This window comes from Paraburkholderia sp. BL18I3N2 (assembly GCF_003001875.1).
Taxonomy (GTDB): Bacteria; Pseudomonadota; Gammaproteobacteria; order Burkholderiales; family Burkholderiaceae; genus Paraburkholderia; species Paraburkholderia phytofirmans.
In genome coordinates this window covers 1,938-50,360 of sequence record NZ_PVNC01000031.1, presented here as the reverse complement: position 1 = coordinate 50,360, position 48,423 = coordinate 1,938, and the positions used below count along the sequence as shown (strand labels likewise).

Annotated in this window: 47 protein-coding genes and 4 pseudogenes; 41 read left to right on the top strand and 10 right to left on the bottom strand. The window is 59.5% G+C overall.

Annotated elements, in window-relative coordinates; genetic code table 11:
- The coding region (locus B0G75_RS37625; RefSeq protein ID WP_146142587.1) for an alpha/beta fold hydrolase at positions 1-275 on the top strand (275 nt) is incomplete at its 5' end.
- A 259-nt stretch (positions 276-534) separates the two neighbouring features.
- Positions 535-1,536, top strand: coding sequence for an NADP-dependent oxidoreductase (locus B0G75_RS37620; protein ID WP_106314719.1), 1,002 nt, complete (start codon positions 535-537; stop codon positions 1,534-1,536).
- A gap of 411 nt (positions 1,537-1,947) precedes the next feature.
- Here the strand turns inward: B0G75_RS37620 and B0G75_RS37615 are convergent, their stop codons facing one another.
- A complete protein-coding gene (locus tag B0G75_RS37615) occupies positions 1,948-2,283 on the bottom strand; it encodes a hypothetical protein (protein WP_106314718.1) in 336 nt (111 codons plus the stop codon).
- A gap of 135 nt (positions 2,284-2,418) precedes the next feature.
- The gene (locus B0G75_RS37610) at positions 2,419-3,906 is read right to left on the bottom strand and encodes a hypothetical protein (protein ID WP_106314717.1); all 1,488 of its coding nucleotides are present in this window, start codon (positions 3,904-3,906) and stop codon (positions 2,419-2,421) included.
- A gap of 1,003 nt (positions 3,907-4,909) precedes the next feature.
- On the opposite strand from B0G75_RS37610, the gene B0G75_RS37605 reads away from it, so the two are divergent.
- From B0G75_RS37605 to B0G75_RS37575, 7 genes and pseudogenes are all read left to right on the top strand, one after another.
- Positions 4,910-5,473 (top strand): TetR/AcrR family transcriptional regulator, encoded by a 564-nt coding sequence (locus tag B0G75_RS37605; RefSeq protein WP_106314716.1) that lies wholly within the window; start codon positions 4,910-4,912, stop codon positions 5,471-5,473.
- Entirely contained in the window at positions 5,431-5,838 is a 408-nt protein-coding gene (locus tag B0G75_RS37600; RefSeq protein ID WP_308705954.1) for a DsbA family protein, read from the top strand. The genes B0G75_RS37605 and B0G75_RS37600 overlap by 43 nt, the downstream gene beginning before the upstream one ends.
- Before the next feature lie 714 nt (positions 5,839-6,552).
- Positions 6,553-7,326: a YkgJ family cysteine cluster protein gene (locus tag B0G75_RS37595; protein WP_106314715.1), complete on the top strand. Its 774-nt coding sequence runs from the start codon at positions 6,553-6,555 to the stop codon at positions 7,324-7,326.
- Positions 7,327-7,637: 311 nt separating this feature from the next.
- Positions 7,638-8,266 (top strand): annotated as a pseudogene (locus B0G75_RS37590) (tyrosine-type recombinase/integrase).
- 221 nt (positions 8,267-8,487) lie between these two features.
- Positions 8,488-9,303: an IclR family transcriptional regulator gene (locus tag B0G75_RS37585; protein WP_106314714.1), complete on the top strand. Its 816-nt coding sequence runs from the start codon at positions 8,488-8,490 to the stop codon at positions 9,301-9,303.
- 384 nt (positions 9,304-9,687) lie between these two features.
- Positions 9,688-10,620: an MBL fold metallo-hydrolase gene (locus B0G75_RS37580; protein WP_106314725.1), complete on the top strand. Its 933-nt coding sequence runs from the start codon at positions 9,688-9,690 to the stop codon at positions 10,618-10,620.
- Between the two features lie 261 nt (positions 10,621-10,881).
- On the top strand, positions 10,882-11,460 hold the full coding sequence (locus B0G75_RS37575; RefSeq protein ID WP_106314713.1) for a YbhB/YbcL family Raf kinase inhibitor-like protein: 579 nt from the start codon (positions 10,882-10,884) through the stop codon (positions 11,458-11,460).
- A 97-nt stretch (positions 11,461-11,557) separates the two neighbouring features.
- Here B0G75_RS37575 and B0G75_RS37570 read toward each other — a convergent pair whose 3' ends face one another.
- The gene (locus B0G75_RS37570) at positions 11,558-12,307 is read right to left on the bottom strand and encodes an SDR family NAD(P)-dependent oxidoreductase (protein ID WP_106314724.1); all 750 of its coding nucleotides are present in this window, start codon (positions 12,305-12,307) and stop codon (positions 11,558-11,560) included.
- An 11-nt stretch (positions 12,308-12,318) separates the two neighbouring features.
- On the opposite strand from B0G75_RS37570, the gene B0G75_RS37565 reads away from it, so the two are divergent.
- The gene (locus tag B0G75_RS37565) at positions 12,319-13,305 is read left to right on the top strand and encodes a LysR family transcriptional regulator (RefSeq protein ID WP_308705953.1); all 987 of its coding nucleotides are present in this window, start codon (positions 12,319-12,321) and stop codon (positions 13,303-13,305) included.
- A 65-nt stretch (positions 13,306-13,370) separates the two neighbouring features.
- Here the strand turns inward: B0G75_RS37565 and B0G75_RS37560 are convergent, their stop codons facing one another.
- Positions 13,371-14,936 carry a helix-turn-helix transcriptional regulator gene (locus B0G75_RS37560; RefSeq protein ID WP_258194906.1) on the bottom strand — a complete coding sequence of 522 codons (1,566 nt, stop codon included), beginning with the start codon at positions 14,934-14,936 and terminating at the stop codon, positions 13,371-13,373.
- 301 nt (positions 14,937-15,237) lie between these two features.
- Here B0G75_RS37560 and B0G75_RS37555 point away from each other — a divergent pair, with 301 nt between their 5' ends.
- The 13 genes and pseudogenes from B0G75_RS37555 to B0G75_RS37495 all read left to right on the top strand — a co-directional run bounded on the left by B0G75_RS37555 (position 15,238) and on the right by B0G75_RS37495 (position 26,581).
- Entirely contained in the window at positions 15,238-15,960 is a 723-nt protein-coding gene (locus tag B0G75_RS37555) for a hypothetical protein (protein ID WP_106314711.1), read from the top strand.
- A gap of 224 nt (positions 15,961-16,184) precedes the next feature.
- Positions 16,185-17,393 carry an NAD(P)/FAD-dependent oxidoreductase gene (locus B0G75_RS37550; protein WP_106314710.1) on the top strand — a complete coding sequence of 403 codons (1,209 nt, stop codon included), beginning with the start codon at positions 16,185-16,187 and terminating at the stop codon, positions 17,391-17,393.
- A gap of 101 nt (positions 17,394-17,494) precedes the next feature.
- Positions 17,495-18,952, top strand: coding sequence for a mechanosensitive ion channel domain-containing protein (locus B0G75_RS37545; RefSeq protein ID WP_106314709.1), 1,458 nt, complete (start codon positions 17,495-17,497; stop codon positions 18,950-18,952).
- A 257-nt stretch (positions 18,953-19,209) separates the two neighbouring features.
- Complete coding sequence (locus tag B0G75_RS37540) at positions 19,210-20,196, top strand: alpha/beta fold hydrolase (RefSeq protein WP_106314708.1); 987 nt, start codon at positions 19,210-19,212, stop codon at positions 20,194-20,196.
- A 40-nt stretch (positions 20,197-20,236) separates the two neighbouring features.
- The gene (locus B0G75_RS37535; RefSeq protein ID WP_106314707.1) at positions 20,237-21,016 is read left to right on the top strand and encodes an acetoacetate decarboxylase; all 780 of its coding nucleotides are present in this window, start codon (positions 20,237-20,239) and stop codon (positions 21,014-21,016) included.
- A 16-nt stretch (positions 21,017-21,032) separates the two neighbouring features.
- Positions 21,033-21,815, top strand: a complete 783-nt coding sequence (locus B0G75_RS37530; protein WP_106314706.1) for a 3-hydroxybutyrate dehydrogenase — start codon at positions 21,033-21,035, stop codon at positions 21,813-21,815.
- A gap of 11 nt (positions 21,816-21,826) precedes the next feature.
- Entirely contained in the window at positions 21,827-23,026 is a 1,200-nt protein-coding gene (locus B0G75_RS37525; RefSeq protein WP_106314705.1) for a patatin-like phospholipase family protein, read from the top strand.
- The gene (locus B0G75_RS37520) at positions 23,023-23,436 is read left to right on the top strand and encodes a carboxymuconolactone decarboxylase family protein (protein ID WP_181309435.1); all 414 of its coding nucleotides are present in this window, start codon (positions 23,023-23,025) and stop codon (positions 23,434-23,436) included. Before B0G75_RS37525 ends, B0G75_RS37520 begins: the two co-directional genes overlap by 4 nt.
- A 30-nt stretch (positions 23,437-23,466) precedes the next feature.
- Positions 23,467-24,447 (top strand): DedA family protein/thiosulfate sulfurtransferase GlpE, encoded by a 981-nt coding sequence (locus tag B0G75_RS37515; protein WP_106314703.1) that lies wholly within the window; start codon positions 23,467-23,469, stop codon positions 24,445-24,447.
- A 78-nt stretch (positions 24,448-24,525) separates the two neighbouring features.
- Positions 24,526-24,786: pseudogene (locus B0G75_RS41740) on the top strand (RNA polymerase subunit sigma-24); the annotation flags it as partial.
- Between the two features lie 38 nt (positions 24,787-24,824).
- Positions 24,825-25,763, top strand: a pseudogene (locus B0G75_RS37505) (LysR family transcriptional regulator).
- A gap of 130 nt (positions 25,764-25,893) precedes the next feature.
- Positions 25,894-26,037, top strand: a complete 144-nt coding sequence (locus tag B0G75_RS37500; protein ID WP_374956950.1) for a hypothetical protein — start codon at positions 25,894-25,896, stop codon at positions 26,035-26,037.
- Between the two features lie 133 nt (positions 26,038-26,170).
- On the top strand, positions 26,171-26,581 hold the full coding sequence (locus B0G75_RS37495) for a DUF3331 domain-containing protein (protein ID WP_106314702.1): 411 nt from the start codon (positions 26,171-26,173) through the stop codon (positions 26,579-26,581).
- Between the two features lie 34 nt (positions 26,582-26,615).
- Here the strand turns inward: B0G75_RS37495 and B0G75_RS37490 are convergent, their stop codons facing one another.
- Together B0G75_RS37490 and B0G75_RS37475 are read right to left on the bottom strand one after the other, a co-directional pair.
- Entirely contained in the window at positions 26,616-27,479 is an 864-nt protein-coding gene (locus tag B0G75_RS37490) for an LD-carboxypeptidase (protein WP_106314701.1), read from the bottom strand.
- Between the two features lie 1,020 nt (positions 27,480-28,499).
- Complete coding sequence (locus B0G75_RS37475; protein WP_106314722.1) at positions 28,500-29,912, bottom strand: PLP-dependent aminotransferase family protein; 1,413 nt, start codon at positions 29,910-29,912, stop codon at positions 28,500-28,502.
- A 187-nt stretch (positions 29,913-30,099) separates the two neighbouring features.
- On the opposite strand from B0G75_RS37475, the gene B0G75_RS37470 reads away from it, so the two are divergent.
- The 15 genes from B0G75_RS37470 to B0G75_RS37400 all read left to right on the top strand — a co-directional run bounded on the left by B0G75_RS37470 (position 30,100) and on the right by B0G75_RS37400 (position 41,683).
- Positions 30,100-30,717 (top strand): nitroreductase family protein, encoded by a 618-nt coding sequence (locus B0G75_RS37470; protein ID WP_106314698.1) that lies wholly within the window; start codon positions 30,100-30,102, stop codon positions 30,715-30,717.
- 115 nt (positions 30,718-30,832) lie between these two features.
- Positions 30,833-31,465, top strand: coding sequence for an FMN-dependent NADH-azoreductase (locus B0G75_RS37465; protein ID WP_106314697.1), 633 nt, complete (start codon positions 30,833-30,835; stop codon positions 31,463-31,465).
- On the top strand, positions 31,466-31,768 hold the full coding sequence (locus B0G75_RS37460) for a DUF3331 domain-containing protein (protein ID WP_106314696.1): 303 nt from the start codon (positions 31,466-31,468) through the stop codon (positions 31,766-31,768). It abuts the gene before it with no gap.
- Positions 31,769-31,780: 12 nt separating this feature from the next.
- On the top strand, positions 31,781-32,491 hold the full coding sequence (locus tag B0G75_RS37455; protein WP_106314695.1) for an SDR family NAD(P)-dependent oxidoreductase: 711 nt from the start codon (positions 31,781-31,783) through the stop codon (positions 32,489-32,491).
- Between the two features lie 36 nt (positions 32,492-32,527).
- Positions 32,528-33,484 (top strand): AraC family transcriptional regulator, encoded by a 957-nt coding sequence (locus B0G75_RS37450; protein ID WP_106314694.1) that lies wholly within the window; start codon positions 32,528-32,530, stop codon positions 33,482-33,484.
- A gap of 324 nt (positions 33,485-33,808) precedes the next feature.
- Positions 33,809-34,573 (top strand): S9 family peptidase, encoded by a 765-nt coding sequence (locus tag B0G75_RS37445; RefSeq protein ID WP_106314693.1) that lies wholly within the window; start codon positions 33,809-33,811, stop codon positions 34,571-34,573.
- Positions 34,574-34,674: 101 nt separating this feature from the next.
- Positions 34,675-35,292, top strand: coding sequence for a nitroreductase family protein (locus tag B0G75_RS37440; RefSeq protein ID WP_219908323.1), 618 nt, complete (start codon positions 34,675-34,677; stop codon positions 35,290-35,292).
- A 185-nt stretch (positions 35,293-35,477) separates the two neighbouring features.
- Positions 35,478-36,023, top strand: a complete 546-nt coding sequence (locus tag B0G75_RS37435) for a carboxymuconolactone decarboxylase family protein (protein WP_106314691.1) — start codon at positions 35,478-35,480, stop codon at positions 36,021-36,023.
- A 95-nt stretch (positions 36,024-36,118) separates the two neighbouring features.
- Positions 36,119-36,814, top strand: a complete 696-nt coding sequence (locus B0G75_RS37430) for a glutathione S-transferase N-terminal domain-containing protein (RefSeq protein WP_106314690.1) — start codon at positions 36,119-36,121, stop codon at positions 36,812-36,814.
- 70 nt (positions 36,815-36,884) lie between these two features.
- Complete coding sequence (locus B0G75_RS37425; RefSeq protein ID WP_106314689.1) at positions 36,885-37,355, top strand: pyridoxamine 5'-phosphate oxidase family protein; 471 nt, start codon at positions 36,885-36,887, stop codon at positions 37,353-37,355.
- A 74-nt stretch (positions 37,356-37,429) separates the two neighbouring features.
- The gene (locus B0G75_RS37420; RefSeq protein WP_106314688.1) at positions 37,430-37,879 is read left to right on the top strand and encodes an N-acetyltransferase; all 450 of its coding nucleotides are present in this window, start codon (positions 37,430-37,432) and stop codon (positions 37,877-37,879) included.
- A gap of 170 nt (positions 37,880-38,049) precedes the next feature.
- Positions 38,050-38,556: a YkgB family protein gene (locus B0G75_RS37415; RefSeq protein WP_106314687.1), complete on the top strand. Its 507-nt coding sequence runs from the start codon at positions 38,050-38,052 to the stop codon at positions 38,554-38,556.
- Positions 38,557-38,633: 77 nt separating this feature from the next.
- On the top strand, positions 38,634-39,104 hold the full coding sequence (locus B0G75_RS37410) for a DUF3788 domain-containing protein (RefSeq protein WP_106314721.1): 471 nt from the start codon (positions 38,634-38,636) through the stop codon (positions 39,102-39,104).
- A 406-nt stretch (positions 39,105-39,510) separates the two neighbouring features.
- Positions 39,511-39,783: a hypothetical protein gene (locus B0G75_RS37405; RefSeq protein ID WP_106307971.1), complete on the top strand. Its 273-nt coding sequence runs from the start codon at positions 39,511-39,513 to the stop codon at positions 39,781-39,783.
- Between the two features lie 745 nt (positions 39,784-40,528).
- Positions 40,529-41,683, top strand: a complete 1,155-nt coding sequence (locus tag B0G75_RS37400; RefSeq protein WP_106314720.1) for a sensor histidine kinase — start codon at positions 40,529-40,531, stop codon at positions 41,681-41,683.
- Positions 41,684-41,786: 103 nt separating this feature from the next.
- Here the strand turns inward: B0G75_RS37400 and B0G75_RS37395 are convergent, their stop codons facing one another.
- Complete coding sequence (locus B0G75_RS37395) at positions 41,787-42,104, bottom strand: SDR family oxidoreductase (RefSeq protein WP_106314686.1); 318 nt, start codon at positions 42,102-42,104, stop codon at positions 41,787-41,789.
- Between the two features lie 13 nt (positions 42,105-42,117).
- Positions 42,118-43,011 (bottom strand): LysR family transcriptional regulator, encoded by an 894-nt coding sequence (locus B0G75_RS37390; RefSeq protein WP_106314685.1) that lies wholly within the window; start codon positions 43,009-43,011, stop codon positions 42,118-42,120.
- A gap of 105 nt (positions 43,012-43,116) precedes the next feature.
- On the opposite strand from B0G75_RS37390, the gene B0G75_RS37385 reads away from it, so the two are divergent.
- Positions 43,117-44,232: an NADH:flavin oxidoreductase gene (locus B0G75_RS37385; RefSeq protein WP_106314684.1), complete on the top strand. Its 1,116-nt coding sequence runs from the start codon at positions 43,117-43,119 to the stop codon at positions 44,230-44,232.
- A gap of 60 nt (positions 44,233-44,292) precedes the next feature.
- Here the strand turns inward: B0G75_RS37385 and B0G75_RS37380 are convergent, their stop codons facing one another.
- On the bottom strand, positions 44,293-45,276 hold the full coding sequence (locus tag B0G75_RS37380; protein ID WP_106314683.1) for an AraC family transcriptional regulator: 984 nt from the start codon (positions 45,274-45,276) through the stop codon (positions 44,293-44,295).
- A 110-nt stretch (positions 45,277-45,386) separates the two neighbouring features.
- Here B0G75_RS37380 and B0G75_RS37375 point away from each other — a divergent pair, with 110 nt between their 5' ends.
- Together B0G75_RS37375 and B0G75_RS37370 are read left to right on the top strand one after the other, a co-directional pair.
- Positions 45,387-45,926: a carboxymuconolactone decarboxylase family protein gene (locus B0G75_RS37375; protein WP_106314682.1), complete on the top strand. Its 540-nt coding sequence runs from the start codon at positions 45,387-45,389 to the stop codon at positions 45,924-45,926.
- Positions 45,927-46,046: 120 nt separating this feature from the next.
- Positions 46,047-47,447, top strand: a complete 1,401-nt coding sequence (locus tag B0G75_RS37370; protein ID WP_106314681.1) for an FAD-dependent oxidoreductase — start codon at positions 46,047-46,049, stop codon at positions 47,445-47,447.
- 490 nt (positions 47,448-47,937) lie between these two features.
- Here the strand turns inward: B0G75_RS37370 and B0G75_RS41735 are convergent.
- Positions 47,938-48,423: pseudogene (locus tag B0G75_RS41735) on the bottom strand (SAM-dependent methyltransferase); the annotation flags it as partial.

Sequence of the window (48,423 nt, the reverse complement as noted above, 5' to 3'; positions counted from 1 at the left end):
GCGACAAGGGGCCGACACTCCGCGCCTTGCTTCGCCAGCTCAAGGCGATCAAGGCCTGGGGCCAGCAGGCGCCGCAGGACCTCACCCGCCTGCACATGCCTGTCCTGATCGCCAATGGGGACAACGACATCATGGTCCCCACCGCATTGAGCCACGACATGGCCCGTCGCATTCCCAACGCGCAGCTCGTTATTTACCAGGACGCCGGGCACGGAGGCATCTTTCAGTATCACACTGACTTCTTGATCAAAGCACTGGAGTTTCTGGCGCAATGAATCCTTCGCGGTCTGCGAGAGGCGAAGTCCCCATGAAGCTCAGCACAACATGAATTTTGACTAGGTTTCGTCGAAGACAGGCCTTGCCGTACTTCACCCAGATTTGGAGAGAGATGAAAGCAGTCCGGTTTCATAAGACAGGCGAACCCGAAACGCTGGTTTATGAGGCGACCGGTAAGGTCGTGCTGCAGGCTTGGGCGTGAGTTGAATTTCGTCCGAACTCTGTCCATCATTTACCCAACATTGGATTTATAACAGCATGAAAGCGCTCACCTTCAAACGCTATGGCAAGTCGCCCGAGATCGGGTTCGCCGAAGTGCCTCGCCCCACGCTAAAGCCTGATGAACTGTTGGTCCAGGTCTACGCGGCGGGGTTGAACCCAATCGACAACATGATTCCGGCGGGAACATTCAAGCCCGTCCTGAAGTTCGAGTTGCCGGCCACGCTCGGCAGCGATATTGCTGGCGTGGTGACCGAGGTCGGCAGCCGCGTGACGCGTTTCAAGCCGGGCGATGCAGTCTTTGCCAGCCTTTTCGATCTCGGTAGAGGCTCGATCGCCGAATTCGCGGCGGTGCCGGAGAGCGCTGCCGCGTCGAAGCCGGGCAATCTCGACTTTGTGCAGGCTGCGTCCGTTCCGATGGTCGGGCTTACCTCCTGGCAGGCGTTGAAGGAACGCGCCAATCTTCGAGCTGGCCAGAAGGTGTTCGTTCCCGCAGGTTCTGGCGGTATTGGCACGTTTGCGATCCAGCTGGCAAAGTACTTCGGCGCGCGAGTGGGAACGACCACCAGTACGGGCAATGTCCAACTGGTAACCAGTCTGGGCGCAGACGAGGTTGTTGACTATAAGACGCAGGAATTCGAGAAAGTACTGGCCGGCTACGACGTCGTGCTTGGGACTATCAGAGGAGATGCGATTGAAAAGTCCTTGGGCATCCTCAAGCCGGGGAGCAGGATTGTGTCTCTTATCGGTCCGCTGGACGCAGCGTTCGCCCGTGCCCGCGGGCTGAACTTTATTCTGAGGTTGGTATTCGGGCTGATGAGCCGCAAGATCATGCGGCTTGCGAAGAAGCGGGATGTAACCTATTCATTTCTCTTCGTGCGCCCCGATGGAGCCCAACTCGCCGAAATTGGCGAATTGCTTAAGTCAGAGCGCATCCGTCCGGTGATTGACAAGGTGTTTCCGTTCGAGCAAGCGAAGGAGGCGCTTGAATACTTGGCCCAAGGACGTGCTAAGGGCAAGGTCGTCGTGAGGATCAAGTAAGCTGCCAAACGGTCGACTGTGCAGGATTTTGCCCTGGCGTTTGAAAAGAGGCGGACGTGCGACAGTGCGGCCGTTCGATTGCGTGGATAGCGATGGACCGTTTCCGAGCTAAAAGAGACGTGAGTGGTCCAAATTTTTCTTGGCTGACGCCTGCGGTGAGAAGGTGTGCCTTTGGCGATCCGTGCAATTTCTTTCGCCCCACCGACACCAGTGCTGGCGGGTTGATTCGGGCGGGGGGCGTGGCTTAGCAAAGCGACTCCGCAGGCCGCCATTTCTTGCAACGAACCTCATATCAGCGCAACGCGCAAGAGATCGATAGTAGCGCGTATCACATACGCTACGTGGCTGACGCCAGGCGAAGATCGCTCCACGACTGACGCGCTGGCGCGCAGCGTCATCTCATTCAGAAGGTCAGCCGTGCGGATGGCATTCCCAGTTGTTATACGTCGGCCTGTCGATTGGCGTCAGCCCTGGAATCATGAACACCGTGCAGGTGAAGCGCCGTCCTTTCCCCGTGGTGGCGTCGTAGCTCACCTGCTGGCCGCCCAGCGCGTTCTTCCGCCCATACTGAACGTTGGCAATCGTGATCTCATCCGAGGAGGCGAGACCGATGGTCTTCGCGGTGGACGTCTGGACATCGATCATGTCTAGTTTCGTGGTTCCGCACGCCGACAGAGCAACACTGAGGGCACTGACGACCGCTATGCCGAGGATCATCCGCAGCGCGGAATGCAGGTCTTGTTGCATGGTTCTTCCTAATCGATGGTTTGAACATTGACGTTGCCGCGCAACCACGCGCGGCAGATGCCGGGTCTTCTCGCGCGATGAAGTTCGCTGTCGCCGCACGATGCGGCGACGGATTCGGCTTTGTTGATGAAACGGTCACGTGCCCGGGGTGTAGAAGGCGGCCTGCAATTCATCGCCGGCGTTCGCGATATACGACTGCCAGACGAGCGCCATCGCACCGGATGCGTTGACGGCCAGCGCGGGCCACGAGGCGTCCTGCGGATCCTGGCCGAACAACGTCGGGGTTCCCCACGAGCCGTTCCGATAACTGGCTGCGATCACGTCCGACGAGCCCGGCGTACCCGAGTCCTGCCACGCCGCCGTCACGTTGCCGGCCGTATCGATCACAAGCGGCGGAAGCTGCGCCGCCGTCGTGTTCACGGTTGCAGTCAATTGATGCAACGGCCCCCAGTTACCGCTGGCATCCGACACGCTTGCCTGCAGCACGGCGCCGCCTTGCGCCCACATCACCGCCGCGACGCCGTTAGGATTGACGCTAAGTATCGGCGTGGCGATGAAGGCGCTGGGCTCGGTGATCTCCGGCGCCACGGCCAGCGGGGCCTGCCACCCGCTTCCAGCCACGTAGCGCTGCGACATGGTGGTGGTCAGAAGTTTGCCGCCCGTCACGTCGAGTTGTCCCCACACCAGCGTGATATTGCCCTTCGCATCCATGCCCGCCGCAGGCGTGTCGATCGTCGTGAACAGGCTCGTATTCGACACGGCCTGATTGACGTTGGTCCAGCCGTTGGTCGCATCGAACGTGGCCGTCCAGATCGCCGACTGCGTCGTGTTGGTTTGCCCCCACGCGAGCACCGCGCTGCCGGACGGCAGAACGGAAATCATCGGCCGTACGTTGGTGGTGTTGCCCGTGACGGCGCCCGGCCCGGTCTGCGCGGGCATCGGAATCTGCGCGGTCGCGGACCACGTGCCGTTCGGCGTATAACGTGCCCATGCGATGCGCGAATTGAGCAGGTCGATTGACTGCGGCCACGCGACGATCGCGTTACCCTGATCGTCGATCCCGGCGGTATAGGTAGAACTGGTCACGTTCGGCGCCACTTCGAACGCCGTGCCCCATCCAGCGCCGGGGCTATACGGGCGCGCCCACAACGCATAGGCGTCGGGGCCCGGCATCCATTCGGTCCAGAACGCGACCGCCTGGCCGCTGGCGTTGCCGACCAGCTGCGGTGCGATCGTGCCGGGACCTGTCATTGAATGGCTGCCGTCGCCGGTGTCCAGCCGCGTCGGCGTGCCCCAGCCCGAACCCGGCACGTAACGCGCTCCCCACATCTCGTTGCCGAGGCTGCCTGCGGAACCGGTCGTCACCCACGTGACGAGCGTGTTGCCGTTCGCGTCCAAGGTAGTACTCGGTTCGGCTTCTACAGCCTTACCGTCCATCGCGACCGCTTGCGACCAGCCGGCCTGCGCCTTGGTAGGGCCACCGGTCCCCGGCGATGACGGACCGGACGGTGAACCAGGATTCGTTGTCGCCGACGAGGCGCCGCCTTTTGTCGATACATCGTCGCCGCCGCATGCCGTTAACGTTAGACAAGCGGCGATGACGACCAATGCTATGGGTTTCATAAAAGTCCTTTTTCTAATTGCCAACTGGCTCGCCCCTGCTATCAACCGACATAAAGCACGACACCTGTTAATACTGGGGCATCCGTTTCCCGGCTTCTCACTCTGTCACTTCAGCGAAAAAGCAAACAGAATCCATACGGCATGCAGTTTTTTGTGCATGCAGCATATTTTCTACGAGTAGTACTAACCACTTAACGTGTACGCAACATCTTCCCCAAGTCATCAAAACCAAAGGCGACTGCGGATTGCGTTCCCGTCAGATTGAACGGTTCTCTCAGATATTGCCCATTCGTTGCCGGATGACCCAAGCAACGTATTGGACCGAATCGGGCCGTACGGCTGAAATCGAAAGCGCATCTACGGCATCGGTACGGCCCGAAGGGCCTTACCTTTTCGGTTGCAGTCCGGCAGGTTAAACATGCTGAAAGTAAGTATGTTTCCTCCGTTGTCGAATCAAATAAGCATGCCCCCATATTGACCGGAGGTTAGCCGGTCTTTCAGATGTGAATTCTTCTTTTCTAATGTTGCACCACGAATAAAGACGTCAAACAGATGCAGTTTTAATGATCATACTTTTCCCGTCACTCAAATGATATAGATCGTTCTACATTTATGTCAACGGGTTCGAAACCGATATTCGATCGGCGAAACCAACGCGGCTGCCTCAGCCCGTTACGACGCGGCGCAGAAACAGCTTGAATGGGAACAGCATGGGTGCGGACGGTACGCAAAGTGCATCGGTTACCCGGCAGGGATGCGCCGGCTACCTCGTTATTCGTTTAGCACGAAAGGTGCGCGTGTGGGCTAATTGCGGATGGAATCCAACGAAACAGCGCAGTTTGGGTGAACCGACATCCGCGAAATTCGGCGCCCTTTGAACCCTGCTGGTGACACGATGGTTATGTGGCTGACCGTAACGGTATAGATCGTTCTACGCTTCCTGACAAATCGCATCAGGTGTTAAAATTTCTTGAAAATATGTCAAATCGAGAGTGTGAACTGCATGCGCGCAAGCAAACGACAACTTGTCGTCGACAAGGCCACTGTGCTGTTTTCAAAGCACGGCTTCCAGGCCGTAGGAGTGGACTGGATTATCGACGACTCCGGCGTCGCGCGAATGACGCTGTACCGCCATTTTTCAGGGAAGGACGATCTGATCCGGGAGGTTTTGCTCCAACGCTACGCACTGATCATTGGCAGCATTGAAGTCCGCCTGCAGGGGCTCGAGGTTCCGGAGGAACGGGTCAAGGCAATTTTCGACTGGTACGGAGATTGGTTCGCCACGCCAGAATTTGCGGGTTGCCTGTTTGAACGCGCACTGGCGGAGTTTGGCACCGAATACCCTAAAGTTTCGGGCGTTGCCATCCAGTATCGGGACAAGATGACCAGTTGGATGGCGGAACTGCTGGGGGATCTCATGCCGGCGCCTGATGCTAAACACCTTGGCGAGGTTTTTATGATGTTGCTGGACGGGGCAACGGTCACCGCTCGCGCCGCAAATGATCCTACGCCAGCTTCGCAGGCCTGGGCGGCCGCAGAGGTTCTACTGAGATCGACAAAAACCTGACGCAGCGTTATCCGACTCAAGCTGCTCATGCCGTGATTCTGGCAGCCGCTGGGCTTAACACGCAGCACAGGCTCGCGGTTGCGATCACTGACGCTTACTTCACCGAAGCGAGGAATATTTCCGACGCCGATGTACTGGCCGACATCGCAGCCGACTACGATTTTGACCGTGATCAGGCTCGTGCTATCGCGCTTGATCCTGCACAGCATCATCGCGTCGAGGAAGAAGCGGTCAAGTCGGCAGATGCCGGCGTCCGTTCGGTTCCTCACTTTATCTTTGGGGGAAGCATTGCCATCAATGGAGGGCGCAGCGAAGACGAGATTGCTGCGGCAATACAAGCGGCTTCCGGCGCAATCTCTCTCTGAGGCGGCTTCGTCAAATCCAATGACTCGGAACTCGGCGTACGTCAAGTCGATAAGGTTCTGCGGCGCTGTTGACTCTGTTGGCCGATGCCCGACCAACAAGACCGGCCGTCGGGTGACCGCAGTACCTCAAGAAGCGACGAAGGGACCGCGATCTGACGACCGACCGCATCGGGTCGACAAGGGAAGTTCGTGTCGAGTTCTGGCAGGTAGCCGACGGGCGCCGGTCGAACTTCCGGGTTGCCACGAAGCGACCTTCGTCCGGGGCGTGGCATGGACATCGGAGACGACTGCCCTGCTCAGCAAACGGCCATTCGATTGCCGACAGTAGGTGGTGCTTCATCTTGGAGGTTTGTTCGACACCTGGGCGTGCCTCCCAGAGCGACGGCACAATCGCGCCGACATCACGGATGTCCACCAAGATCATGGAAAAGCATCGCCGAACGATGAACAAACGCGAAGTTGATCGCCACCATGCGGCCCGAGAATTCGCACAACAACGGCAAATTACCGTCGGGTGCTTCCACTCCCGGGCGAACCCAGCTGACATCTGAAAAAAAAGCGTCTTGCCTGTAAGAACGACCGCCTTCGAGCGACTAACCCCGATTGCTTGTGCTTGCCGGTAGCCACACTTTGAGGGCGGACGCCCTCGTGCATGCCTACCGGTCATCAAGCTGGACAACCGGAACGCGTCGCGTGACGCAAGGGCTATTGGGCATGGATATCGATTTTGAGTGCACGATGTGTGGCAAGTGTTGTCACGATCTGCGTTTGCCGTTGACCGTGACGGAGGCGGTTGCATGGCTGCAGCGTGGCAACGATGTGCAGATTCTCTGCGAGGCGTTGCCGTGGCCCACGGAGCCGCCTGCAGACAATCTCTTGGCAGCGCATAAACGTCGTCGTTCGTTTGCCGCGATGAGCGGGTCGTTATCCACGAGGGTGCTGGTAACTCTGGCGGCCGGGTATGCGGGCCCTTGCCCGAATCTCCAACCAGACATGCGCTGCGGTATCTATGAACAGAGGCCGTTGGTGTGCCGCATCTATCCGGCGGAAATCAATCCATTCATTGAACTGGTACCAGCGCACAAGGCCTGCCCGCCTGATGCATGGACACCCGGATTGCCGTCGCTGCTGCGCGCAGGCAAACTGGTGGATGAGGGCATGTTGGCGCTGATACAGCAGTCACGCGATGCCGATGTGAACAACCTCCCCATCAAGCAGCAGGTGTGCACGTTGCTGGGCATTGATCAGGCTGCGGTATCGAATGAAGGCTTTGTCGCGTATTCTCCTGATCGCTTCGACTTGCTCGCAGCGCTGCATCAGGCCAGCGACGAACGCGGCATGGCGGGGCCGCCGCGGACGTGGCGTTTCATATCCAACCGCAGAACCACCGTTGACGCGCTTGTTTCGGTTGGAGCGGTCGCTTCTCTCGTCAATGCAGACAGTAGTGCGGGGTTCGAATACCTGGGGTATTTCGCCGCATCCGAGTAATGGGCGCTTCGGCAATTTATACACGTAGAGCGATGGCGCGCGCGATTCGACCCCCCCGATCCGGCGGGCGCTGTTTGGGGAGGACGGGTTGAAGCCGACGCCATACCATCGGGTAGCCGATCCGCCCGCGTATTCTCCGCGAGCGTTCGCAACCGCCGACGACTTCACTTCCAACTTCACAATGTGAATGGCCGTTGCGCACACAAAGCTGCTGTAGGCGTGGCACCGGGTTCACCGTCCGGAGTGGGTCGGGCAGCGTCCCTCCGCGATCGGCGCAAACTGGTTCTTCTTCCGTTGAAAGGAGAGTAGTCATGGAAGCGATTGATGTCGTAAGCACCCGCCGTGTGCCTTGGAACAAGTGCAGGCTGACGGGGTCAGAAAGCCGCCGCTGAAACTCGAGGAAATCTGGGCAATTCGTATCCGCCTGCAGCTTACGGCAAAGACTCGGGAGCTCGCGATGTTCAACCTGGCGATCGACAGCAAACTACGAGCGTGCGATCTCACCAAATTGCGAGTGTCCGATATCTGTCTGGGCTCTCGTGTGGCGCCCCGGGCAACCGTTGTGCAGCAGAAGACTCAGCGGCCGGTGCAGTTCGAAATCACTGAGCAGACTCGCGCGAGTGCTGAAGCCTGGATCCAGGCCGCGGGACTTTCGTCGGGCGACTATCTGTTTCAGAGCAGGATTCACGGCTCGCCGCATCTCTCGACGCGTCAGTAGGCTCGACTGATCCATCGCTGGATCGGATCAATTGGGCTCGACGATACGGCTTACGGAACGCATACGATGCGGCGAACGAAGGCGTCACTGATATACCGGCGCATCAAGAATCTGCGGGTGGTTCAGCTGCTGCCAGGGCACACCAAGCTCGAAAGCACCGTCCGATATCTCGGCGTCGAGGTCGACGATGCGCTCGAGATGGCGGAACAGACCGAGGTGTAAAGCGCCAACGCGGGCGGCGATGGGACGCTGTCCGGCCAGGAGCCGACTTTTGAGGCAGGTCGGTCTCCGTCAGGAGATGCGCTGACGCCGGACGTTGGCTCTCCATTATTCCGCTCGGAAAACCAAACCCCAACCGAGCAGTTCTGAAAAGTGTTTGTTTTTTGGAAGACCTCTCCACCAGCATAGCTCACACGTCGAATGACTGAACTCGGGTAATCATCATGAGCGATGTAGCCGAACGCATGCTTCGTGTACTGGAAGAGCTCGCCAGTGCCCCAGAAGGCAAGACGCTTTCAGAACTCTCCGCCAAGCTCGATTTGCCGGTTAGCGCTACGCATCGTCTTCTGGCAGATCTGGTCGAGCAGGGTTATGTGCGCAAGGACGAACGGCGCGGCGAATTTTCATTGACCATGAAACTTCCTTCGCTGGGACTGCGATTTCTCAGCGCAGGTGGGGTCATTGACGTCGCCCAACCCATTCTGGAGCGACTTGCGGCTATATCGGGCGAATTGGTTCGGCTTGCGATCGTCGATGGCGAGCAGTCGATTTACGTTGCGAAGGCGCAAGGCGCGCGACAAGGTATCCGCTACGATCCGGAAATAGGCCGGGCGGTGATCCTCTCATGCAGTGCAGCAGGAATGATCTGGCTCGCTGGCAAGAGCGAAGAAGATGCGATTCGGCTTGTGTCGAAACAGGGCTTTGGCATGCCGTCAGACTTTGATCCGCGTGCGCTCACCACGTTCAAAGCCCTACTGCCAATGATCGAACTTGCGCGCAGGAATGGCTACGCAACGACGCAAGACATGTTTCTACCGGCGATGAGTTCTATGGCTACGCCTGTGCATATAGGCAATGGCGAAGTGCGCGCAATCCTGATCATCGCGGGACCGATGTCACGGTTGACTGAAGAGAGAATGAAAGAGCTCGCTCCAGCGCTCATGGCGACGGCAACAGAATTGTCCGATGCAAGCGGTGTGTCACCCATGCTTAAGCAGGCGCTTCAAGGCGCCAGCCGCAGGGCAGGCGCTGAGCGCTAGGTCAAGGTGTCCGTTGCGGGAAGTTATCCGTTCGTGACTTGATGTAGCGAAATGGCGAATTGAAATTCCCCGACGCTTCAGAACTGATATTTAGCAATAGAAATTAAAATTGGCGATTGATGCAAGAGCGGCACGTACTCTTTTAAGACGGCAGGAGACACGTATGAACCCTCTCATTGCCTATCCGTCGTAGATTGTCGCCGTTCGGACAACACCGTGTACGCATTCGCGATGCTACTGGCGTTTGCCGCCCCTGACTACTATCTGTCACACGCTCCTTCGAAATGCAAGCAAACGAAGCGCGTGACACTCGTGGTCGTGCTTGTGAACCGCGCGGCGCGGTGCAGTGCGGCTCACCGCAATCAATCAACTGGACTAGTGAAGATGAGCGAAACAACTCGCAATGTGCGGCCGGTTATCGCCAACGTTGGCACAGAAGGGGCAGGCGAACTCGTTTCTTCCCGCTACGCCGTGCGTGTGGGTGGCATTGACGTCGTGCTGATTAGCGATGGCGTTCTGCCGCTGCCCACCTCCACCATGTCGACTAACGTTAGCGAAGCTGACCGCAACGAATGGTTCGATGGTCGTTTCCTCCAGCGTGACATGTTCGACTGGGCGCTGAATATTGCGCTCGTGCGCAGCGGTGACCGCCTGATCCTGATCGACTCGGGCGTGGGCGACGGTTTCGAATACTTCACGCGCGCCGGCCGGTCGGTGATGCGCCTGGAATCGGCGGGTATCGACCTGGCTGCGATCACCGACATCGTGATTACGCACATGCACATGGACCACGTCGGCGGCCTGAACGTCTCTGGTGTCAGGGCCAAGCTGCACCCGGACGTGCGCATTCACGTGTCGGCCAAGGAAGTAGAGTTCTGGAAAAATCCGGACTTCAGCAAGACGGTTATGCCGGAAACCGTTCCTCCCGCGCTCCGCAAGGCTGCCGCGAAGTTCATGGAACTCTACAGCGAAAACATCGTGCAGTTCGATCGGACCGTGGAAGTTGCCAAGGGCGTGTCGGCACGCGTGACGGGTGGGCACACGCCGGGGCACTGCGTCGTGGACGTCGTATCAAACGGCGAAAAACTGACGTTCGTGGGCGACGCGATTTTCCAGGTCAACTTCGACCATCCCGACTGGCAAAACGGCTTCGAGCACGATCCTGAAGAGGCTGCGGACGTGCGTATCGCGCTGCTCAACGAAGCCGCCGAAACCGGCGCTTTACTGGCCGCAGCGCACGTCGCGTTCCCATCAATCGGTCACATTGCAAAGAAGGATAAAGGCTTCCATTTCGTGCCGGTGGTGTGGGACTACTGATTGGTGCCCCACTATCAACCATCGCCGTATAGATTGCACTGACGTTTGTCAGAAAACCGCCAGGAGTACACGAGACTCACGGCGGTTCTTTGAAAACGATCGCTTGCCCGTGGTGTACCTCGGCAGATCACTTCGCGATGCCTGGACTGTAGCAGTCGCAACACAGGTTTCGATAAATCCGCGAGCGGCGTTTTCTCCTGCTTTAAGTGCGGTGCCGTTCATACCGGTTTCACGCGTCTTTCATCCTTCAACGGAGCACTCATGAGATTGAACACCTGTTTGCCCGCAATTTTATGCACGTCAATGGCGCTGGCGGTCATCCCCGCGATAGCCGGCGCGGAGCCGTTCACGATCACGGTCGACGACCTGCGTGACGGGCACTTTTCGAACGAACAGGTATACGGGGGCTTTGGCTGTCACGGTAAGAACGTATCGCCACGCATTTCATGGGCTCACGTTCCGCGCGGCACGAAGAGCATCGTCGTGGCGATGTTCGACCCTGATGCGCCGACCGGCGGGCTGGGCTGGACGCATTGGGAGATTGTCAATATTCCACCTTCTGAGTCATCGCTCGAAAGAGGAGTTTCTGGCAATCCTAAGCTGTTGCCGGCAGGCGCGGTTGAGACGTTGACGGACTTCGGCGAATCCAGATACGGTGGACCGTGTCCGCCTAAGGGGGAATCGCATCGATATGTCGTGACGGCGTCTGCCCTCGACGTGGCGCAAATCGATGTCGCTCCAGCGGCGAGTCCCGCGGTTGTTGCCTATCAGATGCACGGGAAAGTCATTGCTCAGGCGAAGTATGTCGCCAGATATCATCGCGCGTTGACTAACGATTGACGGGTGTGAGAACTGGGATGTCGGCACCCGTTCCTGGCAGTTCGGCTGCCGGTCGAACGGATGTCGGATTCGCGTTGTCACGTTAAACGGTCACGAATCACGCCAACGACATTCCACCGTCCACGAGCAGATTTACACCGGTAACGAAGCTGCTTTCGTCGCTAACGAGAAAAAGCGCGGCTTGGGCCAACTCTTCCGCGCGGCCCAGCCGGCCCAGCGGAATCTTCTCTGCAACGGCACTCTCGAATGCCGGACGATCGGTGACGGCGATACCCAGCTTCGAAAGAATGGGCGTGTCGACGGGGCCTGGGCTGATCACGTTGACCCTGATGCCGCGCTCTTTGAATTCGAGCGCCCAACTGCGGGCGAAAGCCTCGATGGCGGCTTTACTGCCGGCATACGCCGCGTGGCCTTCGAATACTTTCGAACTCGCGATAGAACTCGTCAACAGAATGGCGCCTCCATTGCGAAGTTGAGACGCGACTTTCTGAACGCCGAAGAAAACCGACCGCGTGTTCGTGGCGAATTGTGCGTCGTACTCTTCGAGACTGACCAGATCTGAGCGGGCGATCGTGTTTACGCCAGCGTTGGCGACGTAAATGTCCAAGCCGCCGAACCGTTCTTCAACCAATGACGCAACGCGGTCATGCGTTGCGGGATCGGCGAGGTCACCGGTCAGGCCAGTTGCCCGATTCCCGAGCTCGGACACTGCGGCATTCACCGCGGCCAGACGCCGTCCGACGATTAGTACATGTGCACCCTCGGCCACAAACACCGTTGCCATCGCAAAGCCAATGCCGCTATTGCCGCCGGTGATGACGGCAACTTTATTTGCGAGTCTGTTCATCTGAATCTCCATTGTTTGACGCGGATATCGCGCTGAGCGCTAATTTAGCTATAGGTGAGACGACAGCCCAGTTCTTCAGCGGAGCTATCAGTTTTGCCCAAGGGTCACTAATGCCTGTTGAAAATCTGAATGGCTTATCTGCCTTTGTTCGAGCGGTCGAGGCCGGTTCGTTCACCGGAGCGGCACGCTTGCTTGGCACGACGCCGTCCGCTGTGTCGAGAAGCGTTGGAAGATTGGAAAGGCGTCTCGGTATCAGGCTCTTTCGCCGCTCGACAAGGGTGACCGTCCTGACGATAGAGGGGCAAACCTACTACGAGCGCATCGCGCCGCTCATACGTGGCATTGAGGAGGCAGGCAATGCATTGACTGCGCCGCTGGCCGCGGTCGGCAAACTGCGTATCAGCATACCGGCTGCGTTAGCGCGCATTCTGCTCGACCCGCTCACCAGGCACTTGATGGCGCGTCATTCGGGGCTGCTGTTCGAGGTGAACGTGAGCGACCAACATGTCGACGTCATTCGGCAGGGTTTCGATCTGGTCATCAGAGCGGGAGAGGTCGTCGACAGCGCTTTGCATGCGCGGAAATTGGGCCAATTGCCGCTAGTGCTCGTGGCCTCCCCCGACTATTTGAGCCGCCACGGCGTGCCGAAATCGATATCCGATTTAAGTGTGCATCGCCATGTTCGTTACAGACTTGCCGGACACGTGGTGCCCGTCATGTTTGCTGACGGTGCCAGCATGCAACCGGAAGGAGCATTCGACGCCGACAGTGGCGAGGCCATGAGACTGGCGGCATTGAATGGACTGGGTATCGCACAGATTCTGAAAGCAATGGTTCAGGAAGATGTCGACGCAGGACGTTTGTGTATCGTCCTGGCGGAGTTGGCACTCAGACCCGTTCCTCTTTATGTCATGCACGGATTTGGACGGAGCATGCCACCGCGAGCGAAGATATTCATCGAGTTTGTGGCGAAGCAATTCGCGCAGTTTATGAAATGATTTTTCTCGCGACACGCCCGCGGTAGTTGCTGAAAGCGCCACTGAAGACACGGCGCAGCCGGATTTCAGTCGCAAATCCTCTGCACGCCGCTCAGTTGAACGACGCTCCGTTTATCGAGCGCAACTTGATTGAGTTTTTCTCGCGCATAGATCCTTTCCGAAACCGGGAGCCGATAGCGAGGCAAGTCGTCTGGTCCGGGCTGGATGTGCAGCATGTGCTTTGCAACTAAACCTTCAACTATGTCTATCGCATTCGAAAGATCGCCCGTCCCGTTTGTCACCGCCGCGAGGATGGCGTCGAGCGTTGCGGGCTGTTCAAACGACGACAACCGACGGAAAGCGGACTTTTCCTGCTCCGACAGCAGCGCGTAACTCCATCCAATAGACGCGGCGAGATTCCGGTGCCTCGCAGGCGCATTGCGACACCCCTGCCATTGAAGACGTGAGCGGGTTCCGAGCAGCGTCATGGTGCCGGCGAGTCCAAATGTCGCGACGCGTGCCGCGGCAAGTTCGATCGCAAGCGCGACTCCTTCCAGTTCCCTGCAAATCTCCGAAATGGCTGCATAGCTCTTGTTGGTCTGCGGGAATCTGGCGCCCGCTTCCAGAGCGCGTTGAATGAACACCTGCACGGCTGGATAACTATGTGCGTGTTCCATCGAGATTACCTCGGGTCCCGGAGGGGCTTCGAGCGCAGACAGGCGGTAGACGTGTTCGTATCTGACACGTAGCGCCTCGCGGCTTGTCAGAACGAAATAGGTCGTGGATGAGACCGCGAGGATTTGCGTTGTGAGCGACGTCACCTCGTCGATGACGTACTCGCAGTTATCCAGAATGATCAGCGCGCGCCTGGTGGAAAGATAATTGGCGATGCATGTGACGGGTATGTGGTGAAGATCGCCTAACCCAAGCAGACGAGCCAGCGTGAGCGCTACCGTATCGCCATGAGCTACTTCGCTCAGGTCGGCGACGTGAATCTCCGAAGGAAACACTCCGGACAGTCTCTTCGCGAGAGCAATGGCCACTGTTGTCTTGCCGATGCCTCCGGGTCCTACAATAGATATGAGCCGATGTCTGCGCAAGTCGGACGCAAGCGTGCGCAGTACCTCGTCACGACCTTGTGGGCAGGCCGCTCCTGGCGCAAAGTCGCCGGAATGTACCCGGCAAGGCGGGTCAGCCAATTGGGAACTGGATTTGGCAACGATGCGTTCACGGGTAAGCTGTCCAACAAAACAGTAACCGATACCCGGGACGTTTTTCACGTAGCGCACACCGTCCTCGCCGTCGCCTAGTGCTTTGCGCAATCCAGCAATGTTGACGCGCAGGTTGCTTTCGTCCACGACGATATTCCTCCACGCGCGCGACATCAACATGCGCCGGTCCACGACCTGTCCGGCGTGCTGGATAAGCGCAATAAGAATATCCAGCGCGCGGCTGCCTAGTTGCACGAATGAACCTGACCGTTCGAGACGCCTCTCTGCCGGGAAAAGTGTGAACGGACCAAACGATACGGCCTCGCCATACTCGTGCCGGTCGGCATTTGCCATCACGCCGCAACGCAAAAAATCTTCCTTGGCATTCATCTTCTTAGCAGACTCCGGATTGCGCGATTCAGGTGCAATGGAATAGACCAAATACCTCGGTCCCTACACGGCGAAACATTACGTCGCGACCAATCGTAGTTGTGCTACCTAGAACATGGAAGACGCCAGCGGGATATCACGGTGTTGCCGCCAGGACAACATCGGGACCATGGGGTCATTGGCGTACAAACCCATTCGCTGTACCTCATCTGCAGAAGCGGTTGATTGGGCATAAAGTGCCGGCGAGACTGGTTTCGAATGAGATTCGCGCCTCCGGGTGTGATCTGTTGGTGAGGTGAGAAGAGTTGATGCGGCAAGAAACGACAAACAACGTCCAACTGTGAGACATGCCATGACAAAGATATCGGTTCCCACTGTCTGCCTGGAATGCAACCCGGACGGAAGCTCCGTAGCGAATTCCGTCCTTTCTTCCGTTTTGTTAGATCTTCGATCCGACGGCGACGGAAGGTATAGGTCGGAGTGCTCGCGCGGTCATCAGCAGATTGTGGCATTGCGGCAGCAGAAGTTCGAGATTCTTTTTGAACTGGCCGCTTACGCGATACGAGATGGACACTATCGACAATCGGTATCGTCCTGCACCGCAAGTCTCGAGGCCTTTCACGAATTCTTTCTGCGCGCGATGGCGTACCAGAGCGGAATAAGGAAAGAGCGCTTCGATGCCGCGTGGAAACTGCTGGGGATCAGTCCACAAAATCGCCAGGAAGCCTACTTACTAAACTACCGGAACTTCTGCGCCCGACCTCCCGTTCTCCTCAGCCCCCTACAGATCGCCTGGAAGGACTCGGTCATGCAAAAAGGAAAAATGCCGAAGCGCGAGGAATGTGTGACGTTTGGCCAGGCCGTACTGCATGTATTGCAGACGGCGATGGGAGACGCGAAGGATGCCTTTCCCAATGGAGTAAAGCAGGCAATGCAGGAATACGTGACCGCGGCTCAACAGCGTGCTTCCACGTCGGAAGCGCCGTGGAGCATTCGCACAATCGTAAATCTTGGCATGGAAGGTGACGAACATTCCAATACGACGCTCGAAGCTGCACTCGCCAGAATTAGTTGACGACATCTAAGCCGTCGATTGTTGTCGCCGAGACAACACGATGATCTCCTTCGCGCGCCTACTGCCATTCGATCACGAAGTCTACGATTTGACGTGGCGGCGGGCGGCAGATGAGTCGGTCGCCGCGATCGTCAGCGATCGTCGCACAGTGAGACAGGGCTCCGATTGTTGTAGTTCCGGTGCACATCGTCAACTTGGTAATCTAGATAATTAAGGCAAGGATCATGTCGCAGAAGATCTTGATTGTGGGTGCCGGCTTTGCCGGAGTGTGGGGTGCCCTCGGGGCGGCTCGCGTGCTTGACCGCGCCGGCGCAACGGCTGGCGACATCGACATTACGCTTATCTCGCCGAAACCCGAGTTGGAAATCCGGCCGCGGATGTACGAAAACGAGCCGCATCTGATGTTCGCGCCGCTGTTGCCTCTGCTTGACGCCGTTGGCGTGAACTACGTCGAGGGGAGAGTCGACGAAATCGCCGTCCGCGACAAGACCGTGCGTGTGACGGCCGCGAGCGGCGAGACCCGCACGCTCGGTTACGACCGGTTGTTGCTCACGAGCGGCAGCAAGCTAAACCGGCCGTCGATTCCAGGGCTCGCCGAGTATGCATTCTCGGTCGATTGCATGGAGGACGCATCGGCACTTGAAGAGCATCTGACGGAACTCGCGAAGCTTCCCGATTCAAGCGCTCGAAATACCGTTGCCGTGGTGGGATGTGGCTTTACCGGCATTGAGATCGCAACCGAATTGCCTAAACGGATGCGCGCGCTATTCGGCCCCGATGCGACGATCAAAGTGATCGTCGTAGGTTCGCAGGCCGATATTGGTCCCGATCTCGGGCCTAACCCACGGCCTTTCGTCGCCGAGGCATTCGATTCGCTGGGCATCGAAGCGGTATTGGGCTCCAGTGTCGTATCGGTCGACGCGGGTGGCGTCCGAACCGCCTCGGGTGCGCATATCGAGGCGCACACGGTGGTATGGGCGGGCGGGATGAGAGCGAGTACGCTTGCTGCGCAGGTTTCGTCGCGCCTCGACCCGCTTGGCCGTGTCGAAGTCGCACCTGATCTGCGTGTGGAAGAGGCGCCCGGTGTGTTCGTGGCAGGCGATGTGGCTCGAGTTCGTAGCGACGATGAAGGGCACGACGCGTTGATGTCTTGTCAGCACGCAATGGTGATGGGTAAATTCGGTGGCCACAATGTGGCGGCCGATCTGATCGGCGCATCGACGCTCGCGTATAGCCAGCCCTTCTACGCCACTTGTCTCGATCTCGGCGAGTGGGGAGCGGTCTATTCAGAAGGCTGGGACCGCCAGATCAAGCTGACGCATGCGGAAGGAAAAGCACGCAAGCAGATGATCAATACGCAGTGGATCTATCCACCGGCGCCGAATCGCGCCGATGCGTTCGCGGCAGGCGACCCGCTGGCGTCATTTGGCTAGCGCGTTAGCCAGCCTCGGGCATTGCGGTTAGTCGTTCACAATGGCTCCCGGCGGGGGCGGCATGAGTACTCGCCAGGCGCGTTTTTCCCGTCGGAGAGTCCGTGAGCGATTCCCTCGTGTTCGGTTATGCCGTCGTCGTGATCGACGTGGCACTGTGGCGTTTCAAAGTGCCGAGGAAAGACGTTTCGCGTCTATTGCTTCGGCTCACGATCTTTGCCGTCTTCACGACGAGCATTTTCACTGCGGGCCTTAGCCCCTTCAGACAGGCTACGCATCTTGAAGGGTCGCTGCTTCACGAAGCGGCGCAGGCTCTGAAGATATTCTGGTGGCTGACAGGTGCCCGCCTGCTCACTCTTGCTCTCGACACACTTCTCCTGCCACACACCTGGCGCAAGCAGAGACTGTTTCAGGACGTGTTCGGTGCCGTGGTGTTTCTTGCCGCGGCGGTAGCCGCAACGGGGTTCGTTCTGGAAATCCCCGTTCGCGGCCTGCTCGCGACGTCGGGAACCTTGGCCGTTATTCTCGGTTTGGCTATTCAAAGTACTTTGCACGATGTCTTTGCAGGAATTGTGCTGAATTCCACAGAACCGTACCGCGTGGGTGACTGGATCTCGATTGATGGCGCCGAAGGCAAGGTGATCGAGATGAATTGGAGAGCAACGCATCTGCTCAATTCGCACGGCAATGTAACCATCGTTCCCAATGCCGCGGCGGCAAAGGCAAATATCACCAATACCAACCGGCCGCACGCTTTGCATGGCGTTACGGTGTCTCTGGAGATCTCGCCGGACGAGCGGCCGGCAACAGTGATTGCCGCGCTTGAATGCGCACTGGCTGCGGCCCGTTCCATCCTGCCGGCACCGGTTCCCTTCGTGCAGGCGCGAAAAGCCACCATACATTCCATTCAGTACGAGGCGACGGCTTTCGTGGACGACACGGCGAAAAAGACACCATTGACGAACGAACTGTACGACCTCTGTTATCGACACCTTACCGCGGCGGGGGTCGATCTCCGGCCACCAGGCGTGCCATCTGTCACGGCCAGCGTGGCAAAAGCAGAGGAGCGCCTGCTTAGACGCATCGAACTATTCGCCGCCATCGGCGACGAGGAGTTGAAGATGCTTTCCAGTTGCATGGTACGGCATGAATACGAAGCGGGGCAGGTGATTTTTACGCCGGAAGTGGTGCCCGACAGTCTCGCAATCGTCGACTCGGGCGTGCTCAGTGTTTCAACGGAGCAATCTACCGGGGCCGTCGAGGTGGTGCGTCTCGGGCCCGGCGATACGATGGGGGAGACCGGACTACTCGCTGGCTTGCCTGTTCAGGTGAAGATCGTGACGCTCACCAGGAGTGTCATTTACAGATTGAGCAAGGATGCTGTGACGCCTCTATTGAGGGATAGCCAGGAAGTGACTCATCGAATGTGCCGGCTGCTTTCCCAACGGCGGGACATGTTGCATAAGATGGCGATGAAGAACGCCGCTCTTGCAGACAATGAGCACGCTAGCTTCCACTGGCTTCTGGATAAGATTCATCGGTTGCATGCGTTGAAGTTCTGATCTTGCGGTTACGGATTGGTTACTCTCGATGCGCTCGCGTTCACTCTATGCCTTTGCTTAACGCCAATTAACCAGGGCGGATGTTAAGCGTCGTTAAATAAAACGGCGATTTTTTTGTCGGATGAACGTAGAGCGATTAACGGCGTTTTGCAACGCTTAACTGGGCCAATGAGCGGGTCGTGGTTATTCTGATGACTCGACCGGTATGCAAGCCAATTCCTCCCATCTCCCGGTCGGATAATTCTTGGACTTGAGCCATGAGCAAAGACTTGGGACACGTTTCCCCCGACGCAAAACGCCGAAACCTGCTGATTGGCGGGGTCGCCGCAACCTTGACGACAACGGTGGCATCGGCTGCCGGCAAGCGGTCAGGACCTGGCACGACCGGGCAGATGTCGTCCACAGGCCATACCGGTGAAGTTATCCGTACCCGAGACGGAGTGAGCCTGTACTTTAAGGATTGGGGCGCGAAAGACGGTCCCATCGTAACGCTAAGCCATGGTTGGCCGCTGAACTCGGATAGCTGGGAAAACCAGGCCTTCTTTCTGGCTTCCCATGGGTTTCGAGTCATTACACATGATCGTCGTGGGCATGGTCGCTCGAGCCAACCGTGGGACGGCAACGACATGGACCACTACGCGGACGATCTTGCGACAGTCATCGAGACGCTTGGCCTGCGTGATATAGCCGTTATCGGGTTCTCGACCGGCGGAGGCGAGGTTGCGCGTTATGTGGGCCGGCACGGTACGTCACGCGTATCGAAGATCGGACTGATTTCAGCCGTACCGCCGTTGATGGTCAAAACGCCCGGCAATCCGTCAGGTGTACCCATTGAATCGTTCGATAGCGTTCGGGCTGCAATGATCGCCAACCGCTCCCAACTGTTCAAGGACATTCCCGCAGGTCCGTTCTACGGCTTTAACCGACCAGGCGCCAAGGTGTCGCAAGGTCTGATCGACGCGTGGTGGCGTCAGGGCATGACCGGTGGTTTCAAGAACGTCTACGAATCGGTCAAAGCCTATTCCGAAACTGATTTCACGGCGGATCTGCTGAAGTTCGACAGACCGACACTGATCATTCACGGCGACGATGACCAGGTTGTTCCCGTGGATATTGGAGCCCGTTCGAGTAAGAAACTCGTCCCTCACGCGATTCTGAAGATCTATCCCGGCGCACCACATGGATTGACCGATACCCACAAGGATCAGCTCAATCAGGACCTCTTGTCTTTCCTGCGAAGCTAGTTTGCGGGAAACGTAATTCAAAGCAACCAAGGAGTGAGTCGTGACAAAAGACGATATCCGAAACCATGCTTTTTCGATGCCGCTGCACAATCCGGCGTATCCACGTCCGCCGTTCCGGTTCGTCGGTCGGGAGTACTTCATCATTTCCTACGAGACGGATATTGAGGCGCTAAGAGCCGTCGTTCCCGAACCCTTGAAGGTCGACAACGCGATTGTTCATTACGAATTCATCCGCATGCCCGATTCGTCTGGGTTTGGCGACTATACGGAGAGCGGTCAGGTCATCTCGGTTTTGGACGAGCAGGGCAAAACGGCGAACTACACGCACTCGATGTATCTGGATGACGAAGGTCCGATCGCCGGCGGCCGGGAGATCTGGGGCTTTCCCAAGAAGCTCGCTTCACCGCGGCTTTCGATTGATGGAAAGGATACCTTGCTGGGAACGCTCGACTACGGCACGCAGCGAATTGCCACCGGCACGATGGGCTATAAGCATCGTCCGCTCGACGCCCTTACCGAGCAGCGCAAACTCGCCGACACACCTAACTATCTGCTCAAGGTGATACCGCACGTTGACGGTTCGGTTCGGGTTTGCGAACTCGTCCGCTTCTTTCTGCACGACGTTCAGGTAACCGGCGCATGGGAGGGCCCAGCAGCGCTCGAACTTCATCCACACGCGCTGGCTTCGGTCGCGGACCTGCCCGTTCGCAAGGTAATCGGCGCGCGTCACGTCGTCGCCAATCTCTCACTCGATGTGGGCGAGGTGGCGCATGACTACCTTGCATCCATCGACCCCATGAAACTCGTAGTCAACCAGTGACTCTCCCGGAGGATATATGGCATTGAAAGGCAAAGTGGCGCTCGTCACGGGCGCGGCGAGCGGAATTGGCGAGCAATGCGCACGCAAGTTGGCTGCGGATCAGGCGACGGTCGTAGTAGCGGATCTAAATCTCCCGAGCGCAACCAAAGTCGCCGACGATATCGTCCGCAGCGGTGGCAGCGCGCTTGCTCTCTCCATGGACGTGACAAACGAAGAGGCGGTCAATGCGGGCATTGCCGATGCGGTAAGCCGATTCGGTGGTATCGACGTTCTGGTTTCGAACGCCGGTATTCAGATCGTCAACCGGATCGAGGACTACGCGTTTTCCGACTGGAAAAAGATGATGGCTATCCATCTCGACGGTGCGTTCCTCACCACCAGGGCCGCCGTCAAGCATATGTACGCATCGGGGAAAGGCGGTGCCGTGATCTACATGGGTTCGGTGCATTCGCACGAGGCGTCGCAACTGAAGTCGGCCTATGTAACGGCCAAGCATGGGCTGCTTGGGCTTGCTCGGGTTGTCGCGAAGGAAGGCGGCCCGCACGGTGTGCGCGCGAACGTCGTGTGTCCTGGTTTTGTCAGAACGCCGCTGGTGGACAAGCAGATTCCGGAACAAGCGAAAGTGCTGGGGATTTCAGAGTTGGAGGTTGTGAGAGAGGTGATGCTGAAGGACACGGTCGACGGCGAGTTTACCTCGCTGGCCGATGTCGCCAATACGGTCGCGTTTCTCGCTGGCTTCGAATCGAATGCGCTGACCGGGCAGTCCGTCGTGGTGAGCCACGGCTGGTTCATGCAGTAAGGGGGTTAACAGTGAGATCGAGTCAGCGCAAAGAGTTGGAGCAGCCGTCTCGTTTCAGGCTGCCCCAGTATGATGAAATCGGACTCGTGCTCCAGGGTGGCGGAGCTCTGGGTTCATATCAGGCCGGTGTATACGAGGGGATCGCCGAAGTAGGTATTGAGCCGACCCGAATCTCCGGCATATCGATCGGCGCGTTGAACACCGCGATCATTGCCGGGAACGCGCCGGGAGACCGGGTGGAGGCATTACGCGGATTCTGGCACACGATAAGTCAACCTGCGGATGTTTTCTCGCATGTCCGTTCCCTGATACCCGCATATCCGGGCTGTGAAGACATGGCGCGCAAGTGGTCGAGCGCGTGGGCGGCAACGCGCACGCTGGTGGAGGGGCAGCAGGGATTTTTCACTCCACGTATGCGCACGCTTGCGGCCGGTCTCGTGAAGAAACGTCCAGACGAAGTCAGCTATTACGACACCACCGCGTTGCGTGAAACCCTGATGAAGTACGCAGACTTCGACCGGATCAACGATGGAGGCGTCCGTGTTTCGGTCGGCGCTGTCAACGTCCGTAATGGCAATCTCGTGTACTTTGACAACGCGACGATGCGACTGAAGCCCGAGCACTTCATGGCGTCCGGCTCCCTGCCGCCCGGGTTCCCCGCCATCGAGATCGATGGAGAGTTTTACTGGGACGGAGGGCTCGTCTCCAATACGCCGCTGACGGAGATTATCAGGGACAGTCAGCACAGAGACACGCTCGTCCTGCAGGTCGATCTGTGGAGTTCGCGCGGCAAGTTGCCAGGTGATTTTCTCGACATCAATGAACGTGTCAAGGACATCCAGTATTCAAGCCGTACCCGGGCCGTCACGGCCTTCATGGCGCAGAATCAGAAGCACGCTCAACTGATCAAGGCACTCCTCGAACATATCCCCGAGTCCGCGCGCCGTGATCATGCGGTCATTCAGGAAGCGCAGAAGACGGCGGATGGCAGTGCGGTCAACCTCGTGCACCTGATCTACAAGAACAAGTCGTTCGAAGGGCACTATAAGGACTACGAGTTCAGCAAGGACACAATGACGGAGCATTGGGCGAGTGGATTAGACGACATTCGAAATTCTTTTGGTCATCCCGAGTGGTTCGATATTCCCAGCCGTGAAGTGGGCTTCATCAGTCACGACGTACATCGATACGGGCCGGGTGCCAAATCGTGACGCAGCCAATCCAGTGCGGTTCGCTGGATGCGGGCCTGATCGCGCTTCTCGAGCTGCGTGCATCGCAAATCAACGGCTGCTTGTTGTGCGTTCAGTATGGCCTCCGCCTGGCGCTCCATGCTGCCGTGGCCACATCGAAGATTGAGCATATCGGAAGCTGGCGGCGCGCTGATGTTTTCTGTAATGCGGAAAAGGCCGCGTTGGCCTGGACTGAACACCTTTCTGGTGTCAGCGAACAATCGGCGTCCGATGAAATCTGGTCGCGCATGCGGAAGTACTTCAACGAGACGCAAATCTCAGAGCTGTTCAAGTACTGGAGCAGCAGCGTATTGTGGTCGACCGACGAGGTCGTCCGTCGTTGCACCGCCGGTATGGCGGTCAACCCGGGTGTCGGTTGGCACGCCCAATAGGACCCGGCCGCTCTCGGGTCAGGAGTCAACGTGTTTTCCCATGAACTCATTGCGCGATACGGCGCGCTGGTCGTATTCCTGAGTGTGCTTGGCGCGTCACTCGGCCTACCTGTGCCCGCTATGCCCACGCTGATTACCGTAGGGGCCAGCATCACAATTGCAACCGGTAGTCAGCAATTGGCAGCGGCTCATTTCGCGTCGACGTTGGGGGCGGCCGCATTAGCCGGAGTGCTTGGCGATCTCGCCTGGTATGAGGGCGGAAGGCGATTCGGCGAACGCACGCTTCGAACGGTGTGTCTCTTATCGTCGTCGCGTGATACTTGTGTGAGAAAAACCGAGCGGTTCTTTGGGCGCTGGGGTGTGCGAGTTCTGATCGTCGCCCGTTTCGTCCCCGGCCTGTCGCTCGTTGCAGTTCCGTTGTGCGGGGCAATGGCGGTCAGGTTGCGGTACTTCATCGCATGCGATTGCGTCGGAGTGGCCTTGTGGGCTTCCGTCGCGCTCGCTATCGGTGGAGCTTTCGCCGCTCAGATCGAATTGGTTTTCGCGGTGATTTCGCATCTCGGCTGGCGGGCATTAGCTGTGGTCGCAAGTGCACTCGCGCTGTATTGGTGCTTTCGTTATTGTCGGCATCTCATGCTGTCGAAAGCGCTGGAAACGGCCCGGATCGATGCAGTGGAGCTACACGGTTTGCTAACGGGCGAGCCCCGACCGGTCATCTTCGACATTCGTTCCGCGGAGAGGCGGACGCTCGATCCGTTCGTCATTCCGGGCGCCGTGTTTGCCGACGAACGCAAATTCGGGGAGATAGTACGCGCGTACGACGCGAACCGGACATTCGTCATTTACTGCTCGTGCCCGGGTGAAGTGTCCGCCGCATGGATGGCTGGCCGTTTGCGCCGCGCCGGAATCAGACTTGCGTTGCCGCTGGCCGGAGGCATCGACGCATGGCGCGAAGCTGGTTTCAATGTCGCCCCGGTGACAGCAGCCGGCGGCGAGCGCCGTGCGCAGTAAATATTGGCGGGGTGCGGGATCTCATGACGGTGTACTGATCGGCGCGAATAATCGCGCCGACGTATGTGCGCGGTTTGCCGGGTGCAGAGTTTTCCAGAACCAATGGTGGGCGGGCGGCGCATCGCGCAGCTTTTTTATGCGGCTGCACGTCGCTACAAAAGCGGACTGCGCGTCGAACCGGCCGTCCTCAACAGCCAGTCGGCACTGTTGCTCTTTATCGACGGCGCACTCGGATCGGCGCAAACGTACGAGACGGATAGTGAGCGCATTGTGCGCATACAGGTGCCGCGAAATCCCGACAAGCTGGCGCGCATCGCGGCCAGATTCGGCGGTCGATGATCCGCGACCCGGCAATGTCCGGTCAACTCGTGCTGCCCATGTCCGACGATCATTCGGCCCGCCCCTTCACCGACAATTCGCTCGCGAGCAGCTTTGCCAGGAGTTACGCCGGCGTCGTTTTGTTCCTCGCCATGGCCAACGAAGGCAGCTTCACAATGGGGGTGACCGTCTCGGCATTGGCCGCTCCGCCGTCAGCGGAAACGTGCAGAAACTCGAAGCGTAGCTAGATGCGCGGCTTTTTCTGCGCGCCACCCGCAGCACGTCTGCTGACCCGCGAGAGCAAATTGTTTTATCAGAACTGCCATCCGGGCGTCGAACGCATCGCGCAGGCGCTGGAGGGCATGCGCGAATTGCGCAACGGACCGCCGCGCGGACATCTGCGCATATCCTCGACACCGGGATTCGGCCGCAAGATCGTCGCACCGCTGCTACGCGGTTTTCGCACGCGGTATCCAGACATCGCGTTCGAGTTGTTGCTGAACGATCGTCCTGCCGACTTCATCTCGGATCGCGTCGACGTCGGGTTTCACGACGGGCGTATGGAAGACAGCGAGGCCGCGGAAAAGCAACTGATACCTATGCCGATGATCGTCTGCGCGTCGCCTCTCTATGAGAGAAGACACAATCTTCCGCGTCAGGTCGAAGAGCTCGTCCAGCATCGGTGCGTCGACTTCCGCAGTGCGTCTGGACGTGTAAGCGATTGTGAGGTTAAGGTTGACGGACTCATACAAAAGCACTCGACGGCGAGGGCATCGCTCAATTGCCGGCCTATCAGGTCTGCGATCTATTGCGGCAAGAGCGTCTGATGTCCTGTCTGGTCCAATATGCACCGGACGACCGCGGTCACTACCTCTGTTATCTAGGTCGCAAGAATCTGCCCTCCAGAATCCGCGTGTTCATCGACTACATGGCGGAACAAACGCGCCGCGCTCGACCTGCGATGCCTGACCACCATGACGGCGGTGCCGGCACTCTGATTGGTGCTTTGGCGGCAACACGGTGCGTCCCGGCGCAAGCCTTCCCGACGGGCTGACGCGCACCTACGATGCACCTAGACGCTGACGGCGCATCGAGGCCGGTCTGGCGCACTATCCACAGAGAAAGATCATGAATTTGCCGGGTGTCGAGCCCGGCGTTGCCAAAGGACTCGTGCGTAACACGGGACGTTTCTGTCCGTACGCGAAGATGGCGCGCGAGGGGATCGTGAGCGTGGTCGCACTCGCGCGGCCGGATAGCGTGGCAAAGCTGTAAGCCGGCATGCGCATTTCATGCGAACGATCGAGCCGTTATCGACGACAACCTGACCCCGCAGCCATGGGACTTTAAACCCGGAGGCGATGCATTTTGCAGGCTATTGCCGCTGGAAGTCGCAGGAGAACCGGAGATGTGTGGATCTGACCCATGGTCGCAGATTATCGGACGGCTGAGCGCGCATTGGCATGAGACTGCATCGGCGGCTTACCAGGTTTCGGGGCGCCGCAAGCGACGCAGCCGCACGGTAGTGGCGGATACGGCGCTCAGGCTCCCTGCGATTCGAAGCATCGAATGGCAAACCGACACGACCGTGCTCGTTTCCTGGAGCGACGCTACGCGGGGCAGCTATCTCGATCAGACGTGGCGCGCCGGCTATGCGCGCGTCAGGGGTATTTGCGCGCTCAGCGGCATGTCGGTCAAACGGGGCGACGTGGTGTTCCGGCCGTTCCACCGTGGCACCGCACCGCCGTCGAACGCGCTCGACATGATCCTTGCTTCGGTGCTGGCGAGATGTTCAGAACGCCAGCTTGTGCTGACCTGATGTGGGGCGGAGATCGTTTGGGCTCCGGCCCGCGCTATCGCAGCAACACGCCTTCGCGGATTTCGACTGGCCGCCCAACCACCCATGACAGATTGCGCTCACCATGTCCAACGGGGAAGCCCCCGTAGATTGGGACACCGAGCGGCGCCAGCACATCCAGCAGCACGTCCGCAAGCGAGTAGTCGGCTCCGGCTGGCAACGGACAGCGGACGAACTCTCCGAGCACAATCGCACGCGCGCCGTCGAGGATGCCGGCGTGGCGCAGCGTCATAATGCTGCGGTCAATGCGGTATGCAAGTTCAGTAACGTCCTCCAGCACGACAATCGAGTCGCGAAAGCACGGCTGCCAACGGCTGCCGGCCGTGCTCGCGAGCACTGTGAGGTTACCGCCGACAAGCGGCCCTTCGATCGAATCAGCCGGCCCATGCAATCGTTCGAGCGGCAGCGGCGCTGGCGTGACCCCTGTGAGCGTATCGAGAACACTGCGGCGCGACACGTCGTCGACTTTTGTCGCGAGGCCGTTGAGCGTCGGCCCGTGAATCACGCCGATGCCGGGAATCTGCCTCAGGGCGTAAAAAAGCGCGGTCGCGTCAGAAAAGCCGATCACGGTTTTCTCGCATGGCACGGTAGTGGGCAGCGCTGGCAGCACGTGCGCGCAGCCATAGCCGGCGAGTGCGATCCAGACGATATCGACCGCTGGGTCCGACAATGCCGCAAGCATGTCGCCAGTGCGATGTTGATGGGATCCCGCGAGATACCGGAACCGGTCAGCCACGTGCGCGCCTACGGAGACAGAAAAGCCCCAACTCTCGAGCAGCGACACCGCCTGTGCGAGGTTGTCCATATCAGGAACGCCTGCCGGGGCGACGACCGCCACCCGTTTGCCTTCCACTGTCACGTCGGTTGCTCCACTGTGTTGACCGGTCGACGGATGCCGACCTGTTTGCAGGCGACGCTGAGGTATGCTCCGCGCAAAAACCCGATTTCGTCCTGGAAAACAGACATCGTTGCGCTGAACCCACTCCTTGTCACCAGTTGGAATTCCGTTCGAAATCGATTGTCAGCGATTCGGGCGACGAAGTCGATCATCACTTATGCCAGTAAGCGGCCGTTGGCGACCTCACCCAATCGGCCAACAGGCGTCATTCGACTTTGCCTCAAGGATCGTTGACAATCTGCCTGGTTAATTTATTTGTTTCGAGTAATTCAGTCTGTATTTCGTACTCGTTTCATCATCGACGTTTCTCCACGCGCCCATCCATGCACAATCTCGGCGAGTTGTTTCCTGTTCTGCTTGTCTTGGTCTTTGCACTTATAAAGTGGTAACGGTGGCGAGATGCCAGGGCGTCTGGAATGACGCCTGCGCAGTTCGCGCTCGCCCAGTCAGAGACTTCAGAAAAGCTGTTGATGCGAGCACAATGGATTCGGATGCTAGGGTGGAGTCTGATTATTTTTCCGATTGTCTCAGTGGCAATGTCGCAGACTCACCATCAAGACTCCCTGTTTATGGTTATTGGCGAAATGGTCATGTTAGAAATATTTCTGGGGGGACTTGGCTGGTTCATGCTGTGGCTGGCCAGTCAGCTACGGGAACGCGCTCGTCAGATTGGGGGGGCTCCGTAGGACGTCTGGAAGTCCGCTGTCGAGCGGCAAAGACCGCTTCGGTCGGGCTGCATCATCCCGCTCTTCAGTTTCATCGCCGGAAAGCGGCCAGTGGCAACTCGCGGCCCGGGAGCGGGCAGTCGTCAACGAGTACTCCCGACCTCGCCGGTCATTCAACGCCAAAAGTGGAACGTCTGGATTCAACCGGATAGCGGACCCCGCCTCCGGGATAGACGGTGTTCCCGATGAGCGACACTATCAACGGGAGCTGGGGTCGACGTAGACAATCTCGCGTAACGCGCACGAGGTGCGTGTCTCACGAGCGATATCGGTCAATGATTTCGAAAAGTCGCTCACAGGACGTGGCGAGGTGCTGCTCAGGCGCCGTGGCAACACCGAGCAAAAGGCCGGGTAAGGTCCACGACGGGGTCGCAAACCACACGGACAGCGGCGATGGTGCCATGCCAGCGGCCATCGCTTCGCGAACGATCCGCACGTCGGGCGCGCCGTCGGGGAGTCGGAGAAGTACCGCCAGACCGGCGTTGACCCACTCCGCGTCGCGCATTCGCAACTGCTCGCATAGCGCGTCGCGCTGGGCGGAATATAGACGCTTAAGCCGGCGCACGCGCCGGACGTAGTGCCCATCACGCATGAATTGAGCGGTGGCGAGTTGAATGACTGGCGATGGTGCCGGTGCAAGCGTTGCGGCCACCTCGGAAAATGCGTTGGCCAATTCGTTTGGCGCGGCGACAAAGCCAAGGCGCAACCCCGGGCTAATCGTCTTGCTGAAGGAGCCGATGTGAATGACCCGTTTGCCCTCGTCCAGCGACGCCAGGGCAGGTGCCGGCCTGCCTTGCAGTTGCAGTTCGCCGAGGTAGTCGTCTTCGATGATCCAGGCGTGGCTCGAGGCTGCCCATTCGAGCAGCTGAAGCCGCCGCCTCAGCGACAGCGTCGAGCCCAGTGGCGCTTGTTGACCTGGCGTCACGACAGCTAGCGCGGCGTCCGCGGCGTTTTCGATGCCATAGCCTACGTTGAGGCCTTCTGCATCCACCGGCACCGGCACCATATTCAAACGCGCGAGCTCCAGGCCTTTGCGGGTGACCATGAAACCGGGCTCTTCCATCCAGACCTTCTTGCCTTCCAGACCTAACACCCGCAGCGCAAGGCCTAAGCCGGCGCTGTATCCCGAAGTGATAAAAATCTGCTCCGGGTAGCAGTGGACGTTTCTGGCGATGGAGAGATAGCCCGCGATCTCTCTGCGCAATTCGAACTCCCCTCTGGGATCTGGATAGAGCAGTGACGACAAGCTTCCCGTCTTCAGCAGATTCGAAGAGCGCGCGCGTGCAAAAAGCTGTTCCGGCAGACCTTCAAACGCCGGTATGCCAAGCTGGAAGATCGCCGGCCCGGCGTTCATCTCCTCGTAAGCCCTCATAAACGCGCCGAGTTGCGGCGCTTGCGGTTGCGTCGCCATCACGCGCGGCCGCGGGGCGACGCGGGTGCCCCCCGCCCCGAATGTTTCGATCATCTGGGCATCGCATAACCGTTCATATGCCGCTTGGACCGTACCGCGCGCCACACCGAGCTGCGCCGCCAGGTCCTGCCACGAGGGCAGCCGCGTGCCGGGTGCGAGCAGCCCCGCCTCTATGGTCCTGCTAATGCTCGCGCGAATCTGTTCTGCCAGGGGCAGCTTCGCTGTCCGGTCGAGCTGAATCTGCAGGTCTGGATGCATGTTCTTGGTACACACGAAAATGGGGAATCTTGGTTCTTCTATTCGTACCATCGTTGGTACAGAATATTCCCACCATAGCAGGTAGAAATGTGAGCTCAATAGGGAGATGCCAGGCCATGATCCATCGACTGACCCCAATGGCTAACCATTCGTTTACCGAACTATCCATTTACCCATAGGACTAGCGATGAACAACGCAGTCATCGAATGTATCCTGAGCCGCAGCGCCGCCAAGTACTACGACACTGCTGCGACCTTGAGCGACGACCAGATCCGCGAACTGGTGCGAATCGGCACCTCCGCGCCGACGTCGTTCCACTTGCAGAACTGGCGCTTTATCGCCGTACGCACGCCCGAGGCCAAGGCCCGGCTGAGCCCGATCGCCTGGAACCAGCCCGCGATCAAGGACGCAGCGGTCACGTTCATCGTGTGCGGCCAACTGGTCGACACCAGTGTCATACCGGAGCGCCTGGCGCCGCTGGTGGAAGCGGGGGTGATGCCGGCCGAGATGGTGCCGGAGTGGGAAATCCCGGCACGCAATCTGTACATGGCGTACCCGCAGCGTCGGCGCGACGAGGCCGTACGCACGGCCACGTTCGGCGCGTCCGCGATGATCTATGCGGCCCGCTCAATGGGCTTGGGCTCAACGCCGATGATCGGTTTCGATGCCGAAGCCGTGCACCGCGAGTTCGGACTGGCCGGGGACGAAGTACCGGTCCTGCTGTTGTCCGTAGGAGCAGAGCGAGCCGGAAACTGGGCGCAGAAGCCGCGCCGTCCCGTGGCCGATGTGCTGGCGCTCGTCTAATGACTAGGAGAGCCGGTGATGTGCGGGACGCACGCGGCGGCATGAACCGCCGCTCCAGGCCTGAACGGGTGCCCGATTCCGCTATTGCCTTTCCAAAGCTGCCGGAGAAACTTGCATGAATATCCTGCACATCGATTGCAGTCCGCGACGGGAGTCGCACAGTCGACAGCTATCGTCGGCAGTCGTCGAATACCTCCTCACGATTCTCCCCGACGCGCGTATTAGCCGCCGTGATCTGGGACATGAACCGATCCCTCACGCCGGCGCCGACTATGCCGCCGCGCTCGCGACGCCCGCGTCGCTGGCCGCCGCAGGGCGTTCTGCCGACGCGCTACTTCTCGCCGAGCAACTCATTCAGGAAGTGGAGCGATCCGATGTCGTTGTCATCGGCACGCCGATGAACAACTTCACCGTCCCGTCCGTTCTGAAGGCGTGGATCGATCAGATCCTTCGTGTCGGTCGCACGATGAAGTCGACACCAGCCGGCAAGGTCGGAATGCTTCAGGACCGTCCCGTATTCGTCGCGATCGCTTCGGGTGGTGTGTTTGCTGGTGAGCGAGCCAATCAGCCGGATTTCCTCACGCCTTATCTCACCGCCGTACTCGGCTGCATCGGTCTCAATACAGTCCATTACCTGCCTTTGCAAGGCACAGCGTTTATCGATGAGGCTCGCGCAAACGAACTTCGCCGCTCGCTCGTCGCGACGATCGAACCGGCGATGGTCACTCCGGTGCGCAGCCTCGCTTGAATAAGCGTCAAGCCGGCAACTTATGAGGAATGTTCGTCCTTGCGCGTCTCAATCGTGGAAAAGTTGTCGTCGACAACGATCAGCGTATGCTGGAGCGACCCTTGTTCGGGTCATTGCGCTGCTCAGGTCTGGGGCATCTGTGTTGCGCGCGCGGATGCCGTTTGTGTGCTGTCCGGTAAGCCGATACGCCGCGGCGATCCGATATTTCGTCCGCGTGTGTACCGATCGCAAGTGCCAGTCAATCGCCATCGCATGATTCTGGCTTCGGCGGTAGCCGGGTTTCCCGAGAAACCATCCTGTTAAAAGTACTAAAGTATGAGCACCTCACAAAAGGTTGTTGTGGTTACCGGCGCCTCGCGCGGGATGGGTGCTACGATCGTCCGGGCGTTTCGCGAACTCGACTGTGCCGTCGTCGCTACCTCGCGTTCGATCGAGCCGTCGGACGACGCGAACTTGCTGGCAGTAACCGGTGACATCGGCGACCCGGCCACCGCGCGACGGGTCATCTCCGAAGGCGTCGCACGATTTGGCCGGATCGATACGCTGGTGAACAACGCCGGCATCTACATCGGCAAGCCTTTTACGGAGCACACCGCGGAAGACTATGCCGCCGTGATGAACGTGAACATGGCAGGTTTCTATTACATCACGCAGCTCGCGATCGGCGAAATGGAAAAGCATTCGAGTGGTCATGTGGTGAGTATCACGGCCAGCATCGATCAGGTCGCAATCAGCGGGGTCTACTCGGTCCTCGCTGCGCTCGCGAAGGGCGGCATCAACGCTGCCACGAAGTCGCTGGCGATCGAATACGCGAAGAAGGGAATCCGTGTGAATGCCGTCGCGCCCGGAAACATAGCGACGCCGATGCACGCTCCTGAAATCCATGAAGCGCTGGGAGCTTTCAACCCGATCGGACGCCTGGGCGAAACCCGCGATATCGCCGACGCGGTCGTCTTTCTCGATTCGGCGCCGTTCATTACTGGAGAAATCCTGCACGTCGATGGCGGGCAAAGCGCTGGCCACTGAAACGCTCTTTTCCATGCCGAGGCCTAACGGAGTCCTATGTCCCAAGTCGATTGGCTGAGCCACCTGCTGCAAATGATCACCATTACCGGTCGGCTGGAAGTCCGTTGCGCGTATGGCGCGCCATGGCGTGTGTCCTGGGCTCAGTCCAGTGCGCATGAGGTTCCCTACCACGTCGTGCTCAAGGGCCGCGCCATTATCGAGGACCCCGAGACAGGCACGGCGCGGGAACTGGTAGCCGGCGACGTCGTGCTGCTGCCTCACGGATCGGCGCACGTGCTGCACGACGGCGGCGGACTTGCGCCCGGGCCTACGTGCGAGCGCCGTGATTCCGCCGGATTGACGTTTAGTGAGAATGACGGCCCGGGCGAACGTCTGGACATGCTGTGCGGGCGCTTTCTCATCGGGCCGCCCCATGATCGGCTGATTCGCAATTACCTGCCCACAAATGTAGTGGTCCGGACCATGGAAGGTCAGGGTGAAAAGGAGGTGGGGTCTGCTCCAAACCAGCTGGCCAGTTTCGTGGGGATCATGCGCGAGGAGTCCACGGGCGATAAGGTCGGTGGATACGCGATCGTCAACGCGCTTTCCTCGGCACTCTTCACGCTGGTGTTGCGCGAGGCGAGCGAATCCGAAGAAGCCCCGGCAGGCCTGTTGGCACTGGCCGGCAATCCGCGACTGGCACCGGCCATTTCAGCCATGTTCGCCGATCCGGCGCGGCCTTGGAACCTGCCTGAGCTAGCCGACTTATGCAACATGTCACGCGCTACCTTCATGCGGCGCTTTCAGGACACGCTAGGGTGCTCGGCTATCGATCTGTTGACCGATATCCGGATGAGCCTGGCTGCCAACGAGTTGAAGAAACCGATGATGACCACCGAGGCCGTGGCCGAGTCAGTCGGGTATCAATCGGTGTCGTCATTCCGGCGTCTGTTCACCGAGAGGATGGGCATAACGCCGGGGCAATGGCGGCGTCTCGCGCCCAGCGGCCGGTAAGGCCGCGAATTATCGCTTCGCTTTGAAGTATGGTGCGAACGGGGCGCTGGGTGGGCTGCTGCGCCGCTCATCCGGGCGAGCGACCCTCGACGCATTTGCCCATACCCGCCGCGCGCAAAACACCGATCTTCATGAGACGAGACAACATGCGCCGTGCGGTGCCGAAAATCCAGGGATGGATTGTCCGGGCCGACTTGATCCTTTTGGATACTTTATTGAGCAGATCCAGTCTCGAAAGCGGCATCGACGGCGCCTAAAGTGGAGGCTCCTAACCGCCTGACGCCTCATCGACGCCACGCAGGCTAATACGAGAGATTCCGACTCATGAGCGCACAAGCCTTCGAATTTGACGGACCGCACGGCTACCGGCTCGCCGGCAGACTGGAATCGCCGGACGGCCGGCCGCGTGGCTGGGCCATTCTCGCCCACTGCTTTACGTGCGGCAAGGACAGTCTCGCCGCCAGTCGCGTGGCACGTGCGCTGGCCGCTCATGGCATTGGCGTGTTGCGCCTCGACTTTGCCGGATTGGGCAATAGCGGTGGGAGCTTTACCGATACGACTTTCGCCGCGGACGTAGACGATCTGGTTGCGGCCGGCAACGCGATGACCAGAGACGGCAAACCGCCATCGATTCTGGTCGGCCATAGCCTCGGTGGCGCGGCCGTCCTGATGGCTGCGGGCCAGATGTCGGGTATTCGTGCGGTGGCCACGCTGGGCGCCCCATTCGATACCCGCCATGTATTGCATCAGTTCGCCCCACTAAGCCTTCAAACCATCGAGACGCACGGGGAAGCGGAAGTATTGCTGGCTGGCAGGCCGTTCGTGTTGCGCAAGAGTTTTGTCGACGACCTGGCGTGTCACAACCTCGAGTCGCGAATCGCCGGGTTGCGCATTCCATTGCTGGTGCTGCATTCGCCACTGGATTCGACAGTGGGCATCGAGAATGCCGCGCGTATTTTTGCAGTTGCAAAGCACCCGAAGAGCTTCATTTCAATGGACAACGCCGACCACCTGCTGACACGCCGAGCCGACGCGGACTATGCCGCCGCGATGATCGCCACCTGGGCCAGCCGGTATCTGATTTCTTAATTTGTATAACGTGTGCTTTGCGCTCCGCATGGGGTGAAAGCACACGTACACCTGCACCTACTCATCTACACAGAGGATTCCTTATGAAAAGCGAAATTGCCATGACTAACCCCGTCATCGAATGCATTCTGAACCGCAGCGCGGCCAAGTACTACGACCCAGCCGCGACCTTGAGCGACGAGCAGATCCGCGAGCTGGTACGGATCGGCACGAGTGCGCCGACATCGTTCCACTTGCAGAACTGGCGCTTTATCGCTGTACGCACGCCCGAAGCCAAGGCACGACTAAGTCCGATTGCGTGGAACCAGCCGGCGGTCAAAGATGCAGCGGTCACTTTCATCGTCTGCGGCCAGCTTGTCGAAACGAGTGTGATACCGGAGCGTCTCGCACCGCTGGTGGAAGCGGGCGTCATGCCTGCAACCATGGTGCCGGAGTGGGAAATCCCGGCACGCAATCTGTATATGGCGTACCCGCAGCGCCGCCGCGACGAGGCCGTACGCACTGCCACTTTCGGCGCGGCGGCGATGATCTATGCGGCCCGCTCGCTGGGCCTGGGGTCTACGCCGATGATCGGTTTCGATGACGAAGCCGTGCACCGTGAGTTCGGACTGGCCGGGGACGAAGTACCGGTCCTGCTGTTGTCCGTAGGAGCGGAGCGAGCCGGAAACTGGGCGCAGAAGCCGCGCCGTCCCGTGACCGAGGTGCTGCAGCTGGTATAGGCGCGTCGACGCGACAGCGGCCACACCGGAAAGACCAAGCCGCTTCAAGTGAAAGACAAGCACAAGGTGCCTGCTGCTTAAAGGGCAAACCCGCTTCGACCCAAACCTGGGCGCGAAGCAAACCAACGGATGGTCTCCCAATGACCGTTCTCAATATGTAAAACCAGTAATCAAGGATGACTATTATGGCAAGGACTACTATTTTAACGACGGAACAGGTACCGGCGGATTCGAAGCCGACGCTCGATGCTTTCACCAAAAATATCGGCTTCACCCCAAATATGATGGCGAGTTTCGCGCAAAGCCCGATCGCGTTCAACGCATGGGCCACGCTGCTCGGTTCGCTGAGCAAAGCACTTGATGTGAAGACGCGTGACAGCATCGGTCTGGCTGTCTCCGAAGTGAACGGCTGCAACTACTGCCTGACGGTGCATAGCTTTACCGCCGAGCATATGGCGAAGCTGCCAGCCGATGAAATCATTCTCGCTCGCAAAGGACATGCCGCCGACCCGAAGCGCGACGCCGCCGTCCAGTTCGCGCGCAAGGTCATCGAGGCCCGCGGGCAAGTCAGCGACGCCGATCTGAAGACCGTTCGCGATGCCGGCTACACGGATGCAAACGTGATGGAGATCGTCGCGCTGGTGGCCATGTACTCGCTGACAAACTTTTTCAATAACGTGTTCGATCCCGAGAAGGACTTTCCCCCGGTTACGCCGGCCGGCTCGATCTGAACGCTATTCCCTCGTCCGTGAGGGGATTGGGAAGCGAGGCGGAAGAGCCGGTCATGCCCCGGCTCGGCCCCGCTGACTTACCCAGGAGAAAAAGCATGACGCTCGAACATCCGATTTTCACGCGCTGGCCGGCGCGGCACCCTGATCGGCTCCAGCTCTTTTCGTTACCGACGCCCAATGGCGTCAAGGTCGGCATCATGCTGGAGGAAACGGGTCTCGCGTATGAGGCGCACCGCATCGACATCATGGCAAACGAGCACCATGATCCGGCTTTTCTTGCGCTCAATCCGAATGGCAAGATTCCGGCGATCTTCGATCCCGACGGTCCGGGCGGACGACCGCTCGCGTTGTTCGAATCGGGAGCAATCCTGATCTATCTCGCCGAGAAGACCGGGCAACTCCTCTCCACCGATCTCGTCACTCGCTACGAAACGATCCAGTGGCTGATGTGGCAGATGGGTGGTGTCGGGCCGATGTTCGGCCAGGTTGGCTTCTTCAACAAGTTCGCCGGCAAGGCCTATGAGGACAAGCGCCCGCGCGACTGCTACGTCGCCGAATCAGCGCGGCTGCTGGGTGTCCTCGACCAACGGCTCGCGGGCTGGGACTGGGTGATGGGCGCTGACTACAGCATCGCCGATATTTCACTGCTTGGCTGGGTGCGCAATCTGGTCGGCTTTTATGAAGCGCGTGAACTCGTCGGCTTCGACCGCTTCTCGCATGTCCAGCGCTGGTTCGAGCGTGGTCTCGCGCGCCCGGCGGTGCAGCGTGGGTTGGCAGTGACTGCGGCGTGAAGCAAGGCTGCCGGGAAGTTCTGCAAAGCGACGCATAAAGCTCTCGAACTCTTTTCAAGCGAGGATATCCGTGATCGAAATTAACGCCGACGTCGAGACGATCATCAAGCGAGCGATATTGTCATTCGTCGCGACAGTCAACGAGGACGGAACGCCGAATCTTTCGCCGAAGGCGTCCTTGACGGTCAGGAACGGCGTTCTCTACTTCGCCGATATCGCCTCGCCCGCGACGATACAAAACCTGAAACGCAATCCCGCCGTCGAGATCAACGTAATCGACATCTTCCAGAGGCGCGGCTATCGATTCAAAGGCCATGCGTCGATCCTGCCGTCAGGCGATGACGAGTACTCGATGATCGCGCTCTGGGTCCGCGCGACGAACGGCCGGGAGTACCCCGTCGATCACGTCGTCAGGATCGAAACCGTTTCGATCACTCCGCTGTTGTCGCCAGCGCATGTATTCGCCGAGCCTGCTCGAAGTCAGGACGAAATCAGGGACAGTTACTATCAAAAGTACGGTGTGAAGCCCACTGGCGAATAGGCGCGGGGTACGTACAAGGGGCTCGCGAGGCCGGTCCCGACGATGCGCGCCGATCAGGATTCCAGGAGAAATTTATGCTACCGGTTGAGATCAAAGCCATTGAAAAGGACGACTTTGACAATTGGTTTCCTCTGTGGAAAGGCTATCAGCGATTCTACGAAGTGGATATTGCCGAGTCGGTGACGCTCGAGACATGGGCGCGCTTCCTCGACCCAAATGAGCCGATGCATGCGGCGCTTGCCATGATGGGCGAACACGCCTTCGGGTTGGTGCATTCTGTCTATCATCGATCCACCTGGACAACAGCCGACTATTGCTACCTCCAGGACCTGTTTGTGGCGGCCGATGCGCGCGGCGGCGGCATCGGCCGCGCGCTGATCGAGCATGTGTATGCGCAGGCGAAACATCGCGGGGCGGCGCGCGTGCACTGGCTGACACACCAAACCAACTCTACCGGTATGCGGCTTTACGACAGCGTCGGCGATCGCTCAGGTTTTGTCCAGTACCGGAGACTGCTCATTTGAAGATTCTCGTGCGGAGATGTCCTCAGGACTCCTGCGACGCATGGCAGCCCCGCGTCCTTTTGATCCCTTTGATCATTGTATTGAGCAAGTGCAGTCTCGAAACCGGTATAGGGCAAGCCTGAAGTGGAGGCTCCTAATCACCGGCCAACAACCTGAATTGGAAACCCGAAATGACTATTCGCGCAGATCAGCTCCGTCTTCAAATCGCCGAAAAAAGCGCAGGCTCGCTCTCTAGTCTGGCTCTGCTCAGATGGGCGCTTGTTATCGTCTTTCTTTGGTTCGGGGCAATGAAATTCACCGCCTACGAAGCCAACGGCATCGCTCCGTTCATCATCAACAGCCCGATCATGAGCTGGTTGCACTCCCTATTCGGAGTTCAGGGGGCAAGCTACGTTGTAGGCGTACTCGAACTGTCAACTGCAGCAGCTCTGATTATCGGAGCCTTCCTGCCCATTTTCTCGGCATTGGGCGCAGCGATGTCGGCTGCGACCTATTTCATCACGCTGACCTTCTTCCTGAGCACGCCAGGGGTGGCAGAAGCCACAGCGGGTGGGTTTCCGGCGATTTCAGCCTTGCCTGGCCAGTTCCTTCTTAAAGACGTCGTTCTACTGGCTGCATCGCTTTCTCTCCTTGTGGCGTCCATCCAGGCCTCGTGGGCCAACGCTCGGAAGCCGTGAACTGGATGAACTTTCGATACCGCGAATGCCGACTCCACGAGAAGCATTCCACCCATGAAGATGAAGAGGAAAGCAACGTGAAACAGTCCACCGGGATCGGCGACAGAATCGCCGACAAATCTTCACTGCCCGACGAGTGCACTATCCGAGACTGGATGGGGCCCGACGCGTTCGAGCATTGGGTCGAACTGCGGAACTGGATCGAGGCCTCCTATCCCGGTGTATTCGCGCCGGACTGGCTATATGGCGGCAAGAAACGCGGTTGGGCACTGCGCTACAGGAAGACCAAGGCCTTGTGCACGCTGTTGCCGGGATACAGGCTGTTGTCGGTTCTGGTGGTCTTGGGACGAGCTGAACGAGAGCAGTTCGAGGCACGGCGTTATTTCTGGAGCCCACAGTTGGTCAAGCTCTACGATGAAGCCCGAGCCTACCCTGACGGAAAATGGTTGACTGTTCCGATTTCATCCGCGGATGATCGGCATGAGGTGACAGAGCTTATGCGTATGAAGCGGCCTACGCTTTCATGCGAATCTGACAGCCGCCCTTGACGCTGTCCTCGCGCATGACTGAAAGTGGCCCGGTTGAGGCGGAGCCATCCGCAACTTGCTCGTCGGAGACTGGCCATTGAACGAGGGCGCCCGGCGACCGAGCGGGGCGATCTCCTCGACGCAGCGGTCATGCAAAAGGGCGCCGACCCGACCCGAAACGGACGGTCAAGCTAGCGCGACCTCGATGGTTGCTTCCGAAGTCAATCGGACATCCGCTTACACCGACGTCGTCGCGCCCTCGCGGCCGTTACGGATGCCGGCAGCTGCTATCACACCCACGTCGCACCCAGACGTCCGTGTGCCGTTTATGCAACACGCGATGCGCTAACGGTTTTTGACAGACAGCCGTTCCAGACTTTGATAGCCTTTGTCGTGGCCGGATACCCGACGACAGGAGGGCTTCACTATGCTGCGATGGCTGGCAAACTGGGCTTCACATCACGCCCCCACTCCCGAGAAACAGGCGGAACGTGCACTGAATGACCTGCGTATGGAACTGTTCCAGGCGGAGCAGCATGTGCTCGATGCGCAGTTACGCGTGGATTACTATCGGGCTCGGCTGACCTTTCTGGAGGAGGTGGCCAGTAAAGGTATCGAGCAGGTCTCCGATGAGCGCAAAGGCTTGCAGGAACCGTCGCCGGCATTGAGGCCAGGCCTGAAACTGACCGCGGCGCAGTAGAGTTCCGGCTCACACCGCGGTGCGCCGTGCTCAGGACGCGAAAACCGGCCTCGGTATGATCGCCTTGGCCGGGGGCGTGGCGGCGCGACGGTTAGCACGAGTGACGCCCCCGACTGGCGTACGTTCGCGCGCGCGGTCGCGAAGGACGGTTCACTGCCGTGGTCCCGTACGTTTCATGCGTATCCGATATAGACGAGCGCTGCGCAGACTGAGCGGCGAGACCCGACTATCCGGCAACCTGCACCCGGCGGAGCCCATCAATGTGGCGGTCGGTTGTCGCCGCACTGACGGGCCATGGCCCAATGACGGTAGGTTACAGATCCGAGAGCGTTCCTCAATATGTCACTTCCTGAGAAGCTTGATAATGAGGCTCGCGCTGAACTCCTCTGCTAGCTGCGGAAAGCCATTGCTTTCCTCCGATTCTAGTCAAAAGTTTGCTCTCCACTTTCCCAGGGACAATGCCCTCCGGCGGAGAGGGCGAAAGTGGTTAGTCCAGGGTGGATTCAGACCTTAGCCGGAGCCAGTCAGAAGCGAAATCGGCGGCGTGTCGGGTTTAACCTCATTCATTTGATCAGAATTAGTAACGCCTTGGAGCCCGATGGTGCGATGATGGATCCACGTCGACAGCACTAAATAAGCCCGGCTGTCTTATTGACAAGGCTGTACGCCGGGCGCGATGTTCGATCGTCACAAAAGCTGGGCCTCGCGGCCGACGCGCCGCGACCCCCTCACTCTCGGGAAAGCCATGCGACTGTCGCACTTTATCCTGGACGAAATGGAAGCCATTCTTGTTGAATGGGAAACCTTCGCCGCCACGTTGCTACCTGCGGCGCAGGGTATGTCGTCTCTCGAACTGCGCGACCATGCCAGGCCGATTCTGGAGGCGATTGCAAGGGACTTGTCTACGCCGCAAACGCGGCAGGCGCAGCTCGACAAATCGAGAGGTCTCGCGCCTGTACTGGAGAACGCGCCAGAAACGGCTGCACAGACCCATGCGGTGCTGCGCGCGCGGCGCGGCTTCGATATCAACCAGCTGTGCGCGGAATACCGCGCATTGCGCGCGGTCGTGCTGCGGCTGTGGCAGGATAAGGGCGGGGCGCAACCGCTGGAACTTGACGATGTAATCCGTTTTAACGAAGCGATCGATCAGGCGCTGACCGAATCGGTAAGCTACTTCAGCAGCCAGGTGGACCGGTCACGCAACCTGCTTCTCGGCATGCTCGGGCATGATATGCGCAGTCCGCTTCAAACGATCCAGATGACCGCCCACCATCTTGCAAAACTTAACGACGGTGAGGACATTTCGGTCGCCGTGGCCAGGTTGATCAGGAGCGGCGCGCGGATGCAGGCGCTGCTCGATGACATGGTGGACTTCAGCCGGACGAAACTTGGGCTCGGAATCCGGGTGGTGCCAGCGCCCGTCGATGTGGCGGCCCTGGTCGGCGACGAACTGGACCAGCTACGCGTTGCGCACGGAACGCAGAGGGTCGAGCTCGATGTCAAAGGCGACACGGGCGCCGTGTGCGACGGCCGGCGAATCCAGCAGATGGTGGGCAATCTGGTGGGAAATGCAATCAGGTATGGGGAGCCAGCGGCGGCCGTCAAAGTGGCTGTCATCGGAGAGGACCGCGAGATATCGATCGTGGTGACGAACTGCGGACCGGCAATACCGCCGTCCGTTCTGCGCCGCGTGTTTGAGCCTCTCGAGCGGGGTCCTGATGCAGAAACGCGGGCGGGCTCCCATGACGGCCTTGGTCTGGGACTCTACATTGCAAGAGAAATTGCCCGTGCTCACGGCGGCGAAGTAGACGCGCACTCTAACGAATCTGAAACCGTATTCACCGTTCGGCTACCTCGTCGCGCTCCGGACGTGGGTGAAGGTCGGCCGCGTGAGCGCTAGTTCCGTCAGCTGCCGGGCCGCCTCCTACCAATCAGCGGCGCAGACGAGTCGCTCCAATGCGCTCCTGCGGATGCTGGTGCGATTCGCTCCCGTAAAGGCCACTTTAACCTCGGGATAAAAGCAACACACCGTTGAAGTTGAGTGCAAACTGCTCGCTGATCTGTTCAGCAGTGACTGCTTCGAGCGGTGCCGCCGTTCCCGCACCTGCATTCGCAAAGATCACGTCGATGCGTCCAAACGTTTCGACGATATCGGCGATTGCCTTGTCAATCTGGGCGGGGTCGCGCAAATCGACCGACAGGGTGACAGCGCCGGCACCGAGAGCGCTGGCGGCGTTGGCCAGGCGTTCCGCATTCGTGCCGGTGACGACGACCGTGGCCCGTTCGCTCTGGAGTTTTGAGGGACCGAGACTCCGTAGCACGCTCGCGGCACACCTAGCCGCGCCTTTCTGTCAGGTCTGAGAGTTCCTTCTGAAGCGCAGCGAGGAACACATTCACGCGGTTCGGCACATACCGCCGGCTCGGGATGACGGCCCACACCGACAGGTCCTCCATGGAGGCATCTTGCAGGCGCACTTTGACAAGCGAGTTGTCAGCTAACTGCCTGAATACGTCCCAGTTGGTCAGCATCGCAAGTCCCAGTCCCTGCACGGCGGCCGTACGCGCCGCCTCAACGCTGGTTGTAGTGACGTAGCCTTCAATGCGCTTGCGTATCAACTTGCCGTCGACGATGAGCGGCCACCGCCCGACAGCATCGAGTCTGATGCAACGATGTTGGTCGAGGTCTGCGACCGTGTCAGGTTGCCCGTACCGCTTGACATACTCGGGTGAAGCGCAAATAAGACGTGGGTTCGAAGCAATCTTTCTGGCCACCAGTTCTGAATCTTCCAGCGGTGCAATGCGCAACGCGAGATCCAGCCCCTGCCCAACTATATCGACCTGGCGATCTGACAGATCGAGGTCGATACGAAGGTCGGGGTTGCGTTCCAGCAAGCCGGGCAGCATCGGCAATACGACGGATTGTCCGAAACCACTCGGTGCGGTCATGCGCAGCACGCCGGACGCAGTGCCCGGTGACGGACTCAGTTCAGCTCGCGCGCCCGCTTCCGCATCTACCATCGCCTTGGCATACGGGACAAAAGCCTCACCTTCTGCTGTCAGGGTCAGGGAACGAGTGGTCCGATGAAAGAGGCGCACGCCAAGGTCTTCTTCGAGCGCGGCGATGCGCCGCGATACCTGCATAGGCACCACGTTCAGCTGACGCGCCGCCGCTGACAGGCTTCCCGCTGACGCCACGGCCAGAAATGTCTGAACGTCTGGGAGGAACATCGTTTATATCCAAAAGTGTTAGGGCGGCTTCACGGTCCGGCCTCTGTTTCCCGCTGCCCCCGACGCCTACTATGGAGTCACCTTCTTCACGAGACGAGCCGCGAAATGAACGACGCAACCTCTCCCATCCTTTCCCCGTATAACCGCAACGGCATCGCAGTACGCAACCGCATCGCCGTCGCGCCGATGACGCGTATCACGGCCACGGAATACGGGCAGCCGACCCAAACCATGTTCGACTACTACAAGCGCTTCGCGAAAGGTGGCTTCGGGCTGGTAACGACTGAAGGCATTTACACCGACAAGGCGTTCTCGCAAGGATACCGGTTTCAGCCGGGTCTGGCCGACGACGAACAGGCGAAGGCATGGTCGACGTTCAATCGAGAGATGCAGGAGCAGGGAACCCCTGTGTTCGCGCAACTCATGCATGCTGGGGCGTTGAGCCAAGGCAACGTTTATCGAAGCCACACGGTGGGGCCGTCGGCCGTTCGCCCCAAGGGTGAACAGATGAAATTCTACTTAGGCGAGGGACTCTATGCTGAGCCTAAGCAGATGACCGACGCTGAGATCGATGAGGCTATTCAGGGTTTCGTCGACGCGGCACGACGTGCCGTGGATATCGCAGGGTTCAAAGGCGTGGAAATTCACGGCGCCAATGGGTATCTCCTCGATCAGTTCTTGACGGCGGGCACCAATCGTCGGACTGACCGTTGGGGCGGCGACACGAAGGCTCGGGTGCAACTGCTCGTCGATGTCGTGAATGCAGTCAGGCTCGACATTGGAAATGCTGTGCCCGTGGGCATCAGGATTTCACAAGGCAAGGTCAACGACTTTGGTTCGAAGTGGTCGGGGGGCGAGGCGGATGCAGAAGTGATTTTCGGCGCACTTGCAGATGCGGGCATCGACTTCCTCCACGTGACGCAGTTCGAGGCATGGCAGCCAGCCTTCGATGGCACGCACGACAGCCTCGTGACGCTGGCACGCCGCTATGCGCCCAACGTCACAATCACCGCAAACGGTAGCTTGCACACAGCGGCGCGAATTGAAAACGCACTGGCCGCTGGGGCAGACCTGGTGACGGTCGGCCGCGGCGCGCTCGCTAATCCCGACCTGCCCAAACTGCTCGAAAACCAGCGCGAGCCACGGACATTCGATAGTTCGATCCTTCAACCGATCGCCAGCATCAAGCCCGAAGAACTCGCGATGCAGGTAGCGGCCTGAACGTAACATCCGGTTGCGCGGCAGCCCGCAGCGCAACCGTCCTGCGGAACTCTTCAGCCTTCAGGCTGCGAGTTCCGCTTGTTGTTTCTTCTGCTGGGAGCGACGCCAATCCGCCGGCGTCATGCCAAAGCGTTGAGTGAAGGCGCGCCTGAATGCGGCCACGGATTGATAGCCGACTGTCTCGGCCACAACCTCGGTCGAAATGCCTGGTCTTTTCAGTTCGTTGGCAGCCAGCGCCATCCGGATATCGGTGAGGAAGTCATTGGGCGAACGGCCGAGCTTGTCGTGAAAGTGACGAATCAATGTTGCGCGCGACATGCTGCAGAGGTTCGCCAACTCAGGCAGCGTCCATGCCCGTGCCGGGTCGCTGAAGATCGCCGTGAGCGCGGGGGAGAGGCGCGGATTGCCTGCGAGCGCGAGCAGCCCGACGGGTGCGTCGTCGGACTCGCTCGCCACTCGCATTGTCAGTGCGAACAACGCTGCAGACAGCGTGTTCATCATCGCGTATCCGCCCAGATTGTCTGCGCTGGCCTCTGTTCGCATGAGCGCCACGAGACCGTTTAGCTGCTCCTGGGCCGCGCCGCGCATTTTCTCGCTGTCGTTACCGTTCACCGCCGCCGTACGTGTGACAAGTCGCGCCGGCAGATACGCACGGATGAACTGGTCGTGTGGCGGCGCCAGAACGATTCGCCCGCAGAGCATATCGAGACGAGGACCGGCGCCCCTGTTTTCGCTAATGGTCAGGTTCAGGGCGGCACGTTCGTGTGCCCGCTTAGGCCGCGCGCCGCTACCGTCGTGGAGCGTGTGGGCGGAGCCGTGCGCCAGCATCACGATGTCACCCGCACCAAGGTACTGCGGCTTGCCGGCTCCCGGTGTCTCAAGAACGGCCGACCCGCTGAGCACGATGTGATACGGCATCTCGCCGGGGTCCGAATCGCTATAGATAACTTCCCAGGGCGCGCCGTACGAGCAACGCAACTCGAGTTGACCGCGCACGGTCATCATGCCGAGCAAACGGCTCAGCCAATCTTGAGAGAGTGACATCGTGATCTCAGATGAAACTTTCGAGCATCATATTGCGAATTCGAGGACTCAACAAGCTCATTCGGGCAACCTAAAGTGGAGTCTCCTAGCCACCACTGACGAGGTCCATCATGAGTCGCATCGCTATCCCCGCTGTCCAGAACGCAACGGGCGCCACCGCCGAAGTCTACGGACGCGTTCGCAAAATCGCCGGCGGCAGTGTGCCGAATCTGTTCGCGGCGCTCGGTCATCTGGCGCCCGCCACATTGAACGCCGCGCTAGACGCGGAAGGTGCACTGGCGTCGAGCAGTCTGAGCAAGCAGGATCTTGAAACCATAAAGTTGCTCGTGAGCGAACAGACGGGTTGCGACTACTGCGTCGCCGCACACGTGATGCTGGGCAAGATGACCGGCCTGTCGCCCGATGCGCTCAAACATATTCGCGCCGGGCAGGCGACCGGAGATGCCCGGCGCGACGCCCTGATCCGTTTCGTGCTGCACCTGCAGACCACACGCGGCACGATCGGCGAAAGCGAACTCGCAGCGATTCGCGCAGCAGATTACAGCGATACGCAACTCGCCGAAATCTCGCTGGCGATCGCCATGACGATTTTCACCAACACCTTCAACCGCATCAACGACACTGACGTCGATTTCCCGCCAGTCAAGTGACGCCGGCGTTCCAGTGCAGATAGGCGGCGCGATGACGTGCCGCCCGCTCCGCAAACCTGTTGCGCCGACGGACCTATCGCGGTCGTCGCGCACTCACCCTTAGCTGGATTGGAGAAAGTCATGTCTCAGATCGAACAGTTCGATACATTGATTCTCGGTAGTGGTCAGGGCGGCAAGCTGTTGGCCTGGCACTTGGGCCGGTCAGGGCAACGCGTGGCCGTGGTCGAGCGGCAGTGGGTAGGCGGATCGTGCCCGGCGGTCGCTTGCCTGCCGAGCAAGAACGAAATCTGGAGTGCGCGCGTGGCGCATCTGACGCGGCATGCCGCCAATTTCGGAGTGGTGACGGGACCTGTCACCATCGACATGGCAAAGGTTCTCGAGCGCAAGCGCGGCATGGTCGAGCGCGAAGCCGCATTTCATGTGCAGGCGTACGAGTCGAGCGGCGCTGAGCTGGTCATGGGCGTTGGGCGGTTTGTCGGGCCGAAGACCATCGAGGTGCAACTGAACGATGGCGGCACGCGCACGCTCAGCGGAAGCCAGGTCGTAGTGAACGTGGGGACGCACGCCGCGATTCCCGATGTGCCCGGACTGCGCGCGGCCGCGCCGCTGACGCATATTGGCGCGCTGGATCTCGACCGTGCGCCGTCGCATCTGATCGTACTGGGCGGAGGCTATATCGGCGTGGAGATGGCGCAGGCTTATCGGCGCTTCGGCAGTCGCGTGACGATCGTCGAGCGCGGCCCGCGGCTGATGGCCCGCGAAGATGCGGACGTCGGCGCGGAAATGCTGCGCATTCTACGCGCCGAAGAGATCGATGTCGTGCTGGACGCACGGACGGTCAGCGTCGAGGGAAGCTCGGGAACGCACGTGCGCGTGATCCTGCGCACACCTTCGGGCAACCGGACACTGGATGGAAGCGACATTCTGGTCGCCGCCGGCCGCGTTCCCAACACAGCCGATATTGGGTTGGAGCACGCAGGCGTCCAGCTGGACGAGCGCGGATACATTCGCGTGAACGACCGGCTACAGACCTCGGCGCCCGACGTCTGGGCAATTGGCGAGGTCGCGGGCAGTCCGCAATTCACGCATGTATCGGTCGATGACTTCAGAATCGTGCGAGCCAACCTGGCGGGCGGCACTCGCAGCACTGGCGATCGTCTGATTCCGTACACGCTGTTCACGGATCCACCGCTCGCGCGCATTGGACTCAGCGAAAGCGAGGCGCAACGTCAAAGCGTTGCCGTTCGTGTCGCAACACTGCCAATGAAAAACGTGCTGCGGACCGAGGCGACCGACGAGACACAGGGTTTCATGAAGGTGCTCGTCAGCGCAAACGACGATCGCATCCGAGGCTTCACGATGATCGGCTCGGAAGCTGGAGAAGTGATGGCGGCGATACAGACGGCGATGATTGCAGAGCTCCCCTACCAGAAACTCCGCGATGCCGTGATCTCTCATCTGACCGTCGCCGAAGGCCTTGGACCACTTCTGTCGAGAGTGCCCGCCCGAGCTGGAGAGTGAGGAAGGTAAGTGATCAGGTTTAGAAGAAGGCGCAGCGGTGTGGAATGCCCGTCACCGCTGACCAGACATACTGGCGCGGTTTGTGAACGACGTCGACGCGAAGCATCTCGACGCGGGTCGAGCTTTCGTGGACCGCCTTGTGCCGCACCACGGATCAGGCGGCAAAATTTCGCCTTCTTGCCGTGGATGGGAGACCGACGCCGAAGAGAGCGCGTTCGTTCGGCATTGAGCCATTCGGGTGACCGCACTTTTAATCTATCCGATGACTCATGATGGCCGAACCTCGGCCGACGATCGACGCACCGAACCGGCCACGAGCTGCCGGTCACATGCGCCGCCGGCAGGCCGCTCAGGCGTCGGCTCTGCTTCGCAACCGGCCATCTGATTGTCGGAAGGCGAGCGCTCGTTCATCGGCCAGAAGGGACATCAATCTGAGCGGCCAAAGACGCCCAGCTCCACCGAGCGGGGGCGTGTCCCCTGTTAATCCCTGTCAGCTTGCCGGATTGCGTGCCATGACGATCCACGCCGCGCCGTCGATCATCACCGACCGCTCGCCGGGGAGGCCCGCGAAGGCGGCACGAACCGCGGCCGAGGCGCGGGCGCGGATGTCGTCGGGCTGATCAGCGAGCGCACGCGACAGTGGGCCGACCTCGAGCGTCATCTTCACCGCGTCGTCGATCGCCGCCTCCCGCGTCCCGCCCTCGCCGAACGGGACGGAAGCATCGAAGGGCGCGATAGCGATGTCTGTGAAGCCGGCTGCCGTCAGGATGTGCGACACCCGCCCCCGGTCGCCGAACGAAAATGGGCCTGGCGCTTCGGGATCGGGCAGCGCGCTCGGCGGGAGGATGCCCTTGAGCGCGCCCATCGGCAGGCGCACCCAATCGTTTTCGGCCGCGCCGCGCCAGCAGACGAAAGCGACCCGCCCTCCCGGCCGCAGCGCGCGTCGCATATGGGCGAACGCCGCTGTCGGATCGTC

What these genes read in the sequence shown, in the direction of transcription:
- B0G75_RS37470 (WP_106314698.1), top strand. Translation starts at nt 30,100, where the DNA reads ATGAACAACGCAGTCATCGAATGTATCCTGAGCCGCAGCGCCGCCAAG.
- B0G75_RS37440 (WP_219908323.1), top strand. Translation starts at nt 34,675, where the DNA reads ATGACTAACCCCGTCATCGAATGCATTCTGAACCGCAGCGCGGCCAAG.
- B0G75_RS37580 (WP_106314725.1), top strand. Translation starts at nt 9,688, where the DNA reads ATGAGCGAAACAACTCGCAATGTGCGGCCGGTTATCGCCAACGTTGGC.
- B0G75_RS37540 (WP_106314708.1), top strand. Translation starts at nt 19,210, where the DNA reads ATGAGCAAAGACTTGGGACACGTTTCCCCCGACGCAAAACGCCGAAAC.
- B0G75_RS37405 (WP_106307971.1), top strand. Translation starts at nt 39,511, where the DNA reads ATGCTGCGATGGCTGGCAAACTGGGCTTCACATCACGCCCCCACTCCC.
- B0G75_RS37445 (WP_106314693.1), top strand. Translation starts at nt 33,809, where the DNA reads ATGAGCGCACAAGCCTTCGAATTTGACGGACCGCACGGCTACCGGCTC.
- B0G75_RS37615 (WP_106314718.1), bottom strand. Translation starts at nt 2,283, where the DNA reads ATGCAACAAGACCTGCATTCCGCGCTGCGGATGATCCTCGGCATAGCG.
- B0G75_RS37620 (WP_106314719.1), top strand. Translation starts at nt 535, where the DNA reads ATGAAAGCGCTCACCTTCAAACGCTATGGCAAGTCGCCCGAGATCGGG.
- B0G75_RS37585 (WP_106314714.1), top strand. Translation starts at nt 8,488, where the DNA reads ATGAGCGATGTAGCCGAACGCATGCTTCGTGTACTGGAAGAGCTCGCC.
- B0G75_RS37550 (WP_106314710.1), top strand. Translation starts at nt 16,185, where the DNA reads ATGTCGCAGAAGATCTTGATTGTGGGTGCCGGCTTTGCCGGAGTGTGG.
- B0G75_RS37555 (WP_106314711.1), top strand. Translation starts at nt 15,238, where the DNA reads ATGACAAAGATATCGGTTCCCACTGTCTGCCTGGAATGCAACCCGGAC.
- B0G75_RS37465 (WP_106314697.1), top strand. Translation starts at nt 30,833, where the DNA reads ATGAATATCCTGCACATCGATTGCAGTCCGCGACGGGAGTCGCACAGT.
- B0G75_RS37570 (WP_106314724.1), bottom strand. Translation starts at nt 12,307, where the DNA reads ATGAACAGACTCGCAAATAAAGTTGCCGTCATCACCGGCGGCAATAGC.
- B0G75_RS37370 (WP_106314681.1), top strand. Translation starts at nt 46,047, where the DNA reads ATGTCTCAGATCGAACAGTTCGATACATTGATTCTCGGTAGTGGTCAG.
- B0G75_RS37605 (WP_106314716.1), top strand. Translation starts at nt 4,910, where the DNA reads ATGCGCGCAAGCAAACGACAACTTGTCGTCGACAAGGCCACTGTGCTG.
- B0G75_RS37375 (WP_106314682.1), top strand. Translation starts at nt 45,387, where the DNA reads ATGAGTCGCATCGCTATCCCCGCTGTCCAGAACGCAACGGGCGCCACC.
- B0G75_RS37420 (WP_106314688.1), top strand. Translation starts at nt 37,430, where the DNA reads ATGCTACCGGTTGAGATCAAAGCCATTGAAAAGGACGACTTTGACAAT.
- B0G75_RS37610 (WP_106314717.1), bottom strand. Translation starts at nt 3,906, where the DNA reads ATGAAACCCATAGCATTGGTCGTCATCGCCGCTTGTCTAACGTTAACG.
- B0G75_RS37435 (WP_106314691.1), top strand. Translation starts at nt 35,478, where the DNA reads ATGGCAAGGACTACTATTTTAACGACGGAACAGGTACCGGCGGATTCG.
- B0G75_RS37400 (WP_106314720.1), top strand. Translation starts at nt 40,529, where the DNA reads ATGCGACTGTCGCACTTTATCCTGGACGAAATGGAAGCCATTCTTGTT.
- B0G75_RS37595 (WP_106314715.1), top strand. Translation starts at nt 6,553, where the DNA reads ATGGATATCGATTTTGAGTGCACGATGTGTGGCAAGTGTTGTCACGAT.
- B0G75_RS37415 (WP_106314687.1), top strand. Translation starts at nt 38,050, where the DNA reads ATGACTATTCGCGCAGATCAGCTCCGTCTTCAAATCGCCGAAAAAAGC.
- B0G75_RS37455 (WP_106314695.1), top strand. Translation starts at nt 31,781, where the DNA reads ATGAGCACCTCACAAAAGGTTGTTGTGGTTACCGGCGCCTCGCGCGGG.
- B0G75_RS37390 (WP_106314685.1), bottom strand. Translation starts at nt 43,011, where the DNA reads ATGTTCCTCCCAGACGTTCAGACATTTCTGGCCGTGGCGTCAGCGGGA.
- B0G75_RS37530 (WP_106314706.1), top strand. Translation starts at nt 21,033, where the DNA reads ATGGCATTGAAAGGCAAAGTGGCGCTCGTCACGGGCGCGGCGAGCGGA.
- B0G75_RS37385 (WP_106314684.1), top strand. Translation starts at nt 43,117, where the DNA reads ATGAACGACGCAACCTCTCCCATCCTTTCCCCGTATAACCGCAACGGC.
- B0G75_RS37575 (WP_106314713.1), top strand. Translation starts at nt 10,882, where the DNA reads ATGAGATTGAACACCTGTTTGCCCGCAATTTTATGCACGTCAATGGCG.
- B0G75_RS37430 (WP_106314690.1), top strand. Translation starts at nt 36,119, where the DNA reads ATGACGCTCGAACATCCGATTTTCACGCGCTGGCCGGCGCGGCACCCT.
- B0G75_RS37380 (WP_106314683.1), bottom strand. Translation starts at nt 45,276, where the DNA reads ATGTCACTCTCTCAAGATTGGCTGAGCCGTTTGCTCGGCATGATGACC.
- B0G75_RS37475 (WP_106314722.1), bottom strand. Translation starts at nt 29,912, where the DNA reads ATGCATCCAGACCTGCAGATTCAGCTCGACCGGACAGCGAAGCTGCCC.
- B0G75_RS37500 (WP_374956950.1), top strand. Translation starts at nt 25,894, where the DNA reads ATGAATTTGCCGGGTGTCGAGCCCGGCGTTGCCAAAGGACTCGTGCGT.
- B0G75_RS37450 (WP_106314694.1), top strand. Translation starts at nt 32,528, where the DNA reads ATGTCCCAAGTCGATTGGCTGAGCCACCTGCTGCAAATGATCACCATT.
- B0G75_RS37495 (WP_106314702.1), top strand. Translation starts at nt 26,171, where the DNA reads ATGTGTGGATCTGACCCATGGTCGCAGATTATCGGACGGCTGAGCGCG.